Origin of the sequence: Pseudomonas sp. 18-147, from assembly GCF_051048045.1 — a bacterium.
In the GTDB taxonomy this organism is placed as follows: domain Bacteria; phylum Pseudomonadota; class Gammaproteobacteria; order Pseudomonadales; family Pseudomonadaceae; genus Pseudomonas; species Pseudomonas aeruginosa.
On record NZ_CP182296.1, the window covers coordinates 2,052,214 to 2,108,730 of the forward strand.

53 protein-coding genes (1 of these 53 only partly in view) are annotated in these 56,517 nt (G+C 62.6%); 41 read left to right on the plus strand and 12 right to left on the minus strand.

What is annotated here, in order from left to right; translation table 11 throughout:
- A protein-coding gene (locus ACM0M4_RS09940; protein ID WP_003091488.1) for a septation protein A crosses the window boundary here: on the minus strand, positions 1–550 show its 5' portion. Its footprint begins 38 nt before the window's first position; 550 of the gene's 588 nt are visible here — the first part of the coding sequence; the start codon lies at positions 548–550; its stop codon lies off the left edge, out of view.
- Between the two features lie 215 nt (positions 551–765).
- Between ACM0M4_RS09940 and ACM0M4_RS09945 the strand changes: the two genes are divergently transcribed.
- The 6 genes from ACM0M4_RS09945 (at position 766) to ACM0M4_RS09970 (ending at position 5,250) form a co-directional block, all read left to right on the plus strand.
- Positions 766–1,653 (plus strand): PHP domain-containing protein, encoded by an 888-nt coding sequence (locus tag ACM0M4_RS09945; RefSeq protein ID WP_003091487.1) that lies wholly within the window; start codon positions 766–768, stop codon positions 1,651–1,653.
- Positions 1,650–2,279, plus strand: a complete 630-nt coding sequence (locus tag ACM0M4_RS09950) for an L-threonylcarbamoyladenylate synthase (protein ID WP_003091486.1) — start codon at positions 1,650–1,652, stop codon at positions 2,277–2,279. The genes ACM0M4_RS09945 and ACM0M4_RS09950 overlap by 4 nt, the downstream gene beginning before the upstream one ends.
- Positions 2,280–2,451: 172 nt before the next feature.
- Complete coding sequence (locus ACM0M4_RS09955; RefSeq protein ID WP_003124353.1) at positions 2,452–3,204, plus strand: segregation and condensation protein A; 753 nt, start codon at positions 2,452–2,454, stop codon at positions 3,202–3,204.
- 139 nt (positions 3,205–3,343) lie between these two features.
- Positions 3,344–4,342: an SMC-Scp complex subunit ScpB gene (gene scpB, locus ACM0M4_RS09960; RefSeq protein ID WP_003114835.1), complete on the plus strand. Its 999-nt coding sequence runs from the start codon at positions 3,344–3,346 to the stop codon at positions 4,340–4,342.
- An 80-nt stretch (positions 4,343–4,422) separates the two neighbouring features.
- Positions 4,423–4,953: a hypothetical protein gene (locus tag ACM0M4_RS09965; RefSeq protein ID WP_003114836.1), complete on the plus strand. Its 531-nt coding sequence runs from the start codon at positions 4,423–4,425 to the stop codon at positions 4,951–4,953.
- Positions 4,954–5,067: 114 nt separating this feature from the next.
- Positions 5,068–5,250 carry a DUF1289 domain-containing protein gene (locus ACM0M4_RS09970; protein WP_003091481.1) on the plus strand — a complete coding sequence of 61 codons (183 nt, stop codon included), beginning with the start codon at positions 5,068–5,070 and terminating at the stop codon, positions 5,248–5,250.
- A gap of 6 nt (positions 5,251–5,256) precedes the next feature.
- Here ACM0M4_RS09970 and gap read toward each other — a convergent pair whose 3' ends face one another.
- Positions 5,257–6,261, minus strand: coding sequence for a type I glyceraldehyde-3-phosphate dehydrogenase (gap, locus tag ACM0M4_RS09975; protein ID WP_003091480.1), 1,005 nt, complete (start codon positions 6,259–6,261; stop codon positions 5,257–5,259).
- Positions 6,262–6,390: 129 nt separating this feature from the next.
- Here gap and edd point away from each other — a divergent pair, with 129 nt between their 5' ends.
- From edd to ACM0M4_RS10030, 11 genes are all read left to right on the plus strand, one after another.
- Positions 6,391–8,217, plus strand: coding sequence for a phosphogluconate dehydratase (edd, locus tag ACM0M4_RS09980; protein ID WP_003091478.1), 1,827 nt, complete (start codon positions 6,391–6,393; stop codon positions 8,215–8,217).
- 102 nt (positions 8,218–8,319) lie between these two features.
- Positions 8,320–9,315 carry a glucokinase gene (locus ACM0M4_RS09985; RefSeq protein ID WP_115288739.1) on the plus strand — a complete coding sequence of 332 codons (996 nt, stop codon included), beginning with the start codon at positions 8,320–8,322 and terminating at the stop codon, positions 9,313–9,315.
- Positions 9,316–9,349: 34 nt separating this feature from the next.
- On the plus strand, positions 9,350–10,078 hold the full coding sequence (gene gltR / locus ACM0M4_RS09990; protein ID WP_003091475.1) for a two-component system response regulator GltR: 729 nt from the start codon (positions 9,350–9,352) through the stop codon (positions 10,076–10,078).
- Between the two features lie 23 nt (positions 10,079–10,101).
- Positions 10,102–11,523, plus strand: coding sequence for a two-component system sensor histidine kinase GtrS (gene gtrS, locus ACM0M4_RS09995; RefSeq protein WP_003130488.1), 1,422 nt, complete (start codon positions 10,102–10,104; stop codon positions 11,521–11,523).
- 57 nt (positions 11,524–11,580) lie between these two features.
- Positions 11,581–11,934: an endonuclease domain-containing protein gene (locus ACM0M4_RS10000; RefSeq protein WP_305954495.1), complete on the plus strand. Its 354-nt coding sequence runs from the start codon at positions 11,581–11,583 to the stop codon at positions 11,932–11,934.
- 113 nt (positions 11,935–12,047) lie between these two features.
- A complete protein-coding gene (locus tag ACM0M4_RS10005) occupies positions 12,048–13,310 on the plus strand; it encodes an ABC transporter substrate-binding protein (protein ID WP_003091472.1) in 1,263 nt (420 codons plus the stop codon).
- A 100-nt stretch (positions 13,311–13,410) separates the two neighbouring features.
- Positions 13,411–14,343 (plus strand): carbohydrate ABC transporter permease, encoded by a 933-nt coding sequence (locus ACM0M4_RS10010; protein ID WP_003091471.1) that lies wholly within the window; start codon positions 13,411–13,413, stop codon positions 14,341–14,343.
- Positions 14,336–15,181 (plus strand): carbohydrate ABC transporter permease, encoded by an 846-nt coding sequence (locus ACM0M4_RS10015; RefSeq protein WP_003091470.1) that lies wholly within the window; start codon positions 14,336–14,338, stop codon positions 15,179–15,181. Before ACM0M4_RS10010 ends, ACM0M4_RS10015 begins: the two co-directional genes overlap by 8 nt.
- A 32-nt stretch (positions 15,182–15,213) precedes the next feature.
- On the plus strand, positions 15,214–16,374 hold the full coding sequence (locus tag ACM0M4_RS10020) for an ABC transporter ATP-binding protein (protein ID WP_003119710.1): 1,161 nt from the start codon (positions 15,214–15,216) through the stop codon (positions 16,372–16,374).
- A gap of 43 nt (positions 16,375–16,417) precedes the next feature.
- On the plus strand, positions 16,418–17,782 hold the full coding sequence (oprB, locus tag ACM0M4_RS10025) for a carbohydrate porin OprB (RefSeq protein ID WP_003116413.1): 1,365 nt from the start codon (positions 16,418–16,420) through the stop codon (positions 17,780–17,782).
- Between the two features lie 214 nt (positions 17,783–17,996).
- Positions 17,997–18,848 (plus strand): D-hexose-6-phosphate mutarotase, encoded by an 852-nt coding sequence (locus ACM0M4_RS10030; RefSeq protein ID WP_003112064.1) that lies wholly within the window; start codon positions 17,997–17,999, stop codon positions 18,846–18,848.
- A gap of 8 nt (positions 18,849–18,856) precedes the next feature.
- Here ACM0M4_RS10030 and ACM0M4_RS10035 read toward each other — a convergent pair whose 3' ends face one another.
- Positions 18,857–19,714, minus strand: a complete 858-nt coding sequence (locus ACM0M4_RS10035; protein ID WP_115288740.1) for a MurR/RpiR family transcriptional regulator — start codon at positions 19,712–19,714, stop codon at positions 18,857–18,859.
- 186 nt (positions 19,715–19,900) lie between these two features.
- Here ACM0M4_RS10035 and zwf point away from each other — a divergent pair, with 186 nt between their 5' ends.
- From zwf to ACM0M4_RS10050, 3 genes are read left to right on the plus strand one after another with little or no spacing between them, the layout of a single operon-like run.
- The gene (gene zwf / locus ACM0M4_RS10040) at positions 19,901–21,370 is read left to right on the plus strand and encodes a glucose-6-phosphate dehydrogenase (RefSeq protein ID WP_003091465.1); all 1,470 of its coding nucleotides are present in this window, start codon (positions 19,901–19,903) and stop codon (positions 21,368–21,370) included.
- Positions 21,357–22,073: a 6-phosphogluconolactonase gene (pgl, locus tag ACM0M4_RS10045; protein ID WP_003113441.1), complete on the plus strand. Its 717-nt coding sequence runs from the start codon at positions 21,357–21,359 to the stop codon at positions 22,071–22,073. Before zwf ends, pgl begins: the two co-directional genes overlap by 14 nt.
- A 17-nt stretch (positions 22,074–22,090) precedes the next feature.
- Positions 22,091–22,753, plus strand: coding sequence for a bifunctional 4-hydroxy-2-oxoglutarate aldolase/2-dehydro-3-deoxy-phosphogluconate aldolase (locus tag ACM0M4_RS10050; protein ID WP_023118723.1), 663 nt, complete (start codon positions 22,091–22,093; stop codon positions 22,751–22,753).
- An 89-nt stretch (positions 22,754–22,842) separates the two neighbouring features.
- On the opposite strand, the gene ACM0M4_RS10055 is transcribed toward ACM0M4_RS10050, so the two are convergent.
- On the minus strand, positions 22,843–23,280 hold the full coding sequence (locus tag ACM0M4_RS10055; RefSeq protein ID WP_003107683.1) for an NUDIX hydrolase: 438 nt from the start codon (positions 23,278–23,280) through the stop codon (positions 22,843–22,845).
- Positions 23,281–23,427: 147 nt separating this feature from the next.
- Between ACM0M4_RS10055 and rluB the strand changes: the two genes are divergently transcribed.
- Entirely contained in the window at positions 23,428–24,588 is a 1,161-nt protein-coding gene (gene rluB, locus ACM0M4_RS10060; RefSeq protein ID WP_023090437.1) for a 23S rRNA pseudouridine(2605) synthase RluB, read from the plus strand.
- Positions 24,589–24,680: 92 nt separating this feature from the next.
- A complete protein-coding gene (locus ACM0M4_RS10065) occupies positions 24,681–25,058 on the plus strand; it encodes a hypothetical protein (protein ID WP_029610769.1) in 378 nt (125 codons plus the stop codon).
- Positions 25,059–25,164: 106 nt separating this feature from the next.
- Here ACM0M4_RS10065 and ACM0M4_RS10070 read toward each other — a convergent pair whose 3' ends face one another.
- The 8 genes from ACM0M4_RS10070 to ACM0M4_RS10105 form a co-directional block, all read right to left on the minus strand.
- Positions 25,165–26,088 carry a GGDEF domain-containing protein gene (locus tag ACM0M4_RS10070; protein WP_003105929.1) on the minus strand — a complete coding sequence of 308 codons (924 nt, stop codon included), beginning with the start codon at positions 26,086–26,088 and terminating at the stop codon, positions 25,165–25,167.
- 227 nt (positions 26,089–26,315) lie between these two features.
- Positions 26,316–27,530 carry a sodium/glutamate symporter gene (gltS, locus tag ACM0M4_RS10075; RefSeq protein WP_023123092.1) on the minus strand — a complete coding sequence of 405 codons (1,215 nt, stop codon included), beginning with the start codon at positions 27,528–27,530 and terminating at the stop codon, positions 26,316–26,318.
- Between the two features lie 38 nt (positions 27,531–27,568).
- Entirely contained in the window at positions 27,569–28,504 is a 936-nt protein-coding gene (gene hutG, locus ACM0M4_RS10080) for a formimidoylglutamase (protein WP_003105932.1), read from the minus strand.
- 15 nt (positions 28,505–28,519) lie between these two features.
- Positions 28,520–29,248, minus strand: a complete 729-nt coding sequence (locus ACM0M4_RS10085; RefSeq protein ID WP_003160714.1) for an IclR family transcriptional regulator — start codon at positions 29,246–29,248, stop codon at positions 28,520–28,522.
- A 153-nt stretch (positions 29,249–29,401) separates the two neighbouring features.
- Entirely contained in the window at positions 29,402–30,142 is a 741-nt protein-coding gene (locus tag ACM0M4_RS10090; RefSeq protein ID WP_003091453.1) for a YciK family oxidoreductase, read from the minus strand.
- A gap of 64 nt (positions 30,143–30,206) precedes the next feature.
- Entirely contained in the window at positions 30,207–30,887 is a 681-nt protein-coding gene (gene mupP / locus ACM0M4_RS10095; protein WP_003119716.1) for an N-acetylmuramic acid 6-phosphate phosphatase MupP, read from the minus strand.
- A complete protein-coding gene (ubiG, locus tag ACM0M4_RS10100) occupies positions 30,884–31,582 on the minus strand; it encodes a bifunctional 2-polyprenyl-6-hydroxyphenol methylase/3-demethylubiquinol 3-O-methyltransferase UbiG (RefSeq protein WP_003122245.1) in 699 nt (232 codons plus the stop codon). Before ubiG ends, mupP begins: the two co-directional genes overlap by 4 nt.
- Before the next feature lie 150 nt (positions 31,583–31,732).
- The gene (locus tag ACM0M4_RS10105; protein WP_016253162.1) at positions 31,733–33,067 is read right to left on the minus strand and encodes a TRZ/ATZ family hydrolase; all 1,335 of its coding nucleotides are present in this window, start codon (positions 33,065–33,067) and stop codon (positions 31,733–31,735) included.
- 109 nt (positions 33,068–33,176) lie between these two features.
- Between ACM0M4_RS10105 and mtnA the strand changes: the two genes are divergently transcribed.
- The 19 genes from mtnA (at position 33,177) to ACM0M4_RS10200 (ending at position 56,452) form a co-directional block, all read left to right on the plus strand.
- On the plus strand, positions 33,177–34,253 hold the full coding sequence (mtnA, locus tag ACM0M4_RS10110) for an S-methyl-5-thioribose-1-phosphate isomerase (protein WP_003091449.1): 1,077 nt from the start codon (positions 33,177–33,179) through the stop codon (positions 34,251–34,253).
- A gap of 236 nt (positions 34,254–34,489) precedes the next feature.
- Positions 34,490–37,267, plus strand: a complete 2,778-nt coding sequence (gene gyrA, locus ACM0M4_RS10115; RefSeq protein ID WP_023464936.1) for a DNA gyrase subunit A — start codon at positions 34,490–34,492, stop codon at positions 37,265–37,267.
- Positions 37,268–37,354: 87 nt separating this feature from the next.
- On the plus strand, positions 37,355–38,440 hold the full coding sequence (gene serC / locus ACM0M4_RS10120; RefSeq protein ID WP_003111764.1) for a 3-phosphoserine/phosphohydroxythreonine transaminase: 1,086 nt from the start codon (positions 37,355–37,357) through the stop codon (positions 38,438–38,440).
- Positions 38,440–39,537, plus strand: coding sequence for a prephenate dehydratase (pheA, locus tag ACM0M4_RS10125; protein ID WP_003091446.1), 1,098 nt, complete (start codon positions 38,440–38,442; stop codon positions 39,535–39,537). Before serC ends, pheA begins: the two co-directional genes overlap by 1 nt.
- 68 nt (positions 39,538–39,605) lie before the next feature.
- Positions 39,606–40,715: a histidinol-phosphate transaminase gene (gene hisC, locus ACM0M4_RS10130; protein ID WP_003115433.1), complete on the plus strand. Its 1,110-nt coding sequence runs from the start codon at positions 39,606–39,608 to the stop codon at positions 40,713–40,715.
- A complete protein-coding gene (locus tag ACM0M4_RS10135) occupies positions 40,708–42,948 on the plus strand; it encodes a bifunctional prephenate dehydrogenase/3-phosphoshikimate 1-carboxyvinyltransferase (protein WP_012613864.1) in 2,241 nt (746 codons plus the stop codon). Before hisC ends, ACM0M4_RS10135 begins: the two co-directional genes overlap by 8 nt.
- Positions 42,948–43,637, plus strand: a complete 690-nt coding sequence (gene cmk, locus ACM0M4_RS10140; protein WP_003091443.1) for a (d)CMP kinase — start codon at positions 42,948–42,950, stop codon at positions 43,635–43,637. Before ACM0M4_RS10135 ends, cmk begins: the two co-directional genes overlap by 1 nt.
- A gap of 267 nt (positions 43,638–43,904) precedes the next feature.
- Positions 43,905–45,584, plus strand: a complete 1,680-nt coding sequence (gene rpsA, locus ACM0M4_RS10145; protein WP_003091442.1) for a 30S ribosomal protein S1 — start codon at positions 43,905–43,907, stop codon at positions 45,582–45,584.
- A 136-nt stretch (positions 45,585–45,720) separates the two neighbouring features.
- Positions 45,721–46,005 carry an integration host factor subunit beta gene (gene ihfB / locus ACM0M4_RS10150; protein WP_003091441.1) on the plus strand — a complete coding sequence of 95 codons (285 nt, stop codon included), beginning with the start codon at positions 45,721–45,723 and terminating at the stop codon, positions 46,003–46,005.
- Between the two features lie 40 nt (positions 46,006–46,045).
- Positions 46,046–46,288, plus strand: a complete 243-nt coding sequence (locus ACM0M4_RS10155) for a lipopolysaccharide assembly protein LapA domain-containing protein (protein WP_071534085.1) — start codon at positions 46,046–46,048, stop codon at positions 46,286–46,288.
- Between the two features lie 86 nt (positions 46,289–46,374).
- Positions 46,375–47,436: a Wzz/FepE/Etk N-terminal domain-containing protein gene (locus ACM0M4_RS10160; RefSeq protein WP_024929018.1), complete on the plus strand. Its 1,062-nt coding sequence runs from the start codon at positions 46,375–46,377 to the stop codon at positions 47,434–47,436.
- Between the two features lie 125 nt (positions 47,437–47,561).
- Complete coding sequence (locus tag ACM0M4_RS10165) at positions 47,562–48,758, plus strand: oligosaccharide flippase family protein (protein ID WP_071535516.1); 1,197 nt, start codon at positions 47,562–47,564, stop codon at positions 48,756–48,758.
- Positions 48,758–49,762, plus strand: coding sequence for a glycosyltransferase family 2 protein (locus ACM0M4_RS10170; protein WP_115288741.1), 1,005 nt, complete (start codon positions 48,758–48,760; stop codon positions 49,760–49,762). The genes ACM0M4_RS10165 and ACM0M4_RS10170 overlap by 1 nt, the downstream gene beginning before the upstream one ends.
- Positions 49,759–50,994: a hypothetical protein gene (locus tag ACM0M4_RS10175; RefSeq protein ID WP_181883748.1), complete on the plus strand. Its 1,236-nt coding sequence runs from the start codon at positions 49,759–49,761 to the stop codon at positions 50,992–50,994. The genes ACM0M4_RS10170 and ACM0M4_RS10175 overlap by 4 nt, the downstream gene beginning before the upstream one ends.
- Positions 50,987–52,021 carry a polysaccharide biosynthesis protein gene (locus ACM0M4_RS10180; protein ID WP_023093913.1) on the plus strand — a complete coding sequence of 345 codons (1,035 nt, stop codon included), beginning with the start codon at positions 50,987–50,989 and terminating at the stop codon, positions 52,019–52,021. Before ACM0M4_RS10175 ends, ACM0M4_RS10180 begins: the two co-directional genes overlap by 8 nt.
- A 3-nt stretch (positions 52,022–52,024) precedes the next feature.
- Complete coding sequence (wbjC, locus tag ACM0M4_RS10185) at positions 52,025–53,143, plus strand: UDP-2-acetamido-2,6-beta-L-arabino-hexul-4-ose reductase (protein ID WP_071535093.1); 1,119 nt, start codon at positions 52,025–52,027, stop codon at positions 53,141–53,143.
- Between the two features lie 17 nt (positions 53,144–53,160).
- Positions 53,161–54,291, plus strand: coding sequence for a non-hydrolyzing UDP-N-acetylglucosamine 2-epimerase (gene wecB, locus ACM0M4_RS10190; protein WP_024929016.1), 1,131 nt, complete (start codon positions 53,161–53,163; stop codon positions 54,289–54,291).
- 17 nt (positions 54,292–54,308) lie between these two features.
- The gene (locus ACM0M4_RS10195; RefSeq protein WP_241236003.1) at positions 54,309–55,511 is read left to right on the plus strand and encodes a glycosyltransferase family 4 protein; all 1,203 of its coding nucleotides are present in this window, start codon (positions 54,309–54,311) and stop codon (positions 55,509–55,511) included.
- A complete protein-coding gene (locus ACM0M4_RS10200) occupies positions 55,508–56,452 on the plus strand; it encodes an NAD-dependent epimerase/dehydratase family protein (RefSeq protein ID WP_034072898.1) in 945 nt (314 codons plus the stop codon). The genes ACM0M4_RS10195 and ACM0M4_RS10200 overlap by 4 nt, the downstream gene beginning before the upstream one ends.
- The last annotated feature ends 65 nt before the right edge of the window (positions 56,453–56,517 follow it).

The window sequence follows — 56,517 nt, forward strand, 5'->3', positions numbered from 1 at the left end:
GGTGGCGAGCCAGGAACAGGCCCTGGCCGATCAGGAACAGCAAGGTCATGCCGAGGCTGCCGAACACCTTGAAGTCCACCCAGAAGTTCGGATAGGTGAAGACCACGTACAGGTTGGCGAAGCCGCACACCAGGAAGAACACCACCCAGGCGATGTTCAGGCGCACCCAGAGGCCCTGCGGCAACTGGATGGCATGGCCCATGATGCGCTGGATCATCGGCTTGTCGCCGATGAAGTGACTGCCGGCGAAGGCCAGGGCGAACAGCCAGTTGACCAGCGGCGCCTTCCACTTGAGGAAGGTGTCCTCGTGGAAGGCCAGGGTCAGGCCGCCGAGGACCAGGCAGGCGCCGAGGGTGAACCACTGGCTCTTTTCCAGGTGGCGGTGCTTGAGCCAGAGGGCGCCGTAGACGATCACCGAGGCGAGGATCAGGGTCGCGGTCGCGCCGTAGATGCCACTCAGATTGAACCCGGCGAACTCGACGTTCTGAGGGTCTATCTTGTAGACGATGAAGAACAGGATCAGTGGGATGAAATCGATGAATTGCTTCATGGTGGCAGTCAGGACACGGTTGAAACGGCATAATAGCAACCTCTGGATGTTCTGAAACAGTCATCCTGTCTTTCCGAATGCGTCAGGCCTGTGCCGCAGGCGCATTCGCCAGGTGGAGCAGGCTCCCCGGACCCATGAACGGTACGTCTCGATACCGCGAGGCAACGAATCGGCGTTGCTTCATCACCATTCTTCACTGGAATCAGGATTCAGCCATGCGTGTCGATCTGCATTGCCACAGTACCGCCTCCGATGGCGTGCTCGCGCCCGCCGCCCTGGTGCAGCGGGCCCACGAGAAAGGCGTCGGGCTGCTGGCGCTGACCGACCACGACACCCTGGAAGGCCTGCCGGAAGCCCACCAGGCGGCCGCTCGACTCGGTATCGAACTGGTCAACGGTGTCGAGCTGTCCTGCACCTGGGGCGGTGCCACCATTCATGTGCTGGGCTACGGTTTCGACCTCGACGCCGCTCCCCTGCGCCAGGCGACCGAAGCCCTGCACCGGGGCCGCTGGGCGCGCGCCGAGGAAATCGACCGGCGGCTTGCGGCCAAGGGTATGCCCGGTGCGCTGGAGGGCGCGCGGGCGATCCAGCGGGCCCTGGGCGACAGCGGCAACGCGCCGGCGCGGCCGCATTTCGCCGAGTTCCTGGTCCAGGGCGGCTGGGTCAAGGATCGCGCCGACGCGTTCCGCAAGTGGCTGGGGGCCGGCAAGCTGGGAGACGTCAAGCAGCACTGGCCGACCCTGGAGGAAGTGGTCGGCTGCCTGCGCGAGGCGCGCGCCTGGATCAGCCTGGCGCACCCGTATCATTATGATTTCACCCGGACCAAGCGCCGGCGCCTGGTCGCCGACTTTCTCCAGGCCGGCGGACACGCCATCGAGGTGGTCAATGGCGTGCAGCCGGCCGAACAGGTCGGTACCCTGTCGATCCTGGCCCGCGAGTTCGGCCTGATGGTCACCGCCGGCAGCGATTTCCACGCGCCGGGCGACTGGTCCGAACTGGGCATGTACCGTGCGGTTCCAGAGGACCTTCCGGCCATGTGGCCGCGTTTCGCCAGGCATTTTCGCGATACCGAACGTCATTCCGAAGCCAAGGGGGCCGAATGAGCCAGTTCTTCCAGATCCATCCGGAAAATCCCCAGCCGCGGCTGGTCAAGCAGGCGGTGGAAATCGTCCGCCAGGGTGGGGTGATCGTCTATCCCACCGACTCGTCCTATGCCCTGGGCTGCCGCATCGGCGAAAAGACCGCGGTGGATCGCATCCGCCGCATCCGCCAACTGGACGACAAGCACAACTTCACCCTGGTCTGCCGCGACCTTTCCGAGCTGGGCGTCTATGCCAAGGTCGACACCGGCCTGTTCCGCCTGCTCAAGGCGCACACCCCCGGTCCCTACACCTTTATCCTCAGCGCCACCCGCGAGGTGCCGCGCATGCTCCTGCACCCCAAGCGCCGCACCATCGGCCTGCGCGTGCCGAACTGTCCGATCGCCCGGGCGCTGCTGGAGGAACTGGGCGAACCGCTGATGAGCGTGAGCCTGATCATGCCCGGCAGCGGCGAGCCGCTGAACGATCCCTATGAAATGCGCCAGGTGCTGGAACACCAGGTCGACCTGATCGTGGACGGGGGCTATGGCGGCGGCGAGGCTTCCACCGTGATCAGCCTGACCGACACCGATCCCGAAGTGATCCGCGTGGGTTGCGGCGATCCGGCGCCGTTCATGCAGCCGGCCTGAGCGCCGCCCGAATCCGCCCACCACGAGCCTACCGATGCAGGACGATAACCCGGCCAACGCCGACACCCCTCCAGCCGAACCCGCCGCCGAGCGGGTGCCGCTGCAACTGGCGCTGGTCTACGGCGAGGCGGTCACCGAGCTGCCGCAGGACCTCTATATCCCGCCGGACGCGCTGGAGGTCTTCCTCGAGGCCTTCGAGGGCCCGCTCGACCTGCTGCTGTACCTGATCCGCAAGCAGAACATCGACATCCTGGATATCCCGGTGGCGGAAATCACCCGCCAGTACATGGGCTATGTCGAGCTGATGAAGGCGGTGCGCCTGGAGCTGGCCGCCGAGTACCTGGTGATGGCGGCGATGCTGGCGGAGATCAAGTCGCGCATGTTGCTGCCGCGCTCGGCGGAAGCCGAGGAGGAAGAGGAAGATCCACGGGCCGAGCTGATCCGCCGCCTGCAGGAGTACGAACGGTTCAAGAAGGCCGCCGAAGACCTCGACGAACTGCCCCGGGTCGGCCGCGACGTGCTGGTGCCGGCGGTGGCTGCTCCCGAGGCGCGGGCGCGCAAGCTGCTGCCGGAGCTGGCGCTGCAGGAGCTGATGCTGGTGATGGGCGAGATGCTGCGCCGCGCCGACCTGTTCGAGAGCCACCAGGTGACCCGCGAGGTACTGTCCACCCGCGAACGCATGAGCGAAGTGCTGGAGCGCCTGAAAGGCGGCGCCTTCGTGCCCTTCATCCAGTTGTTCACCCTGGAGGAGGGCAAGCTCGGCGTGGTGGTCACCTTCATGGCGATCCTCGAACTGGTCAAGGAGCAGATGGTGGAACTGGTGCAGAACGAGGCTTTCGGCGCCATCCATGTGCGCCTGCGGATAGCCCGCGAAGCGGAGGAAGGCGAAACCCTGGAGGAAGCCCTGGAAGACGATTTCGAGTGAGCGCGCCGCTGGCCGTTCGTCCTCCTGCGGACGGTCGCCTTTTCCGAGCTTCCGGCTTCGCTCCCTGCCGTGGCCTGTTAAGCTGCATGCCCGATTCCGCTATCTTTCCCTCTTCCTGGCTCCGGTATCCGTTGCGACGATGAACCTGTCCGATCCCCACGAACTCGCCACCCTGCTCGAAGGCATCCTCCTCGCGGCCGGCAAGCCGCTGTCGCTGGAACGCCTGGCCGAGCTGTTCGACGAGGCCGAGCGGCCGGAACCGGGGCAGTTCCGCGACGCCCTGGCGATCCTGGCGCTGTCCTGCGCGGGGCGTTCCTTCGAGCTGAAGGAAGTCGCGTCCGGGTATCGCCTGCAGATTCGCGAGCGTTTCTCGCCGTGGGTCGGCCGCCTCTGGGAGGAGCGTCCGCAGCGCTATTCGCGCGCGCTCCTGGAAACCCTGGTGCTGATCGCCTACCGCCAGCCGATCACCCGTGGCGAGATCGAGGAGATCCGCGGCGTGGCGGTGAACACCCAGATCGTCAAGACGCTGATGGAGCGGGAGTGGATCCGCATCGTTGGCTACCGCGAGGTGCCGGGGCGCCCGGCGATGCTGGCGACTACCAAGGCGTTCCTCGATTATTTCAACCTGAAGAGCCTCGACGAGCTGCCGCCGCTGTCGGCGCTGCGCGAGATGGAGCCCGAGCCGGAACCGCCGGTCGAAGTGGCGCCCGCGGCGCAGCCGCCGCGCGACGATCTCGACGAGGATGCGATTCCTGCCTCGATCCAGGCCCTGGCCGATCGCGCCATCGCCGAGGCCGGGGAAAGCCTCGAGGAGATCGAGGGGGAGGCCGGCGAGCCGGAGAAGCCGCGCGAGGAAACCAGCTTCCGCAGCCTGCTGCTGGAACTGGACGAGATGGAGCAGGGCCTGAAGACCGACTTCGACGACCTGCTCGACCCTCCGGAGCCCTCGGAGCAGGGCGACGAGTCCGCCGAGCCAGCGGCTGGGCCGATTCCCGTGGTCGCGGAGCAAGCCGTCGAGCCTGCCGTCGCGGAGGCTGTCGCGGGCGCCGATCCCGATGACGAAGAGCGCGCCCTGGCGGAGGCCATGCGCGAGGAGCGCGAGGCACTGGACGCCGACGACGACTGGCCGCGCCGCTGACCGTCGTTCCACCCTGTAGAATTCATCCGGCCGCGCCGGCGAGGCCGGCCCGCTCCGTTTCATCGACCCTGGAACTCCCCATGAAAGAGACCCTGAACGAACTGATCACCCTCATCAGCACCGGCTGCATGGGCGCCGAGGAGATCCGGCGGATCGCCGACGAGGCGGCCCAGGCCTACGCCGATCCGGCAGGGTTCCTCGCCGCCAACCCGGACATCAACTACGACGACAGCTTCCCGATCCCGCTCGGCGAGTGGGTGGTGGTCGGTAGCCTGCCGGATATCGTGCTGTTCCAGGCCGACACCTATGCCGAGCTGTTCGCCCGGATCGTCGCCTCCTTCGGCAAGGACGTGGCGTTCAACATCAAGCCGAAGCAGTTGCTCAAGACCGAGCCGCTGGTCGCCCTCAACCGTATCCAGGTGCAACTGAGCAGCATGTATCCGGAAAAGGGCGGCTACGTGCTGGTGGATTTCAGCGAGCCGCTGGACGACGAGTTGCAGGCGGTGCTGGTCTATACCCAGGACCTGCCGCGGGTCATGGCGCTCTGCGTCGAGGCCGGCATCTATGCCGCGCCTGCCTACGAAAGCCTGCGCGACGCCGAGGCCGAGTGACCGCGGGCCGCTCGATCGGCCCGATAGTCATTCCCTCCTGGACGCCGACCCGCCGCCTGTCGTGAAGTGACGGGCGAGGACCGGTTGCGGTCCGCGCCGAAAAAGGGGGAACGCTTGAAAAGTCCTTGCATCAATATCTGTGAGTTCGATGCCGACGTGTGCCGTGGCTGCGGGCGTACGCGCCAGGAAATCCGTGCCTGGAAGCGCGCGGACAAGGCCGAGCAGCGACTGATCCTCGCCGAGGCCGACCTGCGCCTGCTGGCGTTGCAGGCGCGCGGTCGGCGCAAGTTCCGCTGAGGCGCGTCAGTCGCGGGCGGCGGCCAGCGCCAGGGCGCTGTCCAGCATGCGGTTGGAGAAGCCCCACTCGTTGTCGTACCAGGCCATCGCCTTGACCAGCCGGCCGCTGACCTTGGTGTGGTTGGCGTCGAAGATCGACGAGCGCGGGTCGTGATTGAAATCCACCGACACCAGCGGCTGGGTGTTGTAGCCGAGCACCGGAGAGCCCTCGCTGGCTTCGCGCAGCAGGCGGTTGACCTCGTCTACGCTGGTATCCCGGGCCACCTGCACGGTGAGATCGACCAGCGACACGTTGATCACCGGCACCCGCACCGCCAGCCCGGTAAGCTTGCCGGCGAGTTCCGGCAGGACCAGGCCGACCGCCTCGGCGGCGCCGGTCTTGGTGGGGATCATCGACTGAGTCGCCGAACGTGCGCGGTACAGGTCCGGGTGGTACACGTCGGAGAGGTTCTGGTCGTTGGTGTAGGCATGGATGGTGGTCATCAGGCCGTGCTCGATGCCCAGCTCGCGATGCAGCACCTGGGCCACCGGTGCCAGGCAGTTGGTGGTGCAGGAGGCGTTCGAGACGATCCGATGGGAGGCGCGCAGCACCTCGTGGTTGACGCCGTAGACCACGGTGGCGTCGACGTCCTTGCCGGGCGCCGAGATCAGCACCTTGCCGGCGCCGGCCTGCAGGTGGGCAGCGGCTTTGTCGCGACTGGTGAAGAGCCCCGTGCACTCGAGCACGATGTCCACGCCGAGGCTCTTCCAGGGCAGTTCCGCCGGGTTGCGGATGGCGCTGACGGCGATGCGGTCGCCCATCACCCGCAGGCTTTCGGCATCGTGCTCGACCTCGCCGGGAAAGCGTCCATGGACGCTGTCGTACTGGAACAGGTGGGCGTTGACCGCGGCGTCGCCGAGGTCATTGATCGCCACTACCTGCAACTGTTCGCGGTAGTGGCCGGTATACAGGGCGCGAAGAACGTTTCGGCCGATGCGACCGAAGCCGTTGATGGCCAGGCGGATAGTCATAATGAGGTCGTCTCTTTTCTATTGTTGTGGTAAAAACCATTACATTTCGTCCAGAAAGAAAAGTAAACATCCTTCAACCGATGATTATGTTGTAAAAACAACAATTGATAGTCTGTAGGAGAATCTGCCATGCACCCTCGTGTGCTCGAAGTCACCCGCCGCATCCAGGCCCGTAGCGCGGCCACTCGCCAGCGCTACCTCGAGATGGTCCGGGCTGCGGCCAGCAAGGGGCCGCACCGCGGCACCCTGCCGTGCGGCAACCTCGCCCACGGGGTCGCGGCCTGTGGCGAAAGCGACAAGCAGACCCTGCGGCTGATGAACCAGGCCAACGTGGCCATCGTTTCCGCCTACAACGACATGCTCTCGGCGCACCAGCCGTTCGAGCGCTTTCCGGGGCTGATCAAGCAGGCGCTGCACGAGATCGGTTCGGTCGGCCAGTTCGCCGGCGGCGTGCCGGCCATGTGCGACGGGGTGACCCAGGGCGAGCCGGGCATGGAACTGTCGCTGGCCAGCCGCGACGTGATCGCCATGTCCACCGCCATCGCGCTGTCTCACAACATGTTCGATGCAGCGCTGTGCCTGGGTGTTTGCGACAAGATCGTGCCGGGCCTGCTGATCGGCTCGCTGCGCTTCGGCCACCTGCCCACCGTGTTCGTCCCGGCCGGGCCGATGCCGACCGGCATCTCCAACAAGGAAAAGGCCGCGGTGCGCCAACTGTTCGCCGAGGGCAAGGCCACTCGCGAAGAGCTGCTGGCCTCGGAAATGGCCTCCTACCATGCACCCGGCACCTGCACCTTCTATGGCACCGCCAATACCAACCAGTTGCTGGTGGAGGTGATGGGCCTGCACTTGCCCGGTGCCTCCTTCGTCAACCCGAACACCCCGCTGCGCGACGAACTCACCCGCGAAGCGGCACGCCAGGCCAGCCGGCTGACCCCCGAGAACGGCAACTACGTGCCGATGGCGGAGATCGTCGACGAGAAGGCCATCGTCAACTCGGTGGTGGCGCTGCTCGCCACCGGCGGCTCGACCAACCACACCCTGCACCTGCTGGCGATCGCCCAGGCGGCGGGCATCCAGTTGACCTGGCAGGACATGTCCGAGCTGTCCCATGTGGTGCCGACCCTGGCGCGCATCTATCCGAACGGCCAGGCCGACATCAACCACTTCCAGGCGGCCGGCGGCATGTCCTTCCTGATCCGCCAACTGCTCGACGGCGGGCTGCTTCACGAGGACGTACAGACCGTCGCCGGCCCCGGCCTGCGCCGCTACACCCGCGAGCCGTTCCTCGAGGATGGCCGGCTGGTCTGGCGCGAAGGGCCGGAACGGAGTCTCGACGAAGCCATCCTGCGTCCGCTGGACAAGCCGTTCTCCGCCGAAGGCGGCTTGCGCCTGATGGAGGGCAACCTCGGTCGCGGCGTGATGAAGGTCTCGGCGGTGGCGCCGGAACACCAGGTGGTCGAGGCGCCGGTACGGATCTTCCACGACCAGGCCAGCCTGGCCGCGGCCTTCAAGGCCGGCGAGCTGGAGCGCGACCTGGTCGCCGTGGTGCGTTTCCAGGGCCCGCGGGCGAACGGCATGCCGGAGCTGCACAAGCTCACGCCGTTCCTCGGGGTCCTGCAGGATCGTGGCTTCAAGGTGGCGCTGGTCACCGACGGGCGCATGTCCGGGGCGTCGGGCAAGGTGCCCGCGGCCATCCATGTGAGTCCGGAAGCCATCGCCGGCGGTCCGCTGGCGCGCCTGCGCGACGGCGACCGGGTGCGGGTGGATGGGGTGAACGGCGAGTTGCGGGTGCTGGTCGACGACGCCGAATGGCAGGCGCGCAGCCTGGAGCCGGCGCCGCAGGACGGCAATCTCGGTTGCGGCCGCGAGCTGTTCGCCTTCATGCGCAACGCCATGAGCAGCGCGGAAGAGGGCGCCTGCAGCTTTACCGAGAGCCTCAACGGCTGGCGCTGATTCTGATAGGTCGATATCCGCCGGCGCTTGGCTGGCGGCTGTCTCTCCGGCAACATCTGCCGACCGTCCCGCCCTGGCGCGGGGCATTGCGGTTCAACGACGATGAATAACGACAACAAGAGAAGCGCCGGCGGCCTCGGCCTGGTCGGCGATATCGGCGGCACCAATGCGCGTTTCGCGCTCTGGCGCGGGCAGCGCCTGGAATCCATCGAGGTGCTCGCCTGCGCCGACTACCCGCGGCCTGAACTGGCCGTGCGCGACTACCTGGCGCGGATCGGCGAATCGGTGGCGAACATCGACTCGGTCTGCCTGGCCTGCGCCGGTCCGGTCGGGGCGGCCGATTTCCGTTTCACCAACAACCACTGGGTGATCAATCGTGCCGCGTTCCGCGAGGAGCTGGGGCTGGATCACCTGCTGCTGGTCAACGACTTCAGCACCATGGCCTGGGCCGCCTCGCGGCTGGGCGCGGACGAGCTGGTGCAGGTCCGCGCCGGCAGCGCCCAGGCGGATCGCGCCCGGCTGATCATCGGTCCCGGCACCGGCCTTGGCGTCGGCAGCCTGCTGCCGCTGGGCGGGGGACGTTGGGAAGTGTTGCCCTGCGAGGGCGGGCACGTCGACCTGCCGGTCACTTCGCCGCGCGACTTCGCGTTCTGGCAGGGCCTGCAGGCGCGCTACGGACATGTCTCCGCCGAGCGCGCACTGTCCGGCAACGGCCTGCTCGCCCTCTATGAAATCAGCTGTGCCCTGGACGGGGTCGCCGTACGCGCGAGCAGTGCGGCGGAAGTCGGTGCCCTGGCCATGGCCGGCGACGCCCAGGCGGACGCCGTGCTGGAGCACTTCTTCCTGTGGCTGGCGCGGGTCGCCGGCAACGCGGTGCTCACCGTCGGCGCGCTCGGTGGCGTCTACATTACCGGCGGCATCGTCCCGCGTTTCCTCGAGCGTTTCATCGCCAGCGGCTTCGCCGAGGCCTTCGCCAGCCGTGGCAAGACTAGCGGCGCTTACCTGCAGGACGTACCGGTGTGGGTCATGACCGCCGAACATCCGGGCCTGCTCGGCGCCGGGGTCGCCCTGCAGCAGGCCCTGGACGCCGAGGGCTGAGTCGGCGTCGAGCAACCGCATAAGGAGGAGCCTCGTGAGCGCGAACGGACGATCGATCCTGCTGGTGGACGATGACCAGGAAATCCGCGAATTGCTGGAGACCTACCTGAGCCGCGCCGGCTTCCAGGTCCGCAGCGTCTCGCGGGGCGCCGACTTCCGCCAGGCGCTGTGCGAGGAGGAGGCGAGCCTGGCGATCCTCGACGTGATGCTGCCGGACGAGGACGGCTTCAGCCTCTGTCGCTGGATTCGCTCCCACCAGCGCCTGGCCTGCATGCCGATCATCATGCTCACCGCCAGTTCCGACGAGGCCGACCGGGTGATCGGCCTGGAACTGGGCGCCGACGACTACCTGGGCAAGCCGTTCAGCCCGCGCGAGCTGCTGGCGCGGATCAAGGCCCTGCTGCGCCGCGCGCAGTTCACCCAGGTGCGCGGTGGCGACGTACTGGCCTTCGAGGACTGGCGACTGGACACGGTCAGCCACCGGCTGTTCCACGAGGACGGCGAGGAGTTCTTCCTCAGCGGCGCGGATTTCGCCCTGCTCAAGCTGTTCCTCGACCATCCGCAGCAGATCCTCGACCGCGACACCATCGCCAACGCCACCCGCGGCCGCGAGGTGCTGCCGCTGGAGCGCATCGTCGACATGGCGGTCAGCCGCCTGCGCCAGCGCCTGCGCGACACCGGCAAGGCGCCGCGGCTGATCCAGACCGTGCGCGGCAGTGGCTACCTGCTGGCGGCGCAGGTGCGGCCGCACCTGCAGCCATGAGCGAACGGCGGCGCTGGTCGCCGGTGCCGCGCTCGCTGCTCGGGCGCATGCTGCTCCTGACCCTGCTCGCGGTGCTGGTCGCGCAAGGGCTTTCCAGCCTGTTCTGGCTGTCGCACCTGCGCTCCAGCCAGCGCGAGGGCCTGCTCACCAGCTCGCGCAGCCTGGCCTACTCGATGGCGGCCAGCGTCAGCTACTTCCGTTCCCTGCCGCTCGGCTACCGTCCGCTGGTGCTCGACCAGTTGCGCAGCATGGGCGGTACGCGCTTCTTCGTCTCGCTGAACGACCGGCCGCTGGAGATGCGTGCCCTGCCGGACACGCCGAACAAGCAGGCGGTGCTGGAGATCGTCCAGGACGTGTTGCACCAACGCCTGGGCAAGGAGGTCGAGCTGCAGGTCGAATTCGTCAGTCCCGACGAGCTGCGCCTGTTCAACGGCGCGCTGAAGCTCGACGAGCTGCCGCGTTCCTGGGCGCACTACGCGCTGACCCTGGAGCCGGTGAACCCGCCGGTGCTGGTGACCCAGATCCGCATCGGCGACAGCGAGTGGCTGTACATCGCCAGCCTGATGCCGGCGCCGTACGTCAGCCTGGAACCCGAGGGACTGCAACCGCAGCAGGTGCTCTCGATCGTTTTCACCAGCCTGTTGCTGCTGCTTTTCACCGGTTTGCTGATGCATTGGCAGAGCCGTCCGCTCAAGCGCCTGGCGCGCGCCGCCCGCGACCTGGCCCTGGGCAGTCCGTCGGCAGCGCTGGAGGAGCGCGGCGCCAGCGAACTGGTGGAGGTGGCGCGCGCCTTCAACACCATGCATGAGCGCATCGACCGCTACCTGAACGAGCGCGGGCAGTTGTTCAGCGCCATCTCCCACGACCTGCGCACGCCGATCACCCGCCTGCGCCTGCGGGTAGAACTCCTCGAGGACGAGCGCTTGCAGGAGAAGTTCGGGCGCGACCTGGACGAGCTGGAACTGCTGGTGAAGGGCGCGCTGCAGTGCGTGAAGGACACCGATATCCACGAGAACGTCGAGCCGGTCGACCTCAACCTGTTGCTCCAGCACATCGCCGAGCCCTACCTGGCCGATGGCCGGGTGGAGGTCGTCGGTCGCGCCGCGGAGCCTTATCCGGGCAAGCCCCTGGCGCTCAAGCGCTGTATCGGCAACCTGCTGGACAATGCGCTGAAATACGGCGAACGCGCCCGCCTGAGCCTGGAGGACGGGCCGGAAGCGGTGGTGCTGCACGTCGACGACGACGGCCCCGGCGTGCCCGAGCAGCGCCTGGAACAGATCTTCGAGCCGCGCTTCCGTCTGTCTCCGCGAGGGCAGGGCTACGGGCTGGGCCTGGGCATCGCGCGCAACATCGCGCACACCCATGGCGGCGAAGTCAGTTTGCAGAACCGTCGCGAGGGCGGCCTGCGGGTCAGCCTGCGCTTGCCGCGCCTGGGGCTGGAGTGATGGGCTGGCTTGGCGGGCCCTTGAACGAGGCGGGCAGGCACGAGGTTCTCCCGCGTTCTGCGGCAGCCGCAGACAGAGGCGGAGCGGGCGCTATGGCAGTGTTTGCGCGGGCATCGATTGCTCGGGCTGAAGTTTCGTCGGCAGAAGGTTCTCGGGCCGTACATCGTCGATTTCGTCTGCCATGAGCGGATGCTGGTGATCGAACTGGATGGCGGGCAGCATGTGGGTTCGCCGGCCGATGCCTGGCTGGAGAGCCGGGGTCCAGGGTACTGCGGTTCTGGAACGACAAGGTGCTGGCGCGCAGGGAGGTGCTGCTGGAGGTCATTCTCGTGTTGTAGGAGGTTTCTGTCGCGAAACCGCCTTGCCGAGTTCAAGTCCAGATTTTCCTGCTCTGCCTCAATCCCAATGTAACCACTCCGTGACAAACCCGGATCGCTTCGTTACCCGCGACGCGGAACGCTTGAATAGACTCGGAGCATTGCAAGCGCAGACTTGCTCCGAATAACAAGAAGAAGGTTTTCCTCATGAATGCGATCCGTCGCCTCTCTGCCGTCATCTGTCTTTCCTCCCTCTGTCTCTCCCCGCTGCTGGCCCAGGCCGGCGAAGTCGAAGTGCTGCACTGGTGGACCTCCGCCGGCGAGAAGCGCGCCGCCGAAACCCTGAAGAAGCTGGTCGAAGCCAAGGGCCACACCTGGAAGGACTTCGCCGTGGCCGGCGGTGGCGGCGAGGCGGCGATGACCGTGCTGAAGACCCGCGCGGTGTCCGGCAATCCGCCGGCCGCGGCGCAGATCAAGGGGCCGGATATCCAGGAGTGGGGCGAACTGGGCCTGCTCGCCGACCTCAACGCGGTGGCCGCCGAAGGCAAGTGGGACAGCCTGCTGCCGAAGCAGGTGGCGCAGATCATGAAGTACGACGGTGACTACGTAGCAGTGCCGATCAACGTACACCGGGTGAACTGGCTCTACATCAACCCGGAAGTGTTCAAGAAGGCCGGCGCCACCCCGCCGACCACCCTCGACGAACTGTTCGTCGCCGCCGACAAGCTCAAGGCCGCCGGTTTCACGCCGCTGGCCCATGGCAGCCAACCGTGGCAGGACGGCACCGTGTTCGAGAACCTGGTGCTGAGCAAGATGGGGCCGGAAGGCTATCGCAAGGCCTTCGTCGAACAGGACAAGGCGACCCTCACCGGAGCGCAGATGGTCGAGGTGTTCGCCGCGCTGAAGAAGCTCCGCGGCTACGTCGATGCCGACGCCGCCGGTCGCGAATGGAGCGCCGCCACGGCGATGGTGATCAACGGCAAGGCCGGGATGCAGATCATGGGCGACTGGGCGAAGAGCGAGTTCACCGCCGCCGGCAAGGTGCCGGGCAAGGACTACCAGTGCCTGCCGTTCCCCGGCACGCAGAAAGCCTTCGACTACAACATCGACTCGCTGGTGATGTTCAAGCTGAGCAACGCGGAGAACCGCAAGGCCCAGGAAGACCTGGCGCGCAGCGTGCTCGACCCGTCCTTCCAGAAGGACTTCAACCTCAACAAGGGCTCCATCCCGGTTCGCCTGGACGCCGACATGGCGCCGTTCGACAGTTGCGCCCAGCAGTCGATGAAGGACTTCAAGCAGGCTTCCCAGGACGGCAACCTGGTGCCGAGCATGGCCCACAGCATGGCCGCTTCCAGCTACGTGCAGGGGGCGATCTTCGACGTGGTGACCAACTTCTTCAACGACCCCGCCGCGGATCCGCAGAAGGCCGCCCAGCAACTGGCGGCCGCCATCGAGGCGGCGGCGCAGTAAGTCCCTGGCGCGGAGCCCGGCCTGGGCTCCGCTCGATCCTCCCGACTGGCTCCGTGCCGCCGAGCGGCACGGGTGGGTTCCTTCGCACGCGAGAAAACGCATGGCGACCAATTCCCCTGTCTATCCCACGGCTCCGGTAGCGCCTCGTCGCGTCTCGCCACTCGATCGCCTGCAAGGCTGGCTGCCGAAGCTGGTGCTGGCGCCAAGCGTAGTCGTGGTGCTGTTCTGCATGTATGGCTACATCGGCTGGACGCTGCTGCTGTCCTTCACCAACTCGCGCTTCATGCCCAGCTACAAGTGGGCCGGGCTGAGCCAGTACCAGCGCCTGTGGGACAACGACCGCTGGTGGGTGGCGAGCAAGAACCTGCTGCTCTTCGGCGGCTCGTTCATCGCCATCTGCCTGGTGCTCGGAGTGTTCCTCGCAGTGCTGCTGGACCAGCGCATCCGCCGCGAAGGCTTCATCCGCACCCTCTACCTGTATCCCATGGCGTTGTCGATGATCGTCACCGGCACCGCCTGGAAGTGGCTGCTCAATCCGGGCCTGGGCCTGGACAAGCTGCTCCGCGACTGGGGCTGGGAAGGTTTCCGCTTCGACTGGCTGGTGGACCCGGAGCGGGTCGTCTACTGCCTGGTGATCGCCGCCGTGTGGCAGGCCTCCGGCTTCGTCATGGCGCTGTTCCTCGCCGGCCTGCGCGGGGTCGACCCGGCCATCGTGCGCGCCGCCCAGGTCGACGGTGCGAGCCTGCCGACCATCTACCTGCGCATCGTCCTGCCGAGCCTGCGCCCGGTATTCTTCAGCGCGCTGATGATCCTCGCCCATATCGCGATCAAGAGCTTCGACCTGGTGGCGGCGATGACCGCCGGCGGCCCGGGTTATTCCTCCGACCTGCCGGCGATGTTCATGTATGCGCATACCTTCACCCGTGGCCAGATGGGGCTCGGCGCGGCGAGCGCGATGCTGATGCTCGGCGCTGTACTGGCGATCGTGGTGCCTTACCTGTATTCCGAACTGCGAGGCAAGCGCCATGCGTGACGCGTCCCTGAACCCGAGCTTCAGCGTCAGCCGCCTGGCCGTGCACCTGACCCTCTGGGGCGCCTGCGCGCTTTACCTGGTGCCGCTGCTGGTGATGCTGCTGACCAGCTTCAAGACGCCGGACGACATCCGCACCGGCAACCTGCTGTCGCTGCCCGACACCTTCACCGTCATCGGCTGGCTCAAGGCCTGGGACAGCGTCGGCGCGTTCTTCTGGAACTCGGTGCTGATCACCGTGCCCGGCGTGCTGATCTCCACCTTCATCGGCGCGTTGAACGGCTACGTGCTGTCGATGTGGCGCTTCCGCGGTTCCCAGCTGTTCTTCGGCGCGCTGTTGTTCGGCTGCTTCCTGCCGTTCCAGGTGATCCTCCTGCCGATGTCCTTCACCCTCGGCAAGCTCGGCCTGGCCAATACCACCAGTGGCCTGGTGCTGGTCCACGTGATCTACGGCCTGGCCTTCACCACGCTGTTCTTCCGCAACTATTTCGTGGCGATCCCGGATGCCCTGGTCAAGGCCGCGCGCCTGGACGGCGCCGGCTTCTTCACCATCTTCCTGCGCATCCTGCTGCCGATGTCCACGCCCATCGTGATGGTCTGCCTGATCTGGCAGTTCACCCAGATCTGGAACGACTTCCTGTTCGGCGTGGTGTTCGCCAGCGGCGATTCGCAACCGATCACCGTGGCCCTGAACAACCTGGTGAACATCACCACCGGGGTCAAGGAATACAACGTCGACATGGCCGCGGCGATGATCGCCGCGCTGCCCACGCTGGTGGTCTACGTACTGGCCGGCAAGTACTTCGTGCGCGGCCTCACCGCCGGCGCCGTGAAAGGCTGAGACGGGTCGCTGACCCCGGAGACGAACGAAACATGGCAACCCTCGAACTGCGCAACCTGCACAAGAGCTACGGCAGCGGCCTGGCGGATACCCTCAGGGACATCCGGCTGAAGATCGACTCCGGCGAATTCCTGATCCTCGTCGGGCCCTCGGGTTGCGGCAAGTCGACCCTGATGAACTGCATCGCCGGGCTGGAGAGCATCACCGGCGGTGCGATCCTGGTGGACGGCCAGGACATCAGCGGCATGAGCCCCAAGGACCGCGACATCGCCATGGTCTTCCAGTCCTACGCCCTGTACCCGACCATGAGCGTGCGCGAGAACATCGCCTTCGGCCTGAAGATCCGCAAGATGCCCCAGGCCGCCATCGACGAGGAGGTGGCGCGGGTGGCCAGGCTGTTGCAGATCGAGCACCTGCTCGAACGCAAGCCCTCGCAGCTCTCCGGCGGCCAGCAGCAGCGGGTGGCCATGGGCCGGGCGCTGGCGCGGCGGCCCAAGGTCTACCTGTTCGACGAGCCGCTGTCCAACCTCGATGCCAAGCTGCGGGTGGAAATGCGCACCGAGCTGAAGCTGATGCACCAGCGGCTGAAGACCACGACCGTGTATGTCACCCACGACCAGATCGAGGCCATGACCCTCGGCGACAAGGTGGCGGTGATGAAGGACGGCGTCATCCAGCAGTTCGGCACGCCGCAGCAGATCTACAACGACCCGGCCAACCTGTTCGTCGCCAGCTTCATCGGTTCGCCGCCGATGAATTTCATTCCGTTGCGCCTGCAGCGCCGGGACGGACGCTGGACCGGCCTGCTCGATAGCGGCCAGGACCGTATCGAACTGCCGCTGAGCCTGGAGCCCGGCCTGGAGGAGGGGCGCGAGCTGATCCTCGGCGTACGACCGGAGCAGATCGCCCTGGGCGATGGCAGCGCTGCCCATGACCTGCGTACCGAGGTCGAGGTGCTCGAACCGACCGGGCCGGACACCCTGGTCTTCGTCACCGTCAACCAGGTCAAGGTCTGTTGCCGCCTGGCGCCGGACGTCGCGCCGGCCGCGGGCAGCGGCATGAGCCTGCGCTTCGATCCCGCGCGGGTCCTGCTGTTCGACGCGCAGAGCGGCGAGCGCGTGGCCGTGCGCACGGCGGGCGTGGTGGCGGAGAAGGTCACCGCCTTGAACGGCAATCGCCAGAAGAACTCCTGAATCCTTTCGTACTGCCTAGACCACAACCACGAGGACGCTGGAAATGTACAAGAACAAGAAAACCAGACCGGCCGCCAGGACCGTTGGCTGCCTGTTTGCCCTTGGAGCGCTGGGCTTGGGGAGCGCGGCGCACGCCGCCGAGGCGTTCTCCCCGAACTCGAAATGGATGCTCGGCGACTGGGGCGGCAAGCGCACCGAGCTGCTGGAGAAGGGCTACGACTTCAAGCTGGAGTACGTCGGCGAGGCGGCGGCCAACCTCGACGGCGGCTATGACGACGACAAGACAGGACGCTACACCGACCAGTTCGCCCTGGGCGTGCACATGGACCTGGAGAAGATCCTCGGCTGGAAGGCTACCGAGTTCCAGTTCACCGTCACCGAGCGCAACGGCAAGAACCTTTCCAACGACCGCATCGGCGACCCGCGTGCCGGGCACATCAGCTCGGTGCAGGAGGTCTGGGGCCGCGGGCAGACCTGGCGGCTGACCCAGCTGTGGCTCAAGCAGCAGTACTTCGACGGCGCGCTGGACGTGAAATTCGGCCGTTTCGGCGAGGGCGAGGACTTCAACAGCTTCCCCTGCGATTTCCAGAACCTGGCCTTCTGCGGCTCGCAGGTGGGCAACTGGGCGGGGAGCATCTGGTACAACTGGCCGGTCAGCCAGTGGGCGTTGCGGGTGAAGTACAACTTCGCGCCGGACTGGTACGTGCAGGTCGGCGCCTACGAGCAGAACCCGTCGAACCTGGAGACCGGCAACGGCTTCAAGATGAGCGGCAGCGGGACCAAGGGCGCGCTGCTGCCGGTGGAGCTGATCTGGCAGCCGAAGGTCGGCGCCGAGCAACTGCCGGGCGAGTACCGGCTGGGTTACTACTACAGCACGGCGAAGGCCGATGACGTCTACGACGACGTCGACGGCCAGCCGCAGGGGCTGACCGGCAACGACTTCAAGTCGCGCGGCAGCAAGCATGGCTGGTGGGTGGTGGCGCAGCAGCAGGTCACTTCGCACAACGGCGATGCCTCGCGCGGGTTGAGCCTGTTCGCCAACCTGACGGTCCACGACAAGGCGACCAACGTGGTGGACAACTACCAGCAGCTCGGGGTGGTCTACAAGGGGCCGTTCGACGCGCGGCCGAAGGACGACATCGGCCTGGGCATCGCGCGCATCCATGTCAACGACGATGTGAAGAAGCGCCAGCGCCTGGTGAACCAGGTGAACGGCATCGACGACTACGACAACCCGCTGTACCAGCCGCTGCAGGACACCGAGTACAACGCCGAGCTGTACTACGGGGTGCATGTGACCGACTGGCTGACGGTGCGGCCGAACCTGCAATACATCAAGCAGCCGGGCGGGGTCGACGAGGTCGACAACGCGCTGGTGGCGGGGATCAAGATCCAGACGGTGTTCTGATCGTCGCGTTGCCTGCTCCGGTGTTGTGCCTGGACCCGCCCGAGCGTTTCGGGCGGGCCGTTTTTTTCCGGCGACCGCTCTTCCCGGCTGCCTGTTACAAACCGACTACGCTTTTCCTGTGCCGATCATTTGGGGCTTGCGTGCGAAATGTAGTAAAACTACACGGATGCACGCCCGGGCTTTCCGGGAAGGGGAGAGGGTAGGACAATCGGACATGCTTGAGCATCCGCTGCAGCGTTTCTTTCATTCCATGCGGGCCAAGCGACCGTTCGACTGGGTACGCTTCCAACGTCGCGATCTGCTGTTGATCGACCATCCGCTGTGCCAGGCCGTATTCAGTCGGCAAGGGGCGCAGCTCCTGCATTTCCAGCCGCAGGGCGAACGCCCGTTGCTGTGGTGCGCCAGCGAATGGCCGGCCCTCAGCAGCGCGCCGGTGCGCGGCGGCATCCCGGTCTGCTGGCCGTGGTTCGGCAGCCATCCGAACGGCAGCGAATGGCCGCAGCAGGGCTGGGCGCGGCAACGCGAATGGCGCCTGCTGGATGCCTACGCCGACGAAAGCAAGGTGGTGGTGAGCTGGCAACTGGACCTGGAGGACTGGCACGTGCGCCTCGATGCGCGCCTTGGCCAGCGCCTGGAGCTGGAGCTGTGCAGCTACCATGAGGAAGACGACGATTGCCTGTTCAGCTTCGCCCTGCAGCCCTACTGGCGGGTCGGCGCGCTGAGCCGGGTGGTGGTGCACGGCATGGAGCTGGAGTCGGCTCGCGGCCAGCGCGGCGCTTCGCGGATTCCGGGAACCTGGATACCGCGCGGCGCGGTCAAGCAGGTGCTCTACCATCCCGGATCGCTGGTGCTGGAGGACGGCGGCTGGAACCGCCGCTTGCGGATCGACAAGAACGTCAGCGCCGGCAGCGTGATCTGGCACCCCGGCAGCCGCCCGGTGGAGCAGGTCGAGCCGGGCGAAGCGGAACGCTTCCTCTGTATCGGCGCCGCTGGCTACCGCCCGGGCGGGCTGATCCTGGCGCCCGGCGAACGCATGCGCCTGAGTCTCGCCGCCGGCCTGCAATAGGCGGGCGGTCAGTTGTCCTCGTCGAGGGGATAGCGGGTTGGCACCAGGCTTTCCTTGATCCGCCGCAGGTGCGGCTGGAAGTCCACGCCGCGGCGCAGGGTCACTCCGGTGGCCAGTACGTCGAGCACGGTGAGCTGGACGATCCGCGAAGTCATCGGCATGTAGATGTCGGTGTCTTCCGGCAACGGGATGTCCAGGCACAGGGTGCTGGCCCTGGCCAGCGGCGAGCCGGCGGCGGTCAGGCCGAGCACCGAGGCGCCGTTCTCCCGCGCCAGGTGCGCCACCTCCACCAGCTCGCGGGTGCGTCCGGTATAGGAAATCACCACGAACAGGTCGCCGGTATGCGCCACCGAGGCGATCATCCGTTGCATCAGCACGTCGGCCTGGGCGCTCACCGCCAGGTTGAAGCGGAAGAACTTGTGCTGCGCGTCGAGCGCTACCGAGGCCGAGGCGCCGAGACCGAAGAAGTGGATCTGTCGGGCCTGGATCAACAGGTCCACGGCGCGGTCGATGACGCGTGGGTCGAGCAACTTGTGGGCGCTGTCGAGGGAGGCGATGGTGTTGCTGAAGATCTTCCGCGTATAGGCTTCCGGCCCGTCGTCCTCGGCTACCGCCTGGGTTACGAAGGCAGCGCCGCTGGCCAGGCTCTGGGCCAGCTGGATCTTCAGTTCCGGATAGCCGCTCATGCCGAAGGAGCGACAGAAGCGGTTCACCGTCGGTTCGCTGACCGCTGCCGCCTGGGCCAGGGCGGCGATGCTGAAACGGGTGGCCTGCTGCGGGTTCTGCAGGATGACCTTGGCGACTTTGCGCTCCGCCTTGTTCAGTTCGTCCAGGCGGCTCTGGATCTGCTCCAGCAGGTTTTTCATCCGGGTTCCTCGTGTTCTGTCGGCCCGGCGGGGAAGGGCCGGCGGCGGCGCCTATCCTAACGTCAGGCCGGCATGCGACCAACAGCGTGGCGGGCTGGGAAAAATATGTTGTTTAATTACTACATATTTGTCTTAATTGCGCAGTGGATGGCTCAATATCACTCAATATTTGGTTGGTAACAACAAATGCCTGATGTCCGCGTTCTGCCTTGCACGTTAGCGCTGTTCGGTGCGCTGGGCGATCTCGCCTTGCGCAAGCTGTTCCCGGCGCTCTACCAACTCGATCGTGAGAACCTGCTGCACCGCGATACCCGCGTCCTGGCCCTGGCCCGTGACGAAGGCGCTCCCGCCGAACACCTGGCGACGCTGGAGCAGCGCCTGCGCCTGGCAGTGCCGGCGAAGGAGTGGGACGACGCGGTCTGGCAGCGTTTCCGCGAACGCCTCGACTACCTGAGCATGGACTTCCTCGACCCGCAGGCCTATGTCGGCTTGCGCGAGGCGGTGGATGACGAACTGCCGCTGGTCGCCTACTTCGCCACGCCGGCCTCGGTGTTCGGCGGCATCTGCGAGAACCTCGCCGCCGCCGGTCTCGCCGAGCGCACCCGGGTGGTGCTGGAGAAGCCTATCGGTCATGACCTGGAGTCGTCCCGCGAGGTCAACGAGGCAGTCGCCCGGTTCTTCCCGGAAAGCCGCATCTACCGGATCGACCATTACCTGGGCAAGGAGACGGTGCAGAACCTGATCGCCCTGCGCTTCGCCAACAGCCTCTTCGAGACCCAGTGGAACCAGAACCACATCTCCCACGTGGAGATCACCGTGGCCGAGAAGGTCGGCATCGAAGGCCGCTGGGGCTACTTCGACCAGGCCGGGCAACTGCGCGACATGGTGCAGAACCACCTGCTGCAACTGCTCTGCCTGATCGCCATGGATCCGCCCAGCGACCTTTCGGCGGACAGCATTCGCGACGAGAAGGTCAAGGTCCTCCGCGCCCTCGAGCCGATTCCCGCCGAACAACTGGCTTCGCGCGTGGTGCGTGGGCAGTACACCGCCGGTTTCAGCGACGGCAAGGCAGTGCCGGGCTACCTGGAGGAGGAACATGCGAATCGCGACAGCGACGCGGAAACCTTCGTCGCCCTGCGCGTGGATATCCGCAACTGGCGCTGGTCGGGCGTGCCGTTCTACCTGCGCACCGGCAAGCGCATGCCGCAGAAGCTGTCGCAGATCGTCATCCACTTCAAGGAGCCGCCGCACTACATCTTCGCTCCCGAGCAGCGTTCGCTGATCAGCAACCGGCTGATCATCCGCCTGCAGCCGGACGAAGGTATCTCCCTGCAAGTGATGACCAAGGACCAGGGCCTGGGCAAGGGCATGCAATTGCGTACCGGCCCGCTGCAACTGAGTTTTTCCGAGACCTACCACGCGGCGCGGATTCCCGATGCCTACGAGCGTCTGCTGCTGGAGGTCACCCAGGGCAACCAGTACCTGTTCGTGCGCAAGGACGAGGTGGAGTTCGCCTGGAAGTGGTGCGACCAGCTGATCGCTGGCTGGGAACGCCTGAGCGAAGCGCCCAAGCCGTATCCGGCGGGGAGTTGGGGGCCGGTGGCCTCGGTGGCCCTGGTGGCCCGCGATGGGAGGAGTTGGTATGGCGATTTCTGAGTTGAAGCTGCCGGCCGGCGTCGGCCTGCAGGTCTGGGGCAGCGCCGCCGAGCAGGCCCGCGGCCTGGCCGCCGAGGTCGCCGGCCGGTTGCGCTCGGCGCTGGCCGAGCAGGGCCAGGCGCTGCTGGTGGTGTCCGGTGGGCGCAGTCCGGTGGCCTTCCTCGAAGCCTTGAGCGAGGAGCCGCTGGACTGGTCGCGGATCACCGTCAGCCTGGCCGACGAGCGCTGGGTGCCGGAGTCGCATGCCGATAGCAACGCCGGCCTGGTTCGCCGCCACCTGCTCCGTGGCGAGGCGGCGAAGGCGCGCTTCATCGGCCTCTACCAGCCGGCGGCGAGCCTGGAGGAAGCGGCCGAGCTGGCCGACCATCACCTGCACGAGCTGCCATTGCCGATCGACGTGCTGGTCCTCGGCATGGGCGACGACGGCCATACCGCCTCGCTGTTCCCGAACAGCCCTGGCCTGGACCTGGCGATGGATCCCCAGGGGACGCGCCGTTGTCTGCCGATGTGGGCGCCGAGCGTGCCGCACCAGCGCCTGACCCTGCCGCGCGCCGTGCTGGCGGCGGCGAAGGTGCAGCTGCTGGCGATCCAGGGCCAGTCCAAGCTGGCCACCCTGAACGCCGCGCTGGCGGTCGAGGACGAACGGCGGATGCCGGTTCGCGCCTTCCTCCGCGCGCCGCTGACGATCCATTGGTACCCCTGAGTGGCGGAGCTGTAGCCATGCACAACCTTGAACAGAAGACCGCCCGCATCGACACGCTGTGCCGGGAGGCGCGCATCCTCCCGGTGATCACCATCGACCGCGAGGCGGACATCCTGCCGATGGCCGATGCCCTCGCCGCCGGCGGCCTGACCGCCCTGGAGATCACCCTGCGCACGGCGCACGGGCTGACCGCCATCCGGCGCCTCAGCGAGGAGCGCCCGCACCTGCGCATCGGCGCCGGCACCGTGCTCGACCCGCGGACCTTCGCCGCTGCGGAAAAGGCCGGGGCGAGCTTCGTGGTCACCCCGGGTTGCACCGACGAGTTGCTGCGCTTCGCCCTGGACAGCGAAGTCCCGCTGTTGCCCGGCGTGGCCAGCGCTTCCGAGATCATGCTCGCCTACCGCCATGGCTACTGCCGCTTCAAGCTGTTTCCCGCCGAAGTCAGCGGCGGCCCGGCGGCGCTGAAGGCGTTCTCGGGACCATTCCCCGATATCCGCTTCTGCCCCACCGGAGGCGTCAGCCTGAACAATCTCGCCGACTACCTGGCGGTACCCAACGTGATGTGCGTCGGCGGCACCTGGATGCTGCCCAAGGCCGTGGTCGACCGCGGCGACTGGGCCCAGGTCGAGCGCCTCAGCCGCGAAGCCCTGGAGCGCTTCGCCGAGCACCGCAGACACTGAGACTGCCCGCCTGGGCATGCCCGGCTTCGGCCGGGTTTTTTTATGCCGTCCGGATTATCCGGGGCATGGAACGGCTAACGTCATCGGCGTTATTCGCCGATGCGCCGGCGTTCCCGCAGATAGTCGCCGAGCCGGCTCTGCAGGTAGGGTACGGCCATGGCATGCGCGAGGTAGGCGTCCACCTCCATCAATCGCCAGTATTGTCCTTCGTCGCCGAAGCGGATGGCCTCGAACTCGCGGTCCTCCAGGCGCGCCACCAGGAAGTAGGCGAAGGGCGCGCTGCCGCTGGTGCTCGGATACTGTCGCTGCCATTCGATACGAGGTTCTTCCAGGCGGATGGAGAACTCTTCCTCGAGTTCGCGCAGGGCGCATTCGGCAGGCGTCTCCAGGCCCTCACGGCCGCCGCCGGGAAAGTCCCAGTAGCCGGGGAAGGGAATGCCGGGTTTTTCGTCGCGTTTGTAGACGACCAGGTGGTCGCCATAGAACAGCGCCAGCTTGGCGCCGCTGAAGGGAGGGACATCGTGCACCGGGGCCTCCGGGTGGCGGGGTGGGTGAACCCGGCCTAGTCTAGCGGGATTGTCCGGGTTTCCGCCCGGGGACGGTGCTTTGTCCTGACGAAGCGCGTATGATGCGCGCCCTTCGATTCGTTGCCAGCCACACCGGGAGGTGCCCAGATGAACGATACCCCAGAGAATCCCCACGTACCGGTCGGGGAAAAATTGCAGAAAGTCCTCGCCCGTCTCGGCGTCGGTTCCCGGCGCGACGTAGAAGTGTGGATCGCCGAAGGCCGGGTCAACGTCAATGGCAGCGTGGCCAGCCTCGGCCAGCGGGTCGACAGCCACGATGCGATCACCGTCGATGGCCACCTGATCCGCCGCGAAGAGGCCGCCGAGAGTGTCCGTCGCGTGCTGATCTACAACAAGCCGGAAGGCGAGGTCTGCACCCGCGACGATCCGGAAGGCCGCCCGACCATCTTCGACCGCCTGCCGCGCCTGCGCACCGGTCGCTGGATCAATGTCGGTCGCCTGGACATCAACACCACCGGCCTGCTGCTGTTCACCACCGATGGCGAACTGGCCAACCGCCTGATGCATCCTTCCTATGAGATGGACCGTGAATACGCGGTACGGGTGCGCGGCGAGGTCACCGAAGAGATGATCGAGCGCCTGCTCAACGGCGTGATGCTCGAGGACGGCCCGGCCAAGTTCAGCGATATCCAGCAGGCGCCGGGCGGCGAAGGCTTCAACCACTGGTACCACTGCGTAGTGATGGAGGGCCGCAACCGCGAGGTGCGCCGGTTGTGGGAATCCCAGGGGTTGGTGGTCAGCCGCCTCAAGCGGGTGCGTTTCGGCCCGGTGTTCCTGACCTCCGAGCTGACCATGGGCCGCTACCGCGAAATGGACCAGCGCGAGATCGACATCCTCAGCGAGGAAGTCGGCCTCAAGCCAGTGGCCCTGCCGGGCATGACCACCAAGGCGCGCGAGAAGGCCGAACGCCAGCAGCGCAAGCAGGCCCGTCCGCTGGCGCGCAGCGAGCGTCCGGAAGCCGGGCGCAAGCGTGCGCCGCGGCGCGAGGACGGCGAAAATGCCGCTCGTCGCGCGCCGGCTTCGCGTCCCGCGCGCGGTCCGCAGCCGAGCGCCGAGCGCAAGGGGCGCGAGCAGGGCACTCCGGTTGCCGAGCGGCCCCGCGAGAGCAACCGCAAGCCGCACCCGAGCAAGCCGCGCGACGAGCGTCCGGCCAGCGCGCCGGGCGACAAGCCGGCGGCCCGCAAGCCGCAGGTCAAGCGGCGGCCGAAACCGGCCGGCGACGGTATGCGTCCGGGCTTCCGCCGCTGAGCGGAAAGCGCCCTGGAAAGGCCCCTTCGGGGGCCTTTTTCATGCCTGGGAATCGGTGTCTAATGGTCGCCCGCACACAAGGAGGGGGTGAAATGCACAGGATCCTGGCTATCGCGCTCTGCATGCTATGGAGCGTCGCCGGGCTGGCCGCGGATGCGGCGATGCCGGCGCAGAGCTGCGCAAGCCTTGGCGAGGCGACGGCCGGCCCCGAGGACAACTTCCGTCCGCCGCTGGAGGGCGAGGTGATCGACAAGGGGCGCGCCTATTTCCACAGCGCGCCGCGTGCCGACTGTGTCACCGGGGTCTTCGTGATTTCCGGCGACTTCATCACTGTCTACAAGCCGAGCGGCGAGTGGCTGAACGTCATGTACGTGGCTCGAGACGGCAAGGAAACCAGCGGCTGGCTGCTGGAGAAGCGCGTCCGCTTGCGCCAGGCCTATGGCGGCCCGGACGAGCCGGCGCAGCCATAAGAGGCAGGACCTTGGCGGAAGCCGTGACTGCGCCGGTGAGAGCCGTTGCTACTGCCGTCGCCCGATGCGCCCGCTCCGCGCTTCGGGGGGTGCGAGTCGGCAAGCCTCAGGCGCAGCGCAGGCGGTTGCGGCCGTCGCGCTTGGCTTCGTAGAGCGCCTCGTCGACCCGTCGCAGCAGGTCGTCGCTGCCTTCGCCGGGCCGCAGGTCGGCGCAACCGAGGCTGATCGACAGCTTCAGCGGTTCGCCGGCGTGCCGGTAGTCCAGTTCCTCCACCGCCTGGCGCAGGCGTTCGCCGACCATGCAGGCAGCCTGCAGTGGCGTGCTGGACAGCAGGACGAGGAATTCCTCGCCGCCGAAGCGGAACACCATGTCGACATTGCGCAGGTGGTCCTTGATGGTTTCCGCCACGGCCTTGAGGGCTTCGTCGCCGACCGCGTGACCGTAGTGGTCGTTGACCCGCTTGAAGTGGTCGATATCGAGCATCAGCACCGAGAGCGGTTGCAGGTTGCGCCGGGCCAGCTCCAGTTCGCGGCCGAGCGCCTGGTCCATGGCGATGCGGTTGCCGGTGCCGGTCAGGGCGTCGCGCAGGGCGGTCTGGATCGCGGCGCGATAGAGCAGGGCGTTGCGCAGCGGGAACAGCAGGGTGCCGAGCAGGCTCTCCAGTTGCCGTTGTTCGTCTTCGCCGAGGCGCTGGCGGCGACGGAAGATCAGTTCGCCGAGGTAGTCGCTGTCATGGCTCAGGCGATAGCTCACCGAATGCTTGGCGCTGCTGCCGAACTCCAGGCGCAGGTCGGAGCCCGGATGGCGGTAGCCAAGGGCATCCAGCGGGATCAGTTGGCGGACTTCCTCGAAGAACAGGCCGAGAATCCGCTCCGCCTCCAGGCTGCTCTGCAACTGTAGGGTCAGTTGCTGGCGCAACTCCGTCAGGTTGCTGGCGCGCGGCCCGCTGGCGTTGCCACCGGGCTGGGGGCCGCGCTTCTGCTTGGCGGCGTCGAAATCGATGGTATTGGACTGCTTGGGAGGAGCCATGCGCGGAACCTCTGGCGCGAAAGACGGCGACAGTAGGGCTAAGGCGAGTTTCGTGCCAGCCAACTGAAGAACGGAGAAATCAGAGGCACAGACAGGTTTTCCTAGGAATGGTTTCCACATTCTGTAGGAATTTCGGAGAGATTTCGACGGAATAATGGCGTTTGCTGGCGAGTGGCCGAGGCGCTCGTCGGAAAGCTGGCGCTCCGCTAGCGGAGCGCCGCCATGGTTCAACTGAAGGCGTTGATGAACCAGGTGATCGCCGGGATGGCGACGAGATCGATCAGTACCGCGCCGCACAGGGGCACGATGATGAAGGCCTTGTGCGAGAACACCCGATAGTGCTCGCAGACCGCGCCCATGTTGGCCACCGCGTTGGGCGTGGCGCCCAGGCCGTGGCCGAGGAAGCCGGCGCAGAGCACCGCGGCGTCGTAGTTGCGGCCGAGCAGGCGGAACAGCACGAAGATCGTCAGCAGCAACAGCACCGCGACCTGGATGAACAGTACGCCGAGCAGCGGCAGGCCGAGGTTCTCCAGCTCCCAGAACTTCAGGCTCATCATCGCCATGGTCAGGAAGATGCCCAGGCAGACGTCGCCCAGGGTGCCGACGGCGTGGTCCGGAATGCGCAGCCAGCCGAGACGGTCGTCGAGGTTGCGCAGGACGATGGCGATGAACATCGCCCCGACATAACTGGGCAGCACCAGGCCCAGGCGTTCCTCGAGCGCGTCGCCGAGCCAGAAGCCGAGCACCATCACCAGCAGCACGCAGGTCAGCAGGCGCAGCAGGAGATTGCCGTCCAGCGTGGCCGCCGCATGCTGGCGTCGCTCCTGCTGGCCGAGGGCTTCCAGCCGATTGTCGCTTTCCGCCTGCACCGGCAGGCGGTTGCGTTCGATCAGCCAGCGCGCCACCGGGCTGCCGAGCAGCCCGCCAGCGACCATGCCGAAGGTGGCCGAGGCCAGCGCCACGGTGGTCGCGCCCTGGGCGCCGAGCCCTTCCGCAACCGGGCCGAAGGCCGCCGCCGCGCCGAAGCCGCCTTCCAGCGACACCGCGCCGGCCATGATCCCGAGCAACGGGTCGAGGCCGAGCAGTCCGGCGCTGCCGACGCCGATCAGGTTCTGCAGTATCGCCAGCGCCCAGCAGGCCGACAGGTAGACCAGCAGGGTCTTGCCGCCCTTGCGCAGCAGGCCGAGGCTGCCACCGAGGCCGACGGTGGTGAAGAACGCCACCATCAGGGGCGTCTGCATGCTGGTGTCGAGGCCGATGTCGAGCCAGCCGCGATCCCTGAGCAGCCAGACCAGGAAGGCGAAGCCGAAGCCGGCGATCACCGGCGACGGTACGCACAGACGTGTCAGCCAGCGGCTGCGCTTCTTCAATTGGCTGCCGAGGGCGAGCAGGAGCAGGGCGAGGGCGGTGGTGGACAGGGCGTCCAGGTGCAATGTCGGCATGGCGTGGCTCTATTGTTGTTGTGTGGGCGAAAGGGCGATCAGTTGACCAGGCTGTCGACCAGGCGCGCGGCGATCCGGGCGGTGCGCTGGTCGCTATCGAGTTGCGGGTTGAGTTCGGCGATGTCGGCCAGGCGCAGCTTGCCGCTGGCCTTGGCGCGGCGGACCAGGTGCTCCACCACCGGCATCTCCACGCCGTGCGCCGAGGGCGCGCTGACGCCGGGCGCCTGGGCGGCCGGGAGCACGTCGAGGCAAACGGTCAGGTAGAGGTGGTCGACGGATTGCAGGAAGCTGTCGAGGAAGGCTTCGCTGCGTTCCAGGTTCCATGGCTGCAACTGGCGGTCCAGCAGGTAGCGCACACCCAGGCGCTGGGCCTGGTCGAACAGCGCCGCGGTGTTGCTCAGGCGGCTGATGCCCAGGCAGCAGTAGGCGAACGGCCAGTCGCTGGCCTGGCAGAGTTCGGCGATCTGGCGGAACGGCGTGCCGGAGCTGGCCCGTTCGGCGTGGCGCAGGTCGAAATGCGCGTCGAAATTGAGGATACCGATGCGCGGCAGGCGCTCATGCCGACTCAAGTGGCGGGCGAGGCCGGCGAAGCTGGCGTAGGCGATTTCGTGGCCGCCGCCCAGGCCGACCACCCGGTGGCCGCGCGCGAGCAGGTCGGCGACGCGTTGCGCGTAGCATTCCTGGGCGGCTTCCAGATCGTCGCCGGCGACGATGTCGCCGGCATCGTAGATCGCTTGCTCGCCGTGCCAGGCCAGGTTGGCCAGCGCGCGACGCAAGGCTGGCGGTCCGTGGCGCGCGCCCTGGCGACCCTGGTTGCGGCGCACGCCTTCGTCGCTGGCGAACCCGAGCAGCACGCTGGCCGCTTCGGCGTCGTCTGCGTAGGGGCGCATCCATTGGTGCCAGCGCCGCGCGTCGGCGCCTTCCTGGCTATCGATCCGGCCTTGCCAGAGGCTCATGTCGGGGGCGGGGTACATCGAAACTCCTGTTGGTCAGTCCAGCCGCGCGGAAAGTCGCGCGGCGGCGTCGAGGGTCCATTGCCGCAAGCGTTCGCTGCGCGACTGGGCGCGCAAGGCGGGGGCCATCAGGCTGAGGGCGCCGTGCAGGCGCTGGCGGCTGTCCAGCAGCGGTACGCTGATGCCCCAGACGCCTTCGTCGATCTCGCCCTGGCTGACGGCGTAGCCCTGTTCGCGGATCAGCCGGAGTTCCTGCTCCAGCTTGTCGATACGCTCGGCGGAGAGTTCCTGGGCGAGGTACAGCTCCTCGCGCCGTCCGTCCTCCAGGTGCGCCAGCAGGGCTTTGGCCGAGGCGCCATGCAACAGCGGCTGCGCCAGCCCTTTCTGGTAGCAGCAGCGCAGCGGCTGCGGACTGTCGAACAGTTCCAGGCAGATCGCCTGCTGGTTGCTGGCCACCATCAGCGCCACGCTCTCCTGGCTCAGGTCGGCCAGGCGCTTGAGTTCCGGTTTGGCGAGACCGATCAGCGAGGCCTCGCGATCGAATTTCTTCGCCAGTTGCAGGCAGGCCGGGCCGGGCAGGTAGCGGCCCTGGCCGGCCTGTTCTTCGGCCAGGCCCCAGCGCAACAGGGTCTTCAGGTGCCGGTAGGTGCTGCTCAGCGGCTGCTCCAGGGTCAGCGACAGCTCCTTGGCAGACAGGGCTTCGGGCGCCTGGCCGAGGGCAATGAGGATCTGCAGCAGGCGATCGGTGGGGGAATGCTTCGACATGGGAACTCCTTGACCCACAGGGTGAAGGCGATTTCCCGGTAAATGAAACCACTTTCCCACTCAGTGGGAAAAATATGCAAAAAGAATGGGAAGTTCCGGACGGGAAGAGGGAAGGACAGGGCAGCCTCGCCGGGCGGCGAGGCTGCCGGGGAATCACTGGGCGTCGAAGGCCTGGCCGTTGACGCCGGCGCTGTCCGGCCCCATGAGGTACAGGTAGACCGGCATGATCTCCTCGCCGGTGGGGTTGTTCAGCGGGTTTTCCCCAGGGTAGGCGAGGGCGCGCATGCTGGTGCGGGTGGCGCCGGGGTTGACGCTGTTGGCGCGGATCGCGCTGGTACCGTCGAGTTCGTCGGCAAGGGTCTGCATCAGGCCCTCGGTGGCGAACTTCGATACCGAATAGGCGCCCCAGTAGGCGCGGCCCTTCCGGCCCACGCTGCTCGAGGTGAAGATGATCGAGGCGTCGCTGGAGAGCTTCATCAGCGGCAGCATGGCGGTGGTCAGCATGAACATGGCATTGACGTTCACCTGCATCACGCGCATGAAGTTCTCCCCGGAAATCTGCTGCATCGGCGAGCGCGGACCGAGGATCGAAGCGTTGTGCAGCAGGCCGTCGATGCGGCCGAACTCGTTCTCCAGGGTTGCCGCCAGTTCCTCGAACTGGTGCGGCTGGGCGGTCTCCAGGTTGAACGGGATCACGGCGGCCTGCGGATGGCCGGCGGCCTCGATGGCGTCGTAGACCTCGTTCAGGTACTCCTCGGTCTTGCCCAGCAGCAGCACGGTGGCGCCGTGGGCGGCGAAGGTCTTGGCGGCGGCGGCGCCGATGCCGCGGCCGGCGCCGGTGACCAGGATCACGCGGTCTTTCAGCAGGTCGGGGCGGGCGGAGTACTGGAACATGTCGAATCCTTTGAATGCATGACCCGCCTGGCGGCGGGTCGTTGTCTGTCGGCGGCGCTGCGGATCAGCAGTCGCAGAGCGCGCGGTCGAGAACGTCGATGAGTTCGCGCGGGTGGTCGACGATCACGTCGGCGCCCCAGTGCGCGGGGTTGTCTTCAGGGTGGATGTAGCCGTAGCGCACCGCCGCGGTCTTGGTCCCGGCGTCGCGGCCGGATTCGATGTCGCGCAGGTCGTCGCCGATGAACAGCACCCTCGACGGATCGATGCCGAGCTGGCTACAGGCCAGTAGCAGCGGCTCGGGATCGGGCTTGCTGCGGGTCACGTGGTCCGGACAGACCAGCACCCTGGAACGCTCAGCGTAGCCCAGGCGCTGCATGATCGGCTCGGCGAAGCGCACCGGCTTGTTGGTCACCACGCCCCAGATCAACCCGGCTTTCTCGATCGCCGCGAGCAGTTCGGGGATGCCGTCGTAGGGCCGGCTGAGAACCGCGCAATGCTCCTGGTAGCGGTCGAGGAACTCCTGGCGCAGGGGTTCCAGTTCCGGGCTGTCCAGCGACAGGCCGAAGGCCGCGGCAACCATCGCGCGCGCGCCGCCGGAGACCACGTCGCGCACCCGTTGCTCGTCCACCGGCGGCAGGCCGTGGGCGGCACGCATGGCCTGGGTGATGGCGATGAAGTCCGGCGCCGTGTCGAGCAGGGTGCCATCCATGTCGAACAGTACCGCTTTGAGCCGCATGCGCTTCACGCCTCCCGCTGGGTCTGGACCATGTAGTTGACGTCGACGTCGTTGGCCAGCTTGTAGTGCTTGGTCAGCGGGTTGTAGGTCAGGCCGATGATGTCCTTGACCTCGAGACCGGCCTCGCGCGACCAGGCGCCGAGTTCCGACGGACGGATGAACTTGCGGAAATCGTGGGTCCCGCGCGGCAGCAACTGGAGGATGTATTCCGCGCCGATCACCGCGAACAGGTAGGCCTTGGGATTGCGGTTGATGGTCGAGAGGAATACCTGTCCGCCCGGCTTGACCAGGCGGTGGCAGGCGCGGATCACCGAGGCCGGGTCCGGCACGTGTTCGAGCATCTCCAGGCAGGTGACCACGTCGAATTGCCCGGGCATTTCCTCGGCCATCTGCTCGGCGGTGATCTGCCGGTAGTCGACGGCGACGCCGGATTCCAGCTGGTGCAGGCGCGCCACCGCGAGCGGCGCTTCGCCCATGTCGATGCCGGTGACGCTGGCGCCGCGCTGGGCCATGGCTTCGCTGAGGATGCCGCCGCCGCAACCGATGTCGAGCACCTTCTTGCCGGCCAGGCCGGCGCGCTCGTCGATCCAGTTGACGCGCAGCGGGTTGATGTCGTGGAGTGGCTTGAACTCGCTCTCGCGGTCCCACCAGCGATGGGCCAGTGCCTCGAATTTGGCGATCTCGGCGTGGTCGACGTTGCTCATAATCGTTCCCGTTGAAGAGTGAAGCCTTTGGGGGAAGGGCCGCGGCGGCGGAATCCAATCCTTCATGTTGCCAGCTTTGGCGGAGGGATGGGGCCGGCGGCGGTTCGCCTTCCTATGTCAGTTTGTCGCAGCGGGCCGGCCCGCCGCGGTTCAGGACCTGTCGCTGGCGGCGATCTTCGCCCCCCATTCGCGGGCCCTGGCGATCAGACGCTGTTCGTCGTGACGGAGCAGGCGGCCGTCGTCGAGGAGTTGCCTGCCGCCGACCCAGACGTGCCGCACGCAGTCGCGGCCGCTGGCATAGATAAGTTGCGAAACCGGGTCGTAGACCGGTTGCTGGGCCAGGCCGGACAGATCGAAGGCCACCAGGTCGGCGGCCTTGCCGGTTTCCAGGGAGCCGATCAGGCGCTCCAGGCCAAGCGCGCGGGCGCCGTTCAGGGTGGCCATGCGCAGCGCGCGGTGGGCGTCGAGGGCGGTGGCCTGGCCGTACACGGCCTTGGCCAGCAGCGCCGCGGTGCGGGTCTCGCCGAGCAGGTCGAGGTCGTTGTTGCTCGCCGCGCCGTCGGTGCCGATGGCTACGTTGACCCCGGCCTGCCAGAGCTTTTCCACCGGGCAGAAGCCGCTGGCCAGCTTGAGGTTGGATTCCGGGCAGTGGATCACCGAACTGTTGGTTTCCACCAGCATCGCCAGGTCGTCGTCGTCCACCTGGGTCATGTGCACCGCCTGGAAGCGTGGGCCGAGCAGGCCGAGGCGGTGCAGGCGGGCCAGCGGGCGCTCGCCGTTGCGCTCCGTGGCCTGCTCCACCTCGAAGGCGGTCTCGTGGACGTGCATCTGGATGCTGGCGTCGAGTTCCTCGGTGAGCACCAGGATCTGCTCCAGCTTGTCGTCGCTCACCGTATAAGGGGCGTGCGGGCCGAAGGCGATGCGGATGCGCGGGTGGTGCTTGAGGTCGTCGAACAGCGCCATGCCCTGGCGGATCGCCTCGGCGCTGTCGCGGGCGCCGGGGATCGGGAAGTCCAGTACCGGGATCGCCACCTGGGCGCGGACCCCGCTGTCATGGACCACGCCGCAGATGGCCTGTGGATAGAAGTACATGTCGGAGAAACAGGTGATGCCGCCCTTTACCTGTTCGGCGATGGCCAGCTCCGTGCCGTCGCGGATGAAATCCTCGCTGACCCATTGGCCTTCGGCCGGCCAGATGTGGTCCTGCAGCCAGGTCATCAGCGGCAGGTCGTCGGCGAGACCGCGGAACAGACTCATCGCCGAATGGCCGTGGGCGTTGACCAGGCCGGGGGCGAGCAGCATGCCGGGCAATTCGCGGATTTCCGTGGCGCCATGGCGCATGGCCTGCTCGCGCGGCGCGACCAGGGCGATCTGGCCGTCGCGGATGCCCAGCGCGTGGTCGCGCAGCACCACCCCGGCGGGCTCCACGGGGACGATCCAGGTCGGCAGCAGGAGGAGGTCGAAGGGGTTACGGACGTTGGGCATGGCGGCGCATCCTGGGCGCAGAGCGGGAAGCCGGAAGTATACCCGAGCGTCCGCGGCTGGGGCTCGTTATAATCCGCAGCTTTTCCCTGATTCAGCGAGAGGTGTGTGCATGCGAGAGCGACTGCTGGCGGCCGAGCGGGTCAAGGCGATCGAGTGGCGGGACGGTACGCTGCGGTTGCTGGATCAGCGCCTGCTGCCCCAGGAGGAGGTCTGGCTCGAACATGAGTCGGCGGCCGAGGTGGCCAAGGCCATTCGCGATATGGTTGTGCGCGGCGCGCCGGCCATCGGCATCAGCGCCGCCTACGGCATCGTCCTTGGCGCCCGCGCGCGCCTGGCGCAGGGCGGCGACTGGCGCGCCGCGCTGGAGGAGGACTTCCGCCTGCTGGCCGACTCGCGACCCACGGCGGTCAACCTGTTCTGGGCGCTGAACCGCATGCGCGACCGTCTGGAGCGAATGAAAGAGGGCGACCAGCCGCTGGCGGTGCTGGAAGCCGAGGCGATCTCCATCCATGAAAGCGACCGCGAGGCCAACCTGACCATGGCCCAGTTGGGCATGGAGCTGATCCGCAAGCAGCAAGGCAGCCCGCAGAACATCCTCACCCACTGCAATACCGGCGCCCTGGCGACCGGCGGGTTCGGCACCGCGCTGGGGGTGATCCGCGCCGCGCACCTGGAAGGCCTGGTCAATCGCATCTACGCCGACGAAACCCGGCCCTGGCTCCAGGGCTCGCGACTGACCGCCTGGGAGCTGGCCAACGAAGGCATCCCGGTCAGCCTGAACGTGGATTCGGCCGCCGCGCACCTGATGAAGACCGAAAACATCACCTGGGTCATCGTCGGCGCCGACCGCATCACCGCCAATGGCGATGTCGCCAACAAGATCGGCACCTACCAGTTGGCAGTCAACGCCATGCACCACGGCGTGCGCTTCATGGTGGTGGCGCCGAGTTCGACCATCGACATGAACCTGGAGAGCGGCGAGGACATCCCGATCGAAGAGCGCGACGGTCGCGAACTGCTGGAAATCGGCGGGCGACGGGTGGCGGCCGAGGTCGATGCCTACAATCCGGTATTCGACGTGACCCCGGCGGACCTTATCGATGCCATCGTGACCGAGCGTGGCGTCGTCGAGCGTCCCGACGCCGAGCGCATGGCCGCCCTGATGAGCCGCAAGCGCCTGCATTGAACGAGGCGACTGGAGGTCGTCCCCGCCAGGGCCTTTGCCTTGGGCTGGGGCGTGGGCTGTGGTAAGCTCCGACGGTTATTCGAGCGCCCCGCGGAGGGGCCTCGAGAGTGCGCGAATCCTTGACTCAAGTCGTTGATTTGTAGTGAGTTGGCGCTGCTCGGGCATGCGCCGACCTACTTCGTTTGCCTCAGGATCGAGGCGGCGAAGTTCCACCAGAAAAAGGAACCAGGCTTCTCATGGGCGAACTGGCCAAAGAAATTCTCCCGGTCAATATCGAAGACGAGCTGAAACAGTCCTATCTCGACTACGCGATGAGCGTGATCGTCGGGCGAGCCCTGCCGGATGCACGTGACGGCCTGAAGCCGGTGCACCGCCGTGTGCTTTATGCCATGAGCGAGCTGGGCAACGACTGGAACAAGCCCTACAAGAAATCCGCCCGTGTGGTCGGCGACGTGATCGGTAAGTACCACCCGCACGGCGACATCGCGGTCTACGACACCATCGTGCGCATGGCGCAGCCGTTCTCGCTGCGCTACATGCTGGTAGACGGCCAGGGCAACTTCGGTTCGGTGGACGGCGACAACGCCGCAGCCATGCGATACACCGAAGTGCGCATGGCCAAGCTGGCCCATGAACTGCTGGCGGACCTGGAAAAGGAAACCGTCGACTGGGTGCCCAACTACGATGGCACCGAGCAGATCCCGGCGGTCATGCCGACCAAGATTCCCAACCTGCTGGTCAACGGTTCCAGCGGTATCGCCGTGGGCATGGCGACCAACATCCCGCCGCACAACCTCGGCGAAGTGATCGACGGCTGCCTGGCGCTGATGGACAACCCCGACCTGACCGTCGATGAGCTGATGCAGTACATCCCCGGTCCGGACTTCCCCACCGCCGGCATCATCAACGGCCGCGCCGGGATCATCGAGGCCTACCGCACCGGTCGCGGGCGCATCTACATCCGTGCCCGCGCCGTCGTCGAGGAGATGGAGAAGGGCGGCGGTCGCGAGCAGATCATCATCACCGAGCTGCCGTACCAGTTGAACAAGGCGCGGTTGATCGAGAAGATCGCCGAGCTGGTGAAAGAGAAGAAGATCGAGGGTATTTCCGAGCTGCGCGACGAGTCCGACAAGGACGGCATGCGCGTGGTCATCGAGCTGCGTCGCGGCGAGGTGGGCGAGGTGGTCCTCAACAACCTCTACGCCCAGACCCAGCTGCAGAGCGTGTTCGGCATCAACGTGGTGGCCCTGGTCGACGGCCAGCCGCGCACGCTGAACCTGAAGGACATGCTCGAAGTGTTCGTCCGCCACCGCCGCGAAGTGGTGACCCGGCGTACCGTCTACGAGCTGCGCAAGGCCCGCGAGCGCGGGCACATCCTGGAAGGCCAGGCGGTCGCCCTGTCGAACATCGACCCGGTGATCGAGCTGATCAAGAGTTCGCCGACCCCGGCCGAGGCCAAGGAACGCCTGATCGCCACTGCCTGGGAGTCCAGCGCGGTGGAAGCGATGGTCGAGCGTGCCGGCGCCGACGCCTGTCGCCCGGAAGACCTGGATCCGCAGTACGGCCTGCGGGACGGCAAGTACTACCTGTCGCCGGAACAGGCCCAGGCGATCCTCGAGCTGCGCCTGCATCGCCTGACCGGCCTGGAGCACGAGAAGCTGCTCTCCGAATACCAGGAAATCCTCAACCTGATCGGCGAGTTGATCCGCATCCTGACCAACCCGGCGCGCCTGATGGAGGTGATCCGTGAGGAGCTGGAAGCGGTCAAGGCCGAATTCGGCGATGCTCGCCGCACCGAGATCGTGGCTTCCCAGGTCGACCTGACCATCGCCGACCTGATCACCGAGGAAGACCGTGTGGTGACCATCTCCCACGGCGGCTACGCCAAGTCCCAGCCGCTGGCCGCCTACCAGGCGCAGCGTCGCGGCGGCAAAGGCAAGTCCGCCACCGGGATGAAGGACGAGGACTACATCGAACACCTGCTGGTGGCCAACAGCCATGCGACCCTCCTGCTGTTCTCCAGCAAGGGCAAGGTCTACTGGCTGCGTACCTTCGAGATTCCGGAAGCCTCGCGTACCGCGCGTGGCCGGCCGCTGGTGAACCTGCTGCCGCTGGACGAGGGCGAGCGGATCACCGCGATGTTGCAGATCGACCTGGAGGCGCTGCAGCAGAACGGCGGCGCCGATGACGACCTCGACGAAGCCGAAGGCGCGGTGCTCGAGGGCGAGGTGGTCGAGGCCGCCGAGGTCGAGGAAGTCGAGGGCGAGACCGCCGAGCTGGTGGCCGAGCCGACCGGCGCCTACATCTTCATGGCCACCGCCTTCGGTACCGTGAAGAAGACCCCGCTGGTGCAGTTCAGCCGTCCGCGCAGCAGCGGCCTGATCGCGCTCAAGCTGGAAGAGGGCGACACCCTGATCGCCGCCGCGATCACCGATGGCGCCAAGGAAGTCATGCTGTTCTCCAGCGCCGGCAAGGTGATCCGCTTCGCCGAGAGCGTGGTGCGCATCATGGGCCGCAACGCCCGCGGCGTACGTGGCATGCGCCTGGGCAAGGGGCAGCAGCTGATCTCCATGCTGATTCCGGAGTCCGGGGCGCAGATCCTCACCGCCTCCGAGCGCGGCTTCGGCAAGCGTACCCCGCTGAGCAAGTTCCCGCGTCGCGGCCGTGGCGGCCAGGGGGTGATCGCCATGGTCACCAACGAGCGCAACGGCGCGCTGATCGCCGCGGTACAGGTCCAGGAAGGCGAGGAGATCATGCTGATTTCCGACCAGGGCACCCTGGTGCGGACGCGTGTCGACGAAGTCTCCCTGTCCGGCCGCAATACCCAGGGCGTAACCCTGATCAAGCTCGCCAGCGACGAGGTACTGGTCGGTCTGGAGCGTGTCCAGGAGCCGTCGGGCGGAGATGACGAGGACCTGCCCGAGGGCGAGGAAGCTGCCGAATCTCTGGGCGAGTCGGCCGAGTCCGAGTCCGAGTCCGAGCCCGCGGCGGAAGCGGAAGGCAACGAAGAGTAAGGCTCGGGGCGGGCGCCTGCGCCCGCCCGGCCGATGACCTCGGCGGATAACTCACGGCTATCCGCCCTACCTATAGCGAGAGTGGATGTGAGCAAGCGAGCCTTCAATTTCTGCGCCGGTCCCGCGGCGCTTCCCGACGCAGTTCTGCAACGTGCCCAGGCCGAGCTTCTCGACTGGCGGGGCAAGGGCCTTTCGGTCATGGAAATGAGCCACCGTAGTGATGACTACGTGGCCATCGCCAGCAAGGCCGAGCAGGACCTGCGCGACCTGCTCGACATTCCCTCGGACTACAAGGTGCTGTTCCTGCAGGGCGGCGCCAGCCAGCAGTTCGCCGAGATTCCGCTGAACCTGCTGCCCGAAGATGGCGTCGCCGACTATATCGATACCGGTATATGGTCGAAGAAGGCCATCGAGGAGGCTCGTCGCTATGGCACCGTGAATGTCGCGGCCAGCGCCAAGGAGTACGACTACTTCGCCATTCCGGGTCAGAACGAGTGGACGCTGACCAAGGACGCGGCCTATGTGCACTACGCCTCCAACGAGACCATCGGCGGCCTCGAGTTCGACTGGATTCCCGAGACCGGCGACGTGCCGCTGGTCACCGACATGTCCTCCGACATCCTCTCGCGCCCGCTCGACGTGTCCCGCTTCGGCCTGATCTATGCCGGGGCGCAGAAGAACATCGGCCCGTCCGGCCTGGTGGTGGTGATCGTTCGCGAAGACCTGCTCGGCCGCGCCCGCAGCGTCTGTCCGACCATGCTCAACTACAAGATCGCCGCGGACAACGGTTCCATGTACAACACCCCGGCGACTTACTCCTGGTACCTGTCCGGCCTGGTCTTCGAATGGCTGAAGGAGCAGGGCGGGGTGACCGCGATGGAGCAGCGCAACCGCGCCAAGAAGGACCTGCTGTACAAGACCATCGATGCCAGCGACTTCTACACCAACCCGATCCAGCCGAGCGCCCGCTCCTGGATGAACGTGCCGTTCCGCCTGGCCGACGAGCGTCTCGACAAGCCGTTCCTGGAAGGCGCCGAGGCGCGCGGGCTGCTCAACCTGAAAGGCCACCGCTCGGTCGGCGGCATGCGCGCTTCCATCTACAACGCCCTTGGCCTGGACGCGGTCGAGGCGCTGGTCGCATACATGGCGGAGTTCGAGAAGGAGCACGGCTGATGGCGGACCAGGACCAGCTCAAGGCCTTGCGCCTGCGCATCGACAGCCTCGACGAGAAGTTGCTCGAGCTGATCAGCGAGCGTGCCCGTTGCGCCCAGGACGTGGCGCGAGTGAAGACCCAGACCCTGGGCGAGGGCGAGGCGCCGGTGTTCTACCGTCCCGAGCGCGAAGCCTGGGTGCTCAAGCACATCATGCAATTGAACAAGGGGCCGCTGGACAACGAAGAGGTCGCGCGGCTGTTCCGCGAGATCATGTCGTCCTGCCTGGCGCTCGAGCAGCCGCTGAAAGTGGCCTATCTCGGACCCGAGGGCACCTTTACCCAGGCCGCGGCACTCAAGCATTTCGGCAATGCGGTGATCAGCACGCCGATGGCGGCGATCGACGAGGTGTTCCGCGAGGTCGCCGCCGGCGCGGTGAACTTCGGCGTGGTGCCTGTGGAAAACTCCACCGAGGGGGCGGTCAACCATACCCTCGACAGCTTCCTCGAGCACGACATGGTGATCTGCGGCGAAGTCGAGTTGCGTATCCACCATCACCTGCTGGTCGGCGAAACCACCAAGACCGACAACATCACCCGGATCTATTCCCATGCCCAATCCCTCGCGCAATGTCGCAAGTGGCTGGACTCGCACTACCCGAGCGTCGAGCGGGTGGCGGTGTCGAGCAACGCCGACGCGGCCAAGCGGGTGAAGAGCGAGTGGAATTCGGCAGCGATCGCCGGCGACATGGCGGCCAGCCTGTACGACCTGAGCAAGCTGCACGAGAAGATCGAGGACCGCCCGGACAACTCCACGCGCTTCCTGATCATCGGCAACCAGGAGGTGCCGCCGACCGGCGACGACAAGACCTCGATCATCGTTTCCATGCGCAACAAGCCGGGGGCCCTGCACGAGCTGCTGGTACCGTTCCACAACAATGGTATCGACCTGACCCGCATCGAAACCCGCCCGTCGCGCAGCGGCAAATGGACCTACGTGTTCTTCATCGATTTCGTCGGCCACCATAAAGAACCGCTGATCAAGGACGTCCTGGAGAAGATCGGCCAGGAAGCCGTCGCCCTGAAGGTCCTGGGCTCCTATCCGAAAGCGGTGCTCTGAGCGCGCTGTCATTCCGAAGAGACGGGTCATCGATGAATGCCCCGTCCCGCGTCGAGGCTGAACTATCCATGTCCGATTTCCTTGCCCTGGCCCAGCCGGGGGTGCAAAAGCTGTCGCCCTACGTCCCTGGCAAGCCGGTGGATGAACTGGCCCGCGAGCTGGGCATCGACCCTGCGGCGATCGTCAAGCTCGCCAGCAACGAGAACCCGCTGGGTGCGAGCCCAAAGGCGCTGGAGGCTATCCGCGCCGAACTGGCGGAACTGACCCGTTATCCTGACGGCAACGGTTTCGAACTCAAGCGCAAGCTGGCCGAGCGTTGCGCGGTGGATGCGGCGCAGGTGACCCTGGGCAATGGCTCCAACGACATTCTCGACCTGGTCGCCCGTGCCTACCTCGCGCCTGGTCTGAACGCCGTGTTCAGCGAACATGCCTTCGCCGTCTACCCGATCGCCACCCAGGCCGTGGGCGCCGAGGGGCGGGCGGTCAAGGCGCGCGCCTGGGGGCATGACCTGGAAGCGATGCTCGCCGCCATCGATGGGCAAACTCGCGTGGTGTTCGTCGCCAACCCGAACAACCCGACCGGGACCTGGTTCGGTGCGGACGCCCTGGAGCGGTTCCTCGCCCAGGTGCCGGCAGAGGTGCTGGTGGTGCTGGACGAGGCCTATATCGAATACGCCGAGGGCGACGAGCTGCCCGATGGCCTGGACTACCTGGCGCGGCACCCCAACCTGCTGGTCTCGCGGACCTTCTCCAAGGCCTATGGCCTGGCTTCGCTGCGGGTCGGCTACGCGCTTTCGAGCAAGGCGGTGGCCGATGTGCTCAACCGCGTGCGCCAGCCGTTCAATGTCAATAGCCTGGCCCTGGCGGCTGCCTGCGCGGCGCTGGATGACCATGACTACCTGGCGCAGAGTCGCCGCCTAAACGATTCCGGCATGGCGCAGCTGGAGGATGGCTTCCATGCGTTGGGCCTGTCCTGGATTCCCTCGAAGGGCAACTTCATCGCCGTGGATCTGGCTCGCGATGCCGGTCCGGTCTACCAGGCGCTGCTGCGCGAAGGCGTGATCGTGCGTCCGGTGGCTGGCTACGGGATGCCGACCTTCCTGCGCGTCTCCATCGGGCTGCCGGAAGAGAACGATCGTTTCCTCCAGGCGCTGGGCAAGGTGCTGGCGCATGACTGAGGTCACGCCGCTGCAACAGTCGACCCCTAAGCTGGGCCGCCTGGTGGTGGTGGGGCTGGGCCTGATCGGCGGCTCCTTCGCCAAGGGGTTGCGGAGCAAAGGGTTGTTCCGGGAAGTGGTCGGCGTGGATCGGGATGCCGAGTCTTGCCGCCTGGCGGTGGAGCTCGGCGTGGTCGACCGTTGCGAGGAGGATCTTGGCCGCGCCTGCGTCGGCGCCGACGTGATCCAGTTGGCGGTGCCGATCCTGGCGATGGAGCGGGTGCTGGCTGACCTGGCGAAGCTCGACCTGGGCAAGGCTGTATTGACCGACGTTGGCAGCGCCAAGGGCAATATCGTGCGTGCCGCGCGTGTCGCGTTCGGCGGGATGCCGCGGTACCTGGTACCGGGGCATCCGATCGCGGGTTCCGAGCAGAGCGGAGTGACCGCGGCGAAGGCGACCCTGTTCCGCCGGCACAAGGTGATTCTCACGCCCTCCGCGGAGACCGATGCCGACGCGCTGGCGCTGGTCGACAGCCTGTGGCGCGCGCTGGGCGCGGACGTCGAGCACATGGAGGTCGAGCATCACGACGAGGTTCTGGCGGCCACCAGCCACCTGCCTCACCTGCTGGCCTTCACCCTGGTCGACTCCCTGGCCAAGCGCAGCGAGAACCTGGAGATCTTCCGCTATGCCGCCGGCGGTTTCCGTGATTTCACGCGGATCGCCGGCAGCGACCCGGTGATGTGGCACGACATCTTTCTCGCCAATCGCGAGGCGGTGCTGCGTACACTGGATGTTTTTCGTGACGACCTCGACGCGCTGCGCGAGGCCGTCGACACTGGGGACGGGCACCAGTTGTTGGGCGTTTTCACGCGCGCCCGGGTAGCCCGTGAGCATTTCAGCAAAATCCTGGCCCGTCGGGCCTATGTGGACGCCATGCACAACAACGACCTGATTTATCTGGCCCAGCCGGGCGGCAGCCTGTCCGGAACCATCCGGGTACCGGGCGACAAGTCGATTTCCCATCGCTCGATCATGCTCGGCTCCCTGGCCGAAGGCACCACCGAAGTGGAGGGCTTCCTCGAGGGCGAGGACGCACTGGCAACCATCCAGGCGTTCCGCGACATGGGAGTGGTGATCGAGGGGCCGCAGAACGGCCGCGTCACCGTCCATGGCGTTGGCCTGCACGGCCTCAAGGCGCCGCCTGGGCCGATCTACCTGGGTAACTCCGGTACTTCCATGCGTCTGCTCAGCGGTCTGCTGGCGGCCCAGCCGTTCGACAGCACCCTGACCGGCGACGCGTCCCTTTCCAAGCGGCCGATGAATCGCGTAGCCAAGCCGCTGCGCGAGATGGGCGCGGTAATCGAGACGGGGCCGGAAGGCCGTCCGCCGATGACCATTCGCGGCGGCCAGCGCCTCACCGGTATGCATTACGACATGCCGATGGCCAGCGCCCAGGTGAAGTCCTGCCTGTTGCTCGCCGGGCTCTACGCCGCGGGTGAGACCTCGGTCACCGAGCCGGCGCCGACCCGCGACCACACCGAGCGCATGCTGCGCGGCTTCGGCTATCCGGTGGAGGTCGAGGGCAGCACCGCCAAGGTCGAATCCGGGCACAAGTTGAGCGCCACCCATATCGAGGTCCCGGCCGACATATCCTCGGCAGCCTTCTTCCTGGTTGCCGCCAGTATCGCCGAGGGTTCGGAACTGGTCCTGCAGCACGTCGGCATCAACCCGACGCGCGTCGGCGTCATCGAGATCCTGCGCCTGATGGGTGGTGACCTGAGCCTGGAAAACCAGCGCGAGGTCGGCGGCGAGCCGGTCGCCGACATCCGCGTGCGCTCCGCGCGGCTCAAGGGCATCGACATTCCCGAGGACCTGGTGCCACTGGCCATCGACGAGTTCCCGGTACTCTTCGTGGCTGCCGCGTGCGCCGAGGGGCGCACCGTCCTGCGTGGCGCCGAAGAGCTGCGGGTCAAGGAGTCGGACCGTATCCAGGTCATGGCCGACGGCCTGAAGGCCCTGGGCGTGAAGGCCGAGCCGACCCCGGATGGTATCGTCATCGAGGGTGGTGCGTTCGGTGGCGGCGAAGTCTGGGCGCACGGCGACCACCGTATCGCCATGTCCTTCAGCGTCGCTTCGCTGCGCGCCAGCGGGCCGATCCGCATCCACGATTGCGCCAACGTCGCCACCTCCTTCCCCAACTTCCTCGCCCTGTGTGCCCAGACCGGTATCCGGGTCGCCGTGGAGAACAATTGATGAACGGCGCTGTACCGATGCTCGCCATCGATGGCCCCAGTGGCGCCGGCAAGGGCACGGTCGCCGGGCTGCTCGCCCGGCGCCTGGGCTGGAACCTGCTGGATTCCGGGGCGCTTTATCGGCTGTTGGCGTTCGCCGCGGTCAACCATGGTGTCGACCTGACCAATGAAGAGGCGCTGAAGGTCCTGGCTGCGCACCTCGATGTGCAGTTCGTCGCCGCCGATGGCAGCCATGGGCAGCGCATCATTCTCGAAGGCGAGGAAGTGACCGATGTGATCCGTACCGAGCAGGTCGGTGCCGGCGCCTCGCAGGTCGCCGCCTTACCGGCCGTGCGCGATGCGTTGCTGCAGCGCCAGCGGGCGTTCCTCGAAGCGCCGGGGTTGGTGGCCGACGGCCGCGACATGGGCACCGTGGTGTTTCCCGATGCGCCTCTGAAGATCTTCCTCACTGCCTCGGCGGAGGAGCGTGCGCGTCGACGCTACCTACAGTTGAAGGCGAAGGGCGCGGATGTTGACCAGTCTGCCTTGCTGGAAGAAATCCGCGAGCGCGACGAGCGCGACAGCCAGCGCGCGGTCGCGCCGCTGAAACCGGCCGATGACGCGATCCTGCTGGACTCCACCGAAATGAGCATCGAGGCGGTGGTCGAGACGATCATCCGGCACTGCGAGCGGCAGGGCTGGGACGTCTGAGGTTTCGGCGCGGGAATTGACGATACAGGGCCTGGTTGCTAATATTCCAGACCTTATGTTGTGGCGTTTTGCAGGTGCGACGAGGGTTGCCTCCCGACTTGCCTGGCGCCATCGCAGAACAACCCAACTGGGCATTCCCATTCGGGAGTGCAATCAGAAGCTAGCAGGAAACCAGCAAATTGTCCTGCGGCTTCATTTAATGACTTGACCGCATTGGCTGGTGATGCGGAATCGGGCCCTTCCGGGCCTTTGACTACAGGTATGAACATGAGCGAAAGCTTCGCAGAACTCTTTGAAGAAAGTCTGAAATCCCTCGACATGCAGCCGGGTGCCATCATCACCGGCATCGTGGTCGACATCGATGGTGACTGGGTCACCGTCCATGCCGGTTTGAAATCCGAGGGCGTCATCCCGGTCGAGCAGTTCTACAACGAACAGGGCGAGCTGACCATCAAGGTGGGTGACGAAGTCCACGTCGCACTGGACGCGGTAGAAGACGGCTTTGGCGAGACCAAGCTGTCCCGCGAGAAAGCCAAGCGCGCCGAGAGCTGGATTGTTCTGGAAGCGGCTTTCGCTGCCGACGAAGTGGTCAAGGGCGTCATCAACGGCAAGGTCAAGGGCGGTTTCACCGTCGACGTCAACGGCATCCGCGCGTTCCTGCCGGGTTCGCTGGTCGACGTTCGTCCGGTTCGCGACACCACCCACCTGGAAGGCAAAGAGCTCGAGTTCAAGGTCATCAAGCTCGACCAGAAGCGCAACAACGTTGTCGTTTCCCGCCGCAGCGTCCTGGAAGCCGAGAACAGCGCCGAGCGTGAAGCTCTGCTGGAATCGCTGCAGGAAGGCCAGCAGGTCAAGGGTATCGTCAAGAACCTCACCGACTACGGCGCATTCGTGGACCTGGGCGGCGTAGACGGCCTGCTGCACATCACCGACATGGCCTGGAAGCGCATCAAGCATCCGTCCGAGATCGTCAACGTTGGCGACGAGATCGACGTCAAGGTCCTGAAGTTCGACCGCGAGCGCAACCGTGTATCCCTGGGCCTGAAGCAACTGGGCGAAGACCCGTGGGTTGCCATCAAGGCGCGTTACCCGGAAGGTACCCGCGTCATGGCCCGCGTCACCAACCTCACCGACTACGGCTGCTTCGCCGAGCTGGAAGAGGGCGTGGAAGGCCTGGTACACGTCTCCGAAATGGACTGGACCAACAAGAACATCCATCCGTCGAAAGTCGTCCAGGTCGGCGACGAAGTGGAAGTTCAGGTTCTGGACATCGACGAAGAGCGTCGTCGTATCTCCCTGGGTATCAAGCAGTGCAAATCCAACCCGTGGGAAGACTTCTCCAGCCAGTTCAACAAGGGTGACCGTATCTCCGGTACCATCAAGTCGATCACCGACTTCGGTATCTTCATCGGTCTGGACGGCGGCATCGACGGCCTGGTCCACCTGTCCGACATCTCCTGGAACGAAGTCGGCGAAGAAGCCGTACGTCGCTTCAAGAAGGGCGACGAGCTGGAAACCGTCATCCTGTCGGTCGACCCGGAGCGCGAGCGCATCTCCCTGGGCATCAAGCAGCTGGAAGACGATCCGTTCTCCAACTACGCGTCCCTGCACGAGAAAGGCAGCATCGTCCGCGGTACCGTGAAGGAAGTCGACGCCAAGGGCGCTGTCATCAGCCTGGGCGACGACATCGAAGGTATCCTGAAGGCTTCCGAAATCAGCCGTGACCGCGTCGAAGACGCGCGCAACGTCCTGAAGGAAGGCGAGGAAGTCGAAGCCAAGATCATCAGCATCGACCGCAAGAGCCGCGTCATCAGCCTCTCCGTCAAGTCCAAGGACGTCGACGACGAGAAGGACGCAATGAAAGAACTGCGTAAGCAGGAAGTAGAAAGCGCTGGTCCGACCACCATCGGTGATCTGATCCGTGCTCAGATGGAGAATCAGGGCTAAGTCTCTGATCCATCATGAAAAAGGGCGGCCTAGGCCGCCCTTTTTCGTTTTCCCCTTCTTGGACCTGTTCAAAGACTGATCAGCATGCTAAAAGAGACCTGAGCTGATCTAGCCGCTTGAAAAAGAAGGGAAAACCATGACCAAGTCGGAGTTGATCGAACGGATCGTTACCCATCAGGGGCAACTGTCCGCGAAGGATGTCGAGTTGGCAATCAAGACCATGCTGGAGCAAATGTCCCAGGCCTTGGCGACCGGGGACCGGATCGAGATCCGTGGTTTCGGCAGCTTTTCCTTGCACTACCGCGCCCCGCGCGTCGGTCGCAACCCCAAGACCGGGGAGTCGGTACGACTCGACGGCAAGTTCGTGCCGCACTTCAAGCCGGGCAAGGAGTTGCGGGATCGGGTCAACGAGCCGGAATAAGGCTGTTTAGAGGCTTGACCTGCTTGGTATGGAGGTATTCATGCGCACGCTTAAAAGAATGCTTGTTGGGCTACTGATAGTGGTTGTGGCCTTGTCGGCAATTATTTTTACTTTGGAAAATCGTGCTCTTATCCAATTTTCCTTCTTGGGGTGGGAGACGCCTGCGATTCCGAGTGCATTGTTATTTTCATTGGTGTTTGTTGCGGGCGGTCTGCTCGGTTGGTTTTTTGGAGTTTTTGCAGGCTTTGCGCATCATAAGTCGTCAAGACAACCTTCCGTGTAGAACTTGTCGGGGATCGTGGTGTCCAACCCATCTTGTTGGGCTTTTCCCCTGATAGAGTTTCCGATTGGACTGATGATGGACTGAATGTGAATAAGCAGAATTCTTCTTTGATGACGGCTGATGGTGAGGTTGACCTGGTGAAGCTGGTCAAGGAGCTTTGGGTTAACAAGGTTCTGATTCTTCTGACTACTCTTCTTGCATTAATCGGGTCTTTTACCTATGCGTATCTGAGTAAGCCTGTATATGAATATAGGGTTGCAGTAGTGCCTCCTGCTCTTGGGTCTATCGAAGGTTTCAATATTGGTAGAAGGGAGAATGGCCTAGATGCATATACTGTTAGAAGTATCTATGCGATCTTTTCGCGCAATCTGCTTTCGGATGAGAATAAAAAAGAGTTCTTCTATAAGATATACCTTCCCCAAGTGGGTGAGGGAGCGGAAAGCGAAGATGAGCAGGAGGAGTTTTATAAGAAGTTCTCCAAAGAGGTAAAGATTGATCCTGCTAACAAGCCAGATGCAGACCGTTATACGGTAATTGTGGAGGGCACGAAGCGAGAGGTTCTTGCTACATGGGCACAAGCTTTCGTGCGTTTGGCTGCGGATCGGGCCGTGCATGAGGTTATTGATAGTGCAGGTAGAGATTTCCAGGTAAGAAATGCTGCAATGCAGAGCCGCATAACCGTGCTGCAGAATATGGCGAAGGGCCGCCGTGATGATAGGATTGCACGTTTGAAGGAGGCATTGCTGATTGCGGAGTCGCTCAAGATAGATGGCCCGCCATTAATAGAAGGGGCGTCCGAGCAACAACTTTCCTCGATCATGGATGGTGACTTGATGTACATGCGAGGAGCTAAGGCGCTGCGCGCTGAAATCAACAATCTTGAGTCGCGTAGTGTAGATGCTCCATTCATTCCTGAGTTGAGAACTCTCCAAGAGAAACTATCTTGGAACTCCAGTTTGTCTGTGGATTCTGATGCGGTCGCTGTCTACAAGGAAGACGAGGGACTCTCTTTTTCAAATCAACCCATTAAGCCGAAGAAGATTCTTATAGTTACTATAGGTACTTTGGCAGGATTGATAATTGGAATTCTACTCGCAGTGCTCGCTGGTTTTATAAGTAAGCTTCGTAGCGATGGCTCGCTTCGCTAAGTTTTGATCTAAACCCTGATGGCACTTACTGGCATCAGGGTTTACTTGTTGTAGTTGTTGAATTGTATTAGGGGGTGTCGAGTAGAATGTCAATAAGGTGGGGCGTTTTCTACTCCGGTATATCCATGGGCAGCAACTATCTTTTGCCTCTTGCTGCGATTCCTTTTCTCACTAGAACATTGTCAAGCGAAGCGTTTGGCCAATTGGTGATTGCCCAGGCCGTGGCTGTCATTCTATGTCAACTGGTAGACTTTGGATTTATTCTGGCAGGATCAAGAAAGGCTGCCATTATCGATAACAAAGTTGAACTGTCTAGTTTCTTTTCTGTTGTACAGAGTGCTAGATTCTTATTGTTGCTGCTTTCACTTTTAGTGCTGGCCATTTTGGCTGTATCTTCTATTTTACCAATCCCCTTGCTTGTATTGGTTGCGGCTGCTCTTCCGGCAGTAGTTGGAAATTATCTTCAAGCAGTATGGTTCTTTCAGGGAAGAGCGCTGTTTGGATGGTTGGCGCTTACCAACTTTTTGTCTAAGGTGTTTTATTTCCTATTGGTCGTTTTTTTTGTCACGAAGGATTCTGACCTTGTACTGGCTTCGTTGGGGTTTGGTTTTTCCTATGTCATAGGTGGAAGTGCTCTCTGTTGTATTTTATTTTCTATGGGAATACGGTGGCGCCCGGTTCTCGAGAAAGACAGAATTCTCGATATATTGCGTGACGGTGCTCGATCTTTTCTTTCTCTGGCTTTTCTTAGCTTGCACATGCAAGTGCTCGTTGCGGCGGTTGGTGTTGTTGGTGGAACCTCCGCGGCCGGAGTGCTTTCTACTGCGGATAAATTCCTTCGCGGGATCGCGGCTGCTACTTCACCCATAGCTAGCGCTCTATTTCCGACTTTTAGCAGGATGTATGCGAGTGCCGACCCGGCAGTCGGCAGTTTAAGAAGGAAAGCGCTAGGTCTGATGTTACTAATAGCTATTCCTAGTTGTTTATTTCTTTTCTTATTTTCTGAATACATTTCATATCTCCTATTTCCGGAACAGTCCAGAGGGCTAACTGTTGTAATAAGAATGTTTTCGATAGTGCCAGTGTTTGCTTGTATTGGTGTTCTGTATGGAGGGTTGACTCTTGTTCCTTCTGGGTATGATGGTGTATATTTGCGAGCAATTTTTTTTGCGGAATTGGGCGGGGTATTAACATTTATCCTCTTGGCGCTTTGGGGGGATGAGTTTTTTGGAGCGTGGACGCTAGTCGTTACAGAGGTCTCTTTGGGGATGGGAATGTTTTTGCTGGCCACGGTTAAGTTGAGAGAGAAAAGGGGACTTTGATGTTGTTGAGTGTCGTCGTTAGTACTTGGCGTCGTCCCAAGGAACTAAAATTGGTCCTGGCCGGCCTTGTAGCGCAGTCACTGGCTTTTAAGGATTTTGAAGTTATTGTTGTCGACAGTAATAGTGGTGATGAAACACCCGATGTGGTCCGCGAGTTCGAAGCGGTTCAGGGCTTCAACGTCCGTCTTGAGCAGGCCGAGCTGAATTCAGCTAGTGCAAAACGAAATAAAGGCGTTCGTTTAGCGAAGGGGCGCTACGTAGTGCTTCTTGATGATGATTGTGTGCCAGATCCTGCTCATCTCTCGAATTTTCTGAACGCTGCTAACTCTCGAAGGGGGGAACGCGTTATCTGGTGCGGTGGTGTCAGATTTTCTTGCTCATTGGTGTCGACGAGTAATTACTATCGCTATAGGGATAGTTGTCACTTCTCTGCTGACAAGCCGTTGCCCAACTCCTTGGGGTATAAAACTATCGTTACCATGAATATGCTCGCTGAGAGGGATATTCTGCTCCAAGATAATGCTCTTTTTGATGAGCGATTTGTTGGATACGGCTTTGAAGATACGGAGTTTGGGTTAAGGGTTGGCAAACTTGGTTATTCTGTTCTTCCTTGTCGGGCTGAAATCGAGCATGTCGAACCGGAAGGCAGTATTTCGAAGTTCTGTCGCAAGTACTATCATGCCGCCCGTGACGGAATGCCGGAATTCATGAAAGTTGCAACAATTGATGACCTTGAGACTCTTGGCCCTATACGATGGATGGAGCCGGGCTTTGTTTTGTCAAGCAAGTTTCAGAGTCTATTCAGAGCAGTGCTGTGTCTTGCGCTGGAGTCAAGGTTTTCAAATATTCTTATTCATTCTCTAGAGAAAACGGACTCTATTCGATGGCTCTACTCTAGAGCTGCTTATAGGCTCGTTTTGGCCTCATCCTATCGGAAGGGGGTTCTCGATAGAAAGTCGAAACTTTCCAAAGAGAAAGCAAACAAAGATGGGTGGTACTCGTGAAGCAGAGAAGCGTTGCTCTGGTTCTCCTTTTTGTGTTTCTCTTTCATATTCTCCGGAATCTATCCGGTGCGTATTATTTAGTTCTTGCTGGGTTTTGTGGGCTGTTTTTTCTCTTATTTATTAATAACTGGAGGGATATTAAATATAGCGCATTAGGAATATTTGTTATTTTCTTCTGGACGTATGCCTCGCTCGTTTCGGTATTATGGTTCGATCTATATGGAGACTATTCCATAGGGATTTTCAGGTTGTGGGCATCATTACCTCTTCTCTTTGTTGCTATGGTTCTTGCCAGTGATAATCTAAAAGTGCCCATGCAACTTATTTCATTTTTCTTCAGTCTGGCGGCTCTTTCTTTCCTCTGGCAGTATGTATTTGGACCTATAGAATGGTTCGCTGAAGCCAGTGAGCGTGCTGGGGGCGCCCGTTTTGCATCATTGGTAGGAAGTTTGACCGCATATGGTGTTATGGTAGGAGTTCCCGCACTTGCTTCACTCTTTTATCTAAAGGGTTGGGCGCGCGTGGTATGTTTCTTTCTTCTTTGCCTGGGGGCGATGCTGTCGCTGCAGAAAGCTGCTCTGGCCAATATCGTCATTGTCTTATTCTTTGCCTATTGGCTAAAACTGATCAAAAAGACATACTTGTTTTTCACCTTCCTTCTTGCAGGGCTGGGTTTATCTGTATTTTTCCTTGCAGACTTCGGGGCTGGCAGTCTGGAAACCGTGCATCGACTGATTGTCGGGCTCCTCACCTCCGATTCCTCAGTCTCGCAAGATGTTCCATTCTTCGAATCCATATTCGATCGGGTAACTGCACTGCCTTTGGAAACATTGTCTTTCTACGGTAGCGAGATACTTGTTTTGGGCGCGGGCGTTTTTGGGGGAGGGGGGGTTCTAGGGTATGCGCAATATCCAATGGCGCACAATGGTATTGTCGAGCTGCTTTGCATCTATGGTTTCATTTTTGGTGGCTTGGCTGTTCTTTTGCTATTGTTGCTTTTTGTCTACTCTGTATTTTTGCTTGTCTTCCGGCGAAGAAAAATAGCTTGTACAGAGTTAGGCTTCTTATGCTCTGCATTTATAATCTGGTTCGTTAATTATGTCTTTAGCGGCGGTGGGCTTTTCCATCCGGTAGGGGCTGCATTGTTCTGGCTCGTTGTTTTTCGCTTTCTTTATCTTTTGAGGCGGAAAAGGGACGTTGAACACATTAGTAAAGAGGTGGTGTATGGATAAGAACTCTGTTCTGTTAATTACCGGTGGAACTGGTTCCTTTGGAAATGCCGTTTTGAAGCGTTTTCTGGATACAGATATTGGTGAAATACGTGTATTCAGTCGGGATGAGAAGAAGCAAGATGATATGCGTAAGTGCTATGCTCACCCCAAGTTGAGGTTTTATATTGGAGATGTCCGCGACTATCAAAGCACTCTGAATGCTACTCGCGGTGTGGACTACATTTTCCATGCGGCTGCATTGAAACAGGTTCCCTCTTGTGAGTTCTACCCGATGGAGGCTGTGAAGACCAATGTCATCGGAACGGAAAATGTCCTCGAATCTGCTATCCAGAATGGCGTCAAAAAAGTCGTTTGTCTGAGTACGGATAAGGCAGTTTACCCAATCAATGCCATGGGTATTTCAAAGGCCATGATGGAAAAGGTCATGGTCGCCAAGTCTCGAAACCTGGAACGCACTCCTACCGTAATTTGTGGCACCCGTTATGGTAACGTCATGGCTTCAAGGGGCTCGGTCATTCCTCTCTTTATCGAGCAAATGCGATCAGGCCAGCCTCTCACAATCACTGATCCAAACATGACACGTTTCATGATGACGCTTACGGATGCCGTAGACCTTGTGCTTTATGCTTTCGAGCATGGTACCAATGGAGATCTTTTTGTACAGAAAGCACCGGCTGCAACCATCGAGGTGCTGGCTCATGCGCTTACTCAATTGCTTGGCAAGAATGGTTATCCTATCAATGTAATAGGTACGCGTCATGGAGAGAAGCTTTATGAGGCGCTTCTTAGTCGAGAGGAAATGGCCTGTGCTGAAGACATGGGTGACTATTATCGTATCCCCCCAGATTTGCGTGATCTGAACTATAGTAAGTTTGTGGAGCAAGGCGAGGAAAAAATTACTCATACAGAGGACTATAATTCTCATAATACCAAACGTCTGGATATCGAAGGAATGAAAAAGCTGTTGCTGAAGTTGGATTTCATTCGTGCTATTCAGCGTGGCGAGAGTGCCAGTCCAGAGGAATAAACGATGAAAGTTCTTGTAACTGGCGCGAATGGATTTGTTGGAAGGAATCTGTGCGCTCATCTTGCAGAGCGGGGTGGTATCGAGGTGGTGCCATTCACCCGCGAGAGTAGTGTTGGTAATTTGCCTGAGCTAATTCGTTCCGTCGATTTTATTTTTCATCTTGCCGGGGTCAATCGTCCGGAAAAACCAGAAGAGTTTAAGATCGGGAATTCCGAACTCACGTATGATCTGTGTGAGGCGGTAAGGTCCAATGGACGAGCCATACCACTTCTTTATACTTCATCCATTCAGGCTGAGGTGGATAATGAATACGGTTTAAGCAAGCGAGCCGCAGAAGAGCATCTCCAAGTGCTAGGTGAGGATATTGGTTGTCCTGTCTACATATTTCGCCTTCCTAATGTATTCGGTAAATGGTCGCGTCCGAATTATAATTCAGCGGTTGCGACTTTTTGTCATAATATTATTCGAGATATTCCGATTCAAATTAACGATTCCTCGGCAGAGATCACTCTTGTATACATAGATGATGTGGTTCGCACCTTCATGAAAGTCATGGATGGGAAGCTATCCAATGCAGTTTCACTACAGGTCGAGCCCCAGTATCAGATTTCTGTTGGTGAGCTCGCAGAACAATTGTATGAGTTTCGCGATAGTCGAAAGTCACTGACTACCGCAAGGGTTGGCTCGGGATTGACGCGCGCCTTGTACTCGACTTATCTAAGTTTCTTGCCAGAAGATAGTTTTAGTTACGACGTGCCAATGCATTCGGATCCGCGTGGCACATTCGTCGAGATGCTGAAGACCGCGGACTCTGGCCAGTTCTCGTTTTTTACGGCTCATCCAGGTGTTACCAGGGGCGGGCATTACCATCACTCGAAAACCGAAAAGTTTCTGGTTATCAAAGGGATGGCACGTTTCAAGTTTAGAAACATCCTGACCGGGGCATTTTACGAAATTTGCACTAATGGTGAAAAGGCAGAAATTGTCGAAACAGTACCTGGATGGACTCATGACATTACTAATGTCGGAACTGACGATATGGTAGTCATGTTGTGGGCTAACGAAGTATTTGATCGGGAAAATCCGGATACCTACGCTTGTTCAGTAGGCGAAGGTGCGTAAGGTATAGTGAGATAACAATGCAGAAGCTAAAAGTCGTTACGGTTGTTGGAACTCGTCCTGAGATTATTCGCTTGTCTAGGGTCATGGCGAAGCTTGATCAGTACTGCGATCATGTACTTGTCCATACTGGGCAGAATTATGATTACGAACTTAATGAAATATTTTTTCAGGACCTCGGCATAAGAAAGCCGGATTATTTTCTAAACGCCGCCGGGGCTTCCGGGGCTGAAACGATAGGGAATGTAATAATCGCAGTCGATCGTGTTCTGGGCGAAATCAATCCCGATGCACTGCTCGTGCTGGGTGATACCAATAGTTGTATGGCGGTACTGCCTGCAAAACGGCGTAAGATACCGACCTTTCATATGGAAGCAGGCAATCGCTGTTTCGATATGCGTGTGCCTGAAGAGATAAATCGGCGCATTGTCGATCATACAGCTGATGTAAATTTGACCTATAGTACAATTGCGCGTGATTATCTCTTGCGTGAAGGACTTTCTCCAGACATGGTTATCAAGACTGGTAGCCCTATGTTCGAAGTTCTCGAGCACTATCGTGACGGGATCGAGTCCTCCGATATTCTTGAAAGGCTCGGGTTGAAAACAGAGCGGTTCTTTGTCGTGAGTGCGCACCGAGAGGAAAACATAGATTCGGATAAGAACTTCTTGAAGTTGGTTTCTATGCTCAACGCTGTGGCAGAAAAGTACTCGCTGCCCGTCATCGTATCAACTCACCCTAGAACAAAAAAGAGAATTGAGGCGACGGAGGCAAAGTTTCACGAGGGTATTAAACTGCTGAAACCCCTCGGCTTTAAGGATTACAATAAACTGCAAATTACAGCCAAGGCAGTTATTTCTGACAGTGGGACCATCAGTGAGGAGTCTTCAATACTGAATTTTCCCGCTTTGAATATTCGTGAGGCTCATGAACGCCCAGAAGGCATGGAAGAGGCTGTGGTGATGATGGTCGGACTGGATTCGGATCGAGTACTACAAGCACTCGAGGTGTTGGAGGGACAGAGGCGCGACGCAGAGCGCATGTTACGCTTGGTCGCTGACTATAGCATGCCCAACGTTTCTGAAAAGATTGTTCGCATAGTTCATAGCTATCGGGATTATGTCATGCGAACTGTCTGGAAAAAATATTAACTTGAGGCGTGGAGTTGATGGCAAGGATATTTGTGGTTTCTGAGTATGTCGGTGCCAATCAGAACTCCACGGGATACTATTGGGAGAAGATAATAGGAAAGATGCAGCGGGAGTTTGGTGGGCTAACCGTAATTTTCCCGCTGACCGCAGGTGAAACCCCGCCTGTGGTTTCACCTTCCGTTGAGCAAGAATGCTTTAAGTTTCCGAGGAGCAATAAGAATAGGCTCCTTTCTAGAGGATTAGCGCAGATTTTTCAGGCGTTTCTGTTCTCAGTAAAATTGACTTCTCGTGCCAGACGAGGAGATGTGGTATTGAGTGGAACCAACCCTGCTCTTCTACTGATGACGTTTCCCTTGCTAAGGTATGTCCTCGGTTTCAAGTGGGTGCTGCTGGTGCATGATGTATTTCCCGAGAACTTGGTGCCGGCGGGCGTTCTGAAGAAAGATAGTATTGCCTACCGGCTTCTACGTCGTCTCTTTTCTTTCATTTACTCATCCGCTGATCGTCTAGTCGTAATAGGGCGCGATATGGAAGCTCTTATGAAAGAGAAGGTGAATGACCCGCGATCTTTGGTCTTTATTTCGAATTGGGCCTGTGAGAAAGAGGTTTTCCCAGTACCGAGAGAGGATGCTCCTTTTATCAATATTCCTGAATGGAAAGGTAAAAGGGTTTTCCAATTTTTTGGTAATGTCGGTCGATTACAAGGTATAGAAAACATACTTTCTGCTATTCAGTTGGTTAAAAACGAGAAGGCGGCTTTTGCTTTTATTGGAGATGGTGCCTTGGTCGACAGTGTAAAAAAACACGCGCTGGAAGATCAGTGTGCTCGGTTGAGGTATTTTGGAAGGCTGCCATTAGCCGAAAAGAATTTTGGTTTGGCTGCCTGTGACGTTGCCTTAGTTACCTTAGAAGAAGGAATGTTCGGGCTTGGGGTTCCCAGCAAGGCATATTTCTCCATGGCAGCAGACAAACCGATTCTAGCTGTCATGGAAAAAGGGGCTGAAATCTCCCGTATAATAGATGAGACCGGAATCGGTTGGAGCTGTCCGCCGAATGATCCGGTTGCTTTGGCAAGATTGATCGATGAGATTTGTGAACTCGACTTGTCTAGTTTAGGCGGAGTCCCGCGGAGTGTCCTTCAGCAAAATTATTCTGAATATATTTCATTGGAAAAATTCGCTGCCTGTGTTCGACCGCTTCTGTCTGAGTCGAAAATATGATGAAGGTGCTGGTAACCGGGGCTAGCGGTTTTGTCGGGAGTGCGCTTTGCAGGTCGCTTGCTGCCGGCCCCTTTCAGGTTGTCGGACAAGTACGATCCCTGTGCAATCCTGTTACGGGGGTTGAGTATGTTCGAGCGGAGCTGAAAGAGAGCACTAAGCTTGATGCTGCGCTGCGGGGTGTTGAATGTGTAGTTCATCTAGCTGGACGAGCCCATATCTTTGGAAGGCAGCGTGATTCACTAGATATTTTTCGGAAGGTGAATCGCGATGCTACTCTGGCGCTTGCTCGGCAGGCGATCGAAGCATCTGTAAAGCGTTTCATTTTTGTTAGTTCTATTGGTGTAAATGGCGCTTTAACCAAAGAAAAGCCCTTCGATGAGAACTCCAAGCCGGCTCCTCATGCAGAATATGCGATTTCAAAGTTTGAGGCTGAAGTAGCGCTTCGGGAGCTTTTCAAGCAGTCCTCAACAGAACTTGTTATCGTCAGGCCTCCACTCGTTTACGACTGGAATGCTCCTGGAAATTTCTCGCGATTGTTGAAGCTGGTTGCTTCGGGACTTCCTCTTCCGTTTGGTTGCATAGATAACCGACGAAGTTTTGTTTCTCTGGATAATTTAGTTGACTTTCTAGCTTGCTGTATGACGCACCCTTCTGCTGCCGGCGAACTGTTTTTGGTATCCGATGGTCAGGAGATTTCTACCAAGCAACTGGTGACTGCGCTTGCTACGGGAATGGGGCGTCGCCCCATCATGTGGCCTGTTCCTAGGTTTATTCTGAGGTTTCTTAAATTAGTAGGAAAGGGTGGGTTATACACTCAGTTATGCTGCTCACTAGAGGTCGACTCGTCGAAAGGCAGGTTTTTGCTTGGTTGGGAACCCCGCAAGAGCACCCTTTCCGCGTTGGAAGATGTTGGTAGAATATATGTCAAACGTACTGAATGATTATCTGCAGGCGCTTTGCTACTAGCATGGCGTACCACGCAGAACAATCGAATAGAACCCTGTTG

Excerpts from the sequence above, each read along its gene's own strand:
- ACM0M4_RS09945 (WP_003091487.1), top strand. The coding sequence starts at position 766 with ATGCGTGTCGATCTGCATTGCCACAGTACCGCCTCCGATGGCGTGCTC.
- ACM0M4_RS09950 (WP_003091486.1), top strand. The coding sequence starts at position 1,650 with ATGAGCCAGTTCTTCCAGATCCATCCGGAAAATCCCCAGCCGCGGCTG.
- scpB (WP_003114835.1), top strand. The coding sequence starts at position 3,344 with ATGAACCTGTCCGATCCCCACGAACTCGCCACCCTGCTCGAAGGCATC.
- ACM0M4_RS09965 (WP_003114836.1), top strand. The coding sequence starts at position 4,423 with ATGAAAGAGACCCTGAACGAACTGATCACCCTCATCAGCACCGGCTGC.
- gap (WP_003091480.1), bottom strand. The coding sequence starts at position 6,261 with ATGACTATCCGCCTGGCCATCAACGGCTTCGGTCGCATCGGCCGAAAC.
- edd (WP_003091478.1), top strand. The coding sequence starts at position 6,391 with ATGCACCCTCGTGTGCTCGAAGTCACCCGCCGCATCCAGGCCCGTAGC.
- ACM0M4_RS09985 (WP_115288739.1), top strand. The coding sequence starts at position 8,320 with ATGAATAACGACAACAAGAGAAGCGCCGGCGGCCTCGGCCTGGTCGGC.
- ACM0M4_RS10005 (WP_003091472.1), top strand. The coding sequence starts at position 12,048 with ATGAATGCGATCCGTCGCCTCTCTGCCGTCATCTGTCTTTCCTCCCTC.
- ACM0M4_RS10010 (WP_003091471.1), top strand. The coding sequence starts at position 13,411 with ATGGCGACCAATTCCCCTGTCTATCCCACGGCTCCGGTAGCGCCTCGT.
- ACM0M4_RS10015 (WP_003091470.1), top strand. The coding sequence starts at position 14,336 with ATGCGTGACGCGTCCCTGAACCCGAGCTTCAGCGTCAGCCGCCTGGCC.
- ACM0M4_RS10020 (WP_003119710.1), top strand. The coding sequence starts at position 15,214 with ATGGCAACCCTCGAACTGCGCAACCTGCACAAGAGCTACGGCAGCGGC.
- oprB (WP_003116413.1), top strand. The coding sequence starts at position 16,418 with ATGTACAAGAACAAGAAAACCAGACCGGCCGCCAGGACCGTTGGCTGC.
- ACM0M4_RS10030 (WP_003112064.1), top strand. The coding sequence starts at position 17,997 with ATGCTTGAGCATCCGCTGCAGCGTTTCTTTCATTCCATGCGGGCCAAG.
- ACM0M4_RS10035 (WP_115288740.1), bottom strand. The coding sequence starts at position 19,714 with ATGAAAAACCTGCTGGAGCAGATCCAGAGCCGCCTGGACGAACTGAAC.
- zwf (WP_003091465.1), top strand. The coding sequence starts at position 19,901 with ATGCCTGATGTCCGCGTTCTGCCTTGCACGTTAGCGCTGTTCGGTGCG.
- pgl (WP_003113441.1), top strand. The coding sequence starts at position 21,357 with ATGGCGATTTCTGAGTTGAAGCTGCCGGCCGGCGTCGGCCTGCAGGTC.
- ACM0M4_RS10050 (WP_023118723.1), top strand. The coding sequence starts at position 22,091 with ATGCACAACCTTGAACAGAAGACCGCCCGCATCGACACGCTGTGCCGG.
- rluB (WP_023090437.1), top strand. The coding sequence starts at position 23,428 with ATGAACGATACCCCAGAGAATCCCCACGTACCGGTCGGGGAAAAATTG.
- ACM0M4_RS10065 (WP_029610769.1), top strand. The coding sequence starts at position 24,681 with ATGCACAGGATCCTGGCTATCGCGCTCTGCATGCTATGGAGCGTCGCC.
- ACM0M4_RS10070 (WP_003105929.1), bottom strand. The coding sequence starts at position 26,088 with ATGGCTCCTCCCAAGCAGTCCAATACCATCGATTTCGACGCCGCCAAG.
- gltS (WP_023123092.1), bottom strand. The coding sequence starts at position 27,530 with ATGCCGACATTGCACCTGGACGCCCTGTCCACCACCGCCCTCGCCCTG.
- hutG (WP_003105932.1), bottom strand. The coding sequence starts at position 28,504 with ATGTACCCCGCCCCCGACATGAGCCTCTGGCAAGGCCGGATCGATAGC.
- ACM0M4_RS10085 (WP_003160714.1), bottom strand. The coding sequence starts at position 29,248 with ATGTCGAAGCATTCCCCCACCGATCGCCTGCTGCAGATCCTCATTGCC.
- ACM0M4_RS10090 (WP_003091453.1), bottom strand. The coding sequence starts at position 30,142 with ATGTTCCAGTACTCCGCCCGCCCCGACCTGCTGAAAGACCGCGTGATC.
- ubiG (WP_003122245.1), bottom strand. The coding sequence starts at position 31,582 with ATGAGCAACGTCGACCACGCCGAGATCGCCAAATTCGAGGCACTGGCC.
- ACM0M4_RS10105 (WP_016253162.1), bottom strand. The coding sequence starts at position 33,067 with ATGCCCAACGTCCGTAACCCCTTCGACCTCCTCCTGCTGCCGACCTGG.
- mtnA (WP_003091449.1), top strand. The coding sequence starts at position 33,177 with ATGCGAGAGCGACTGCTGGCGGCCGAGCGGGTCAAGGCGATCGAGTGG.
- gyrA (WP_023464936.1), top strand. The coding sequence starts at position 34,490 with ATGGGCGAACTGGCCAAAGAAATTCTCCCGGTCAATATCGAAGACGAG.
- pheA (WP_003091446.1), top strand. The coding sequence starts at position 38,440 with ATGGCGGACCAGGACCAGCTCAAGGCCTTGCGCCTGCGCATCGACAGC.
- hisC (WP_003115433.1), top strand. The coding sequence starts at position 39,606 with ATGTCCGATTTCCTTGCCCTGGCCCAGCCGGGGGTGCAAAAGCTGTCG.
- ACM0M4_RS10135 (WP_012613864.1), top strand. The coding sequence starts at position 40,708 with ATGACTGAGGTCACGCCGCTGCAACAGTCGACCCCTAAGCTGGGCCGC.
- cmk (WP_003091443.1), top strand. The coding sequence starts at position 42,948 with ATGAACGGCGCTGTACCGATGCTCGCCATCGATGGCCCCAGTGGCGCC.
- rpsA (WP_003091442.1), top strand. The coding sequence starts at position 43,905 with ATGAGCGAAAGCTTCGCAGAACTCTTTGAAGAAAGTCTGAAATCCCTC.
- ihfB (WP_003091441.1), top strand. The coding sequence starts at position 45,721 with ATGACCAAGTCGGAGTTGATCGAACGGATCGTTACCCATCAGGGGCAA.
- ACM0M4_RS10155 (WP_071534085.1), top strand. The coding sequence starts at position 46,046 with ATGCGCACGCTTAAAAGAATGCTTGTTGGGCTACTGATAGTGGTTGTG.
- ACM0M4_RS10165 (WP_071535516.1), top strand. The coding sequence starts at position 47,562 with ATGGGCAGCAACTATCTTTTGCCTCTTGCTGCGATTCCTTTTCTCACT.
- ACM0M4_RS10170 (WP_115288741.1), top strand. The coding sequence starts at position 48,758 with ATGTTGTTGAGTGTCGTCGTTAGTACTTGGCGTCGTCCCAAGGAACTA.
- ACM0M4_RS10180 (WP_023093913.1), top strand. The coding sequence starts at position 50,987 with ATGGATAAGAACTCTGTTCTGTTAATTACCGGTGGAACTGGTTCCTTT.
- wbjC (WP_071535093.1), top strand. The coding sequence starts at position 52,025 with ATGAAAGTTCTTGTAACTGGCGCGAATGGATTTGTTGGAAGGAATCTG.
- wecB (WP_024929016.1), top strand. The coding sequence starts at position 53,161 with ATGCAGAAGCTAAAAGTCGTTACGGTTGTTGGAACTCGTCCTGAGATT.
- ACM0M4_RS10195 (WP_241236003.1), top strand. The coding sequence starts at position 54,309 with ATGGCAAGGATATTTGTGGTTTCTGAGTATGTCGGTGCCAATCAGAAC.
- ACM0M4_RS10200 (WP_034072898.1), top strand. The coding sequence starts at position 55,508 with ATGATGAAGGTGCTGGTAACCGGGGCTAGCGGTTTTGTCGGGAGTGCG.